The organism is Micromonospora sp. LOL_015 (assembly GCF_048060275.1).
Classification (GTDB): Bacteria; Actinomycetota; Actinomycetes; order Mycobacteriales; family Micromonosporaceae; genus Micromonospora_E.
Genome location: NZ_JBHMIO010000009.1, coordinates 114,462 through 162,768, shown reverse-complemented (window position 1 = coordinate 162,768; position 48,307 = coordinate 114,462). Strand labels below are relative to the sequence as shown.

Genomic DNA, 48,307 nt, shown 5'->3' with positions numbered 1-48,307 from the left:
GCGACCGTGCAGGTCGCGGCGATCAACGAGTGGCTGTGACCGACTTTGATACACGCCCTAGAGCCTGGGTAGATTCTTACCGTACCGATCCACTTACTTATCGTGAGTGGATCGGGTGCGGCATTCGAGTCTGTCTCCTGTCGAGAGCTGCCCGCCGGTCCCCGATGGCGGTGCCCTTCGCGGGCAGTCCGGGTCTCCCGGTCACCCCGAGTGAATGGCCGCCCAGTCGGCTACGCCGTCGATCGAACCGTCTGCGATTTCTTGAGCAAGCCTGCGGACGTACTTCAGCTCGGCCTCTCTCAGGGCGAGCTGGTACTCGTCCTCCACCAGGAAGACTCGGGCGACGGTGGGCTTGCTTGACTGGCCACGTATCTTGTGCAGCGCTGCGCGGGCCTGCTCGATGGCCTCCGTGAGCCGTTCGACACGTAGGCGCAGCTGGTGGGCTGCGTCTGTCGGTGGCAGTGCGGTCATGAAGGTCAAGCCGGCACTGAGCAGGTGATACTCCTTGGCTGGCTCGCTCAGTAGCTCCCGCAGCCAATCGTGCAGCTCGGCCGCCCCGGCCTCGGTGATCTCGTAGACTGTCCGTTGTGGTCGACCGCCTTGCCGGGTTTCGGCAATTTGCACGATAAACCCCGCCTTGGCCAGGGCCTCGACAACCGCATACAGCGAGCCGAAGTTGAGCTTCACGGCCGAGTCGTGTTGCTGCTCGCGCATAGTCAGGGACATCTCGTACGGGTGCATAGGCCGCTGGCGAAGACAGGACAGGACGGCCAGAGCCAGTGGGTTGGCCACTTTGCGTCTTGGCATGAGGAACCTCCGGGATCGAGTGTTTCAGTTCGAGCATGCTGGAGCCAGTAGTTGGACGGGTTGCGTCGGCAACCCGTTGCTTGGTCTCGATTATTCGTGTCAGAATAGACGCATGACTCAGAGTGCTCAGGTAGGGTCCAAGCGGGCCCTCATCATCGGATGCGGTATCGCCGGACCCGTGCTGGCCATGTTCCTCAAACGCGCCGGCCTCCTGCCGGAGATCTTCGAGGGCCGGTCGGCCCCGAGCGACGAGGCCGGGGCATTTCTCAACCTGGCGCCCAACGGTGCCGCGATCCTCCGTACGCTCGGCGTAGACGAGGACGTCTTGGGCTACGGCACGCCCACCACCAAGATCCTTTTCCAAAACCACCGTGCCAAGCGCCTGGGTCTCAACCCGGAGCAGACCACGCTGATCAAGCGGGGCCTGCTCAACCGGGGCCTACGTGAGGCGGCCGTCAACGCTGGTGTCCCCCTGCACTTCGGTAAGCGCCTTGTCGACATCGAGCAGCGCAACGGTAAGGTCAAGGCGGTCTTCGAGGACGGCAGCTCCGCCGAGGGTGACCTCATCGTTGGATGTGACGGCATCCACTCACGGACCCGCCGGGTGGCCGTTCCCGAGGCTCCCGACCCTAGCTACACCGGAATCATCGACTGCGGGGCCTTCACCCGTACCTCGGCTGCCGGAGCGGCCGACGGCATCATGCGGATGACCTTCGGCCTCACAGGGTTCTTCGGCTACCAGGTGGTGCCTTCCGGGGAAGTGTACTGGTTCGAGAACTACCCGGAGGACCACGAGCCCGACCGAGACACCCTCGACGCCATCCCGCAACAGCAGTGGCGGGACCGCCTGCTTGCCATGCATGGAGATGATCACCACCCGGTCGCCGAGATCATCCGGTCCACCGAGGGACCGATCGGCCGGTGGCCGATCTATGACATGCAGAGCATTCCGCGTTGGCAGCAAGGGCTGATTTGCCTCATCGGCGACGCAGCACATGCGACCTCACCACACGTGGGGCAGGGGGCGTCGATGGCGATGGAGGACGCGATCGTGCTGGCCAAATGTCTGCGCGACGTGCCAGACACCCGGGCGGCCTTCGCTACCTTCGAGAACCTGCGGCGGGAGCGGGTCGAGCGGGTGGTCAAGGAAGCTCGGCGTACGGGCAACCAGAAGGCCCCGTCCGGCGCGATCGGCCGGGCGATCCGCGATCTGGTGCTGCCGTTCTTCCTCAAGATGGGAGTGAAGGCCACGGAGCCGGTCTACAGCTACCGGGTCGACTGGACGGAACGGGTGACCGCGGACGCGGGCACCCGTTGATCCGATGGGGAGCGCGTGGTGTCATGCGCTCCCCATCGGATCTTCGGTGCGGCCCGCCAAGGAACCGGTTCGCGGCGGCTACCCGATGTCCGATCCACTTGTCTGCGCTGCGCCGGCTGTCGCAGTGGACATCGGCCAGTCTGCTGTGCCCGGGCCCTGGTGCGTGCCGGGTCCAGGGCCAGGTCTGTCGTCGTTGCTCAGGCGGAGTGTGTGCTGATCTGAACGAGGTTGCCCTCCGGGTCGGTGACGTACGCCTGGCGCTCACCCCAGGGCTGGTCGGTCGGCGCCATCAGCACCTGCACCCCCGTTGCCGCCATCGCGGTGACCATCGCGTCGACCTCCGCCGGTGTCTGTACCAACACCGTGATGTCGAACTGCCGCAGGTATCCGGGGAAGATCCGGTTGATGCCGGTAGATGAGCGCATCTGTTCGTAGGTGACAAAGGTCAGGTAGAAGTCACCCTTCACCACGGTGCCGAAGACCGCCGTGCCGGTCTCGGGGAACCGGTAGACCTCGGTGAACCCAAGGTTGTCGCGGTAGAAGGCGATCATCCGGGCGATATCCCAGGTGTAGAGATTCGGCTGCCCGTACCGCACCTCGGCCTGGATGGTGGATGTCGCAGTTTGCTCGGTCGGCACCGGCGCCGCCACGCTGGGGGCGGCGCTGCCGCCAGCGAGAATCCCTACGGCCAACAGCGACGCGAGCCCTGCTCGGAAGCGGAATGTCGTCATGGCGTTCCATCTCCTCAACGTCATCAACAGTCCTACATGATCGGGGCCGCAGGGTATGGAGTGATGATCCAAAATCGTTGGGAAATCACTCGATGGTCGCTGGAGGTGCACGTCAAGGGCCGTAGTAAGGATCCAGTGCGACTTGAGGCTGTTGCGACCTGCGGCTGCCAAGCTCCGCTGCATCGAACCATGGCGCCGTCTGGATTGGCGGGCGTACGGGACGGAGGAGCACATGCGTGAGTCGACCCGCGTACTCGTCATCGGTGGTGGCCCTGCCGGATCCACCGCTGCTGGCTTGCTTGTCCGCTCGGGACTCGACGTGACCTTGCTCGAACGCGAGATCTTCCCCCGGTACCACATCGGAGAGTCGATTTTGCCGTCGTGCCGGCCGATTTTCGAGCTGCTCGGGGTCTGGGACAAGCTCGTCGACTACGGCTTCCGGCGGAAGGCCGGCGCCTACTTCTTCTGGGGTGAGGAGGAGTGGGAAGTCGCGTTCAACCAGCTCGGCGACGACACGCCCAACGCCTGGCAGGTCGTCCGAGCCGACTTCGACAAGCTGCTGCTCGACCACGCCTGCGAGACCGGTGTCACGGTGATCGAGGGCACTGCGGTACGCGAGCTGGAGTTCGACGGTGAACGTCCGTGCGCCGCCCACTGGGTGTCGACTGCGGATCCGGCACAGCGCGGACGGATCGAATTCGACTACCTTGTCGACGCCTCAGGGCGTGGTGGCCTGATGGCCACCCGGTACCTGAAGAACCGACGCTTCCACGATGTGTTCCGTAACGTCGCCGCCTGGTCCTACTGGAAGGATGTCAAGCCACTGGCCAAGGGGCCCGACGGGGCGATCGCCGTCTGCTCCGTCGACCGTGGCTGGTTCTGGGTGATCCCGTTGCACGACGGAACCGCCAGCGTTGGCCTGGTGACCGGACGTGATCACTTCAACGAGCGGCGGAACGCGCTCGGCGACATCGGTGAGGTGTACCAGGAGGCGATGCGGGACTGCGCGCCCGTGGTCGACCTGCTCGATGGGGCCACGCAGGTCGCCGACATGAAGGTCGAGCAGGATTATTCCTACGCCTGCGACACCTTCGCCGGCCCGGGCTACTTTCTCGCCGGCGACTCGGCCTGCTTCCTGGATCCGCTGCTCTCCACCGGCGTTCACCTGGCCACGTACAGCGGGATGCTGGCGGCAGCCAGCATCGGAAGCATCGTGCGCGGCGAAGTCGGTGACGACGAGGCGGCCGCCTTCTACGGCACCGTCTACCGGCATGCCTACGAGCGACTGCTCGTCTTGGTCTCCACTTTCTACGAGAGCTACCGAGGCAAGGATTACCACTTCTACAACGCTCAGCGACTCGCTCAGTCCGACATTGATCATCTTCAGCTGCAGGCGGCCTTCGACCGGATCGTCACCGGGCTCGCCGACATCGATGACGCCCGCACCGCCTACTCGCGGGTGCAGCAGCACCTCACCGGGGCGGAGAGCGGCGACCCGAACCCACTGGCCAACCTCAACCGGGTCCACGAGCAGAAGCAAGCTCCCTTCCAGCCCGAGAACGCGGTGCACGGTCTGTACCTGACGTTTCAACCCCAGCTCGGGTTGCGGCGGGTAGCGATTGACACCGGCCCGGCGCCGCTGCCCGGCACTACGGTCCCACGTAAGGAGCTTCGGTGATGTCTGCAGCTACCGCCGCCCGACCGGCACCGTCCGGCCCGGCGCGTGCATCCGGGTATTTCACCCTTTTCATGACTGATTCGTGGGAACGATTTGGTTTCTATGCCCTACAGGCGATTTTGGTACTGTTCGCGGTCGCGCCGCTTGAACGAGGTGGCCTAGGGCTTCCCGTCGGTGACGCCACCGCCATGTTCGGCGCCTGGATGGGCCTCACCTTCATGCTCGCCCTGCCCGGCGGTTGGGTCGGCGACCGAGTCCTTGGCCTACGCCGGGCGATCCTGGCCGGGGGCGTCATCATCGCCCTAGGGCACTTCAGCCTGGCTCTGCCGACGGTGTGGACGGTGCCGCTGGGGCTGGTCCTGCTGTCGGTGGGCACCGGGCTGTTCAAACCCAACCACCAGGCGATGCTCAACACCGTCCTCGGCGGCGATGCGGGGCGGCGCGAGTCTGGAATCTCCCTGATGTACGTCGGCATCCAGATCAGCGCCTTGGTCGCCCCGCTGATCTCCGGCTTCCTCGGTGAACGGGTCAACTGGCGACTCGGGTTCGCCGTCGCCGGACTGGCCATGGCCATCGGTGTCGTTCAGTTCGCTACCGCACGGCCACGGTTCAACGGGCTCGCCGATCGCCCTGGACGTCCGCTCGCGGCGGCCGACCGCCGCCGAGCCCTACGACAGACCAGCGCGACGCTGGGCGTGCTGACTGCGGTCGTGGTCGTCGCGGCCCTGACCGGTGTGCTCACCCCGACCACCGCCATCATCAGCATCGGAATGCTGTCGCTGATCGTGCCGGTGATCGCATTCATCGCGCTGCACCGGCACCCCGCCCTCACCGGCGAGGACCGGGGGCGACTCCGCAGCTTCCTGTGGGTGTTCCTCGGCTCGGCGCTGTTCTGGATGCTGGTCGGCCAGGGCGGATCGGTGCTGAACCTGTTCGCCCGCGACCAGACCAATCGCGACGTCGGCGGCTTCCTCGTGCCGGCCAGCTGGTTACAGTCGGCGACGCCGCTGTTCATTCTCCTGCTCGCGCCGGTCCTGGCCTGGCTACTGCCCCGGGCGGGGATGCTCGTCGGGCTGCCCGGCAAATTCGCGGTGGGACTGCTCATGGCCGGCGCGAGCTTCCTGCTGATGGCGGTCGCCGCGATCCTGGCAGCCGATGGCCGGCTGGTCTCGCCAGGCTGGCTGATGGTGGTCTACCTGATGCATGCCTGCGGCGAGCTGATCGTGGCTGCGGTCGGCATCTCGGCGGCTGCGGACGTGCTGCCGCCAGCGTTCATAGCGCACACCCTTGGCCTGCTGTGGTTGTTCGCCGCGCTCGGCGGAGGCCTCGGCAGCCAGGTCGTCCGGCTCGCCGAGGTAATGCCACTGCCGGCGTACTTCGGGGTGCTCGGTGCCGTGTCGACCATCGCTGGTCTGGCCTTCATGGCCCGTCGACGCTCGATTGGCAACCGGCTCGCGCCGCGAACGGCCCAGTTCGAAGCCGCTCACTGAGTCCTCGACGGGCCAGCCGACCGATCTCGGCCGCGACCAGGGACCGGGCCAGGGTATCCAAACACCCCAGCTCCGGTCACCCCCAACAACGACAGCGCCATTCGTACAGCGACAGGGCGTCTGCGGGCGCCAGAGACGGAGTAACGATGGAGCATGGTCTCGCCGGCAAGCGGGTTCTGATCACCGGTGGCACACGCGGAATCGGGCGAGCGAGCGCCCTCGCCTTTGCCCGGGCCGGGGCCCGTGTCGTCACCTGCCACCGGCCCGGTAGCGACAACGGTGATCATTTGATCCGGGAGTTGAAGGAACTGGGGGAAGGTCATGCCGTCGTGGCCGCCGACGTCACCCAGCCCGACGGCACGGCGTACGTCGCCGAGGTCTGCCGGCAGACGCTCGGTGGCCTTGATGTCCTGGTCAACAATGTCGGAGTCGACGGCCAAGTCGTCTTCGGTGAGCTCGGACCCGGCGAGTGGGAGCGGGTGCTCTCGCACAATGTCACGGCCGCATACCTGGTGTCCCGGGCCGTTCTCGACCTGCTGGTCAACGGTGCGTCCGTGGTCAGCATCGGTTCCTCGGTGGCGATGCGGGGCCGGTTCGCCGGCGTGCACTACACGGCCTCCAAAGCCGCTCTGGTCGGGTTCACCCGGTCACTGTGCAAGGAACTCGGTCCCCGTGGCATCAGGGTCAACCTGGTGGCACCTGGGCTCACCGAGTCCGAGCCGGGCGCGGGCCTGCCGCCGCCGGTGGTCGAGCGGATCGTGGGGCTGACCGCGCTCGGCCGCATCTGCCAGCCCGAGGATGTCGCTGGCGCGGTGCTCTACCTCGCCGGTGACACCTCCCGCTACGTGACGGGAGTCATCCTCAACGTGGACGGAGGTGTGTGATGCCGTACGCCGCCATCACCTACCGGGTGCAGCCCGGGCACGAGGACGAGATCGCCGAGATCTTCGCCTCCTTCGAGCGGGTCGATCGACCCGAGTACGGCAACGAGGACAACGGGTCGATCGGGCGATTGCTCGGCACCGCGGTCTTCATCAAGGACGACGTGATGGTCCGGGTGATCCATTTCGAAGGCGACTTCGCGGCGATCGCCCGTCACATGGCAGGGCAACGTGGCGTGCACCTGATCGAGGAGAAGCTGGCCCCGTACCTGAGCCAACAGCGCGAGACTACGACCTCCGACGGATTCGCCCGCTACTTCCGGGACGCGACGATGCGCTGCATCTCGCAGTTGTCGGTGGACACCCATCCGGCTCGGCGGTGAACCCAGTATGTCTTCCAGAACCATCGGCGTTGTCGGGCTCGGCGGCATGGGCGCGGGAATGGCACACGCGCTGCTTGCCGCCGGGCTCCCGGTGGCCGTGCACAATCGGACCGCCGCCAAGGCTACGGATGTTGTCGCTGCAGGAGCGCAGCAGGCCGATAGCGCTGCCGCACTCGCCGCGCGAAGCGACGTGGTCCTGCTCAGCCTCAGCGACGAATACGCCGTCGAGGAGGTTCTGTTCGGCGAACTGGTGCCTCAGCTAAGGCCAGGAACGCCGGTGGTGGACACCTCCAGCGTGTCCCCGGCGTACGCCCGGCACACCGCCACCCGGCTGGCCGCCTCCGGGGTACGCCGCATCGAGGCGTGTGTGGTCGGCAATCCGGAGATGGCGCGGGCCGGGCAGCTGCGGGTCTTCACGGCGGGCGATCCAGAGCACGTCGGGCAGGTACAAGACGTGCTGACGGCCATTGGTCAGCAGGTGCGGCACCTGGGCGAGTCCGGCTCGGCGACCGGCCTGAAACTCGCCCTCAACCTGCTACTCGGCGCGCAGACCGTCGCGCTGGCCGAAACCGTCGCGTTCGCCGAGGGTATCGGCGTTCCTCGAGCAGACCTGCTGGAGCTGGTGGCCGCCGGCGGCTGGCACTCTCCGGTGTTGGGTTTCCGGAGCCAGTTCATGCGCCGTGGCGAGTACCAGCCGGCAGGATTTCGCGCCGCACTGATGCTCAAGGACCTCCAGCTCATCGCCGAGGAGGCAGCCGCGCGGGGTGTCGCCGTACCACTGACCGCTACAGCGGCCGAGCGCTTCGCCGATGCGGTGCGGGCTGGCCGCGGCGACGACGACGCCGCTGTCGTGGTGGAGGTATCGGCGTCTGCCTACCCGCCCCCGAGTGTCAAGGAGATGTCGTGACCGTCGCCAACCCCACGCTCATCGGCCCGTCCCCGCTCGACCTGGGCACCGCCTTCTGCTCGGCCAAGGTCCTGCTCAGCGCGCTGGAAGTCGATCTGTTCTCCGAACTCGCCGCCGGGCCGGCCACCGCCGAGGAGGTGCAGGCGAAGGTGGGACTACACCCACGCGGCGCACGGCACTTCCTCGACGCTCTCGTCGTACTCGGGCTGCTGGAGCGCAGCGCCGGCCGGTACCACAACGGCGCGTACGCCGGCCGGTATCTCGTCCGCGGCCCGGAGTACGCCGGGGGGTTCCTCGATGGTGCCAACCACGTGCTCTACCCGGCGTGGGGTGGGCTGACCGCAGCGTTGCGCACGGGTCGGCCCCAGGCAACCGGTGACCTGGAGGAGATGCTGCGCGACCCGGATCGGCGGCGCGGCTATCTGACCATGATGGACTCGCTTAGTGGACCGCTGGCCGACCAGATCGCCGACGCCTGCGACTGGCGGAGGTTCGCGACGTTGGCCGACATCGGTGGTGCCCGGGGCAACCTGGCTGGGCTGCTACTCAACCGGTTTCCGCAGCTGACCGCCACCGTGTTCGATCGGCCACAGAACGGGCTGGCGTGTGAGGAACACCGGCGGAACCTTGGCGTCGCCGAGCGGCTCTCGTTTCGGGGTGGAGACTTCTTCGCCGACGGGCTGCCGCAGGCGGACATCCTCGTCATCGGGCACGTGCTGGCGGACTTCTCGCCCGAGCAACGTCGGACCCTGGTCCGTAAGGCCTACCAGGCGGTCCGGCCCGGCGGTGCGTTGCTGATCTACGACCCGATGCCGGACGAGCAGGCCCCGGAGCTGACGAGCCTGGTCGCCTCCCTGCACTTGCTGGTGATGACACCCGCCGGATCCGCCTATCCGGTTGCCGAGTGCCGGAGCTGGCTCACCGACAGCGGATTCGTCGGGGTCACCGCGATCCCGGCCCGGCTGGGCAACACCATTGTGGTCGGCCAGCGGGCCGGGTGACGTGACGCTGACCGGGCGGCAGGCCTGGCTGGAAGGAGCTATCGACATGGACATCGGAATCGGACTGCCGACGACGATCCCCGGTGCGGCCGGGTCGGACCTTGTCCGCTGGGCCCGCCGCGCCGAGTCAACCGGCTTCAGCACCCTCGGGGCGCTCGACCGTTTCGTCTACGACAACTACGAACCGCTGACGGCCTTGTCGGTGGCAGCTGGCGCGACCGAACGGATCCGGCTGGCTACGACGATCCTCATCGCTGCCTACCGGGACAGCGCGGCCCTGCTCGCCAAGCAGACCGCCAGCCTGCAACGGTTGTCCGGCAACCGGCTGGTGCTCGGTGTGGCCGCTGGTGGACGGGCTGACGACTACGAGGCCAACGGCACCTCGTACGAAGACAGGGGCCGACGGCTCGACACGATGCTGGACGAGATTCGGCAGGTGTGGCTCGCGACGGGGCGCTGGGGCGACGTCGGTCCAGCGCCGGATCCCCCGCCGCCGCTGATTGTGGGCGGGCACTCGCCGGCCGCCATGCGGCGGGTCGCCCGGCACGGCGCGGGCTGGATCGCGGGAGGCAGCTCGGCTGCCGGGTTCGCCGTACTGGCAGCCCAAGCTCGGCAGGCATGGACCGACGCCGGACGTGGCGGTGCCCCCCGGACATATGCGCTGGCGTACGTCTCCCTCGGCCGGGACGGCCGCTCGGCCGCAGAGCAATACCTGCGCCGCTACTACGCGTTCATTGGAGAGAAGGCGGACCGGGCCGCCGCCGGCGTCATCACCGATGGGAGCCAGCTGCAGGACCTCCGGGCCGCGTACGCGGCAGCCGGCTGCGACGAACTGCTGCTCTTTCCATGCGTGGCGGATCCGGATCAGGTCGACCTGATCGCCAAGGACGCACTGTCGTGATGCTCGAGGTGCTCATGGTGGGGGCGGTGGTAGGTGGTGGGCTGGTGGCGGGTGTGCTGTTCGCGGTGGCGCTCAGCGTGGTTCCTGCGCTGGCAGCGCTACCGGTCGACCGCTACGTGGTGACCCACCGCTTGCTCGGGCGCAACTGGGACCCGACCATGCCGCTGATCGTGCTGACCACCCTGGCGGTGAACGTCGTCCTGGCCTTGCTCGTCGATGGCCGAACATCGGCGGTGCTGTTCGGCCTCGCGGCCGTGTTCCTGCTGGGCGTGTCCGGCGTCTCGCACCTGTGCAACGTGCCGATCAACCGCCGGGTCAGGGCCGTCGACCCGGACCGGATGCCGTCCGACTGGCGTGATCCGCGCATCGTCTGGCGGCGATGGCATCTGCTCCGGACCTGGTTGGCCGGGGTGGCGGCGGCGGCCACTGCTGCCGCCGTCGTCTTGGCGGGGTGACCAGGCAGGGGAGAGAGAACCCCGCTGGCTGGCGTGATGCCGTCGCGACTGCGGCTCAGGCGGCGTCGGGCTGGTCGAGCGCGGCGACCGTCACCTGGTACGACGGGTCGTCGGCGTACTCCTCGCGGTAGCAGATCCGCTGGATCTGCCGGTCGGTGACGAACAGTGCCACGTCGACGAGGACGCCGAGGTGGGCGACGGCACCGGCCGGTTCATTGCGCTTGTCCTGCAGTACGTCGCCGATGCCGCCGAGGAAGTTCGTCGCATGGCCGAACTGGTGCTCGCTGGGGCGGCGTACCACGACCTCCAGCGCAACCGGCTCGGTCAGCGGCGTCCAGCCGCTGCGCTGCGCCGCGTCGCACGCTGCGGTCAGCAGGGTACGGACCCGCGCTGCCTGCCGATTGCCGGCGGTGAAGATGGACAGCGTCTGATTCTTCAGTGGTGGCAGGCCCGGAACCTCGAACGCCAACGCGAGCGCCTGACGGTCAGGCATCAGGACCTCCTAGAGGATCGACGGCGGGCCCACCGGGCTGCCGGCGGGCCCACCGGCGGGAAGAGCGGGTCGGCGGCAGCGGCGACCGAGTCGTAACGAAAACTACCTACCCCGTTCACGCGTCGCCCAGGGTCCGTTCGTTCACGATCCCGGATCCAGCGTTGTGCACGGACCGGCGGCGCGAGCGCCGCGCTCCCGGCACCGGACGGATCGGTGGGCACCGGACGGATCGGTGGGCACCGTCCGGGCCGAGACCGGCACCGGTGTTTGCCGGCGCAACGAACGGGTAGCGCGGTACCGGGGGCAGACCCGAGCCGTACCGAAGGAGCTATCGATGGACGACCCGATCAACCTGTCGGTGATCTACTACAGCGCCACCGGGACCACCTACCAGATGGCGCAGGCCGCCGTGGAGGCAGCGGAGAAGGCCGGGGCGCAGGTGCGGCTGCGCAAGGTCCGCGAGCTCGCCCCCGAGGAGGCGATCCGGTCCAACTCCGGCTGGCACGCGCACCGGTTGGAGACCGAGGACGTGATGGAGGCCGAGATCGACGATCTGGCCTGGTCGGACGCGGTCATCTTCGGCACACCGACCCGGTACGGGGTGATGGCCGCGCAGCTGAAGCAGTTCATCGACGGCAGTGGGCCGCTGTGGGCCAAGGGGGTCCTGGTCAACAAGGTGTTCTCCGGGTTCTGCTCGACCGCCACCGCGCACGGCGGACAGGAGGCGACGCTGCTGTCGCTGTACAACGTCGTCTACCACTGGGGCGGCATCGTGGTCACTCCCGGCTACGTCGAGCCGAGCCAGTTCGTCGGCGGCAACCCGTACGGCGCCTCGCACACCAGCGACAACGGCGAAATCCCGCCGGACGAGGCGGCGCTGACCGCGACCGCCCTGACCGCCCGGCGGGTGGTCGACATCGCTGCGGCGGTCAAACGCGGTCTGGCCGCCGGTTGACCGCGACCAGATCGACCAGCAGGTCCCGCAGCACGTCCAGGCCGTCCGGGCTGAGTACCGACTCGGGATGGAACTGCACCCCGGCGAACTGCGGGCCGACCAGCGCGTGCACCGCGCCGTCGGTCTCGTCCCGGCACAGCCTAACCTGCCCGTACGCGGTGGGCAGGCTCGCGGTGGAGCTGCTGGCGGTGAAACTTGAGTAGAAGCCGACCCGGCGCGGGACACCGAAGAAGTCGATATCCCGTTGCAGTCCCTGGCTGGGCAGTGGCCGGCGGGTCACCGCCAGGCCGAGCCGGTCGGCCAGCACCTGGTGGCCCAGACAGATGCCGAGCAGCGGCTGCTTACGGTGCAGCGCGGCGTCCAGGACCCGGCGCAGCACCGCCATCCGGGGCTGCGCCGGGTCGGTCGGGTCACCCGGGCCGGGCCCGGCGACCAGGACGTCCGCGGTGGCCGGGTCGACCGTCGCGATCTGGTCCCAGCGGATCTGCCGGACCGCCGCGCCGAGCGCCCGCAGCAGGTGGGCGAGCATGCCGGTAAAGCTGTCCTCGGCGTCCAGGACCAGCACGTCCAGACCGGTCAACTGGGACTCGGCCACCGCACCGGGAACCCGCTGCTCCAACCAGAAGCGGGCCAGCCGGTCGTTGCGGGCGGCCAACGCACGTACCACGGTGGGGTGTTCGAGGTGGGCGATCGCGGCGGTGACGCCGGTGCCGGGCGTCCCGGCCGGCAGTCCGATTCCGCAATTGGCGGCACCGTCGGCCGCCGCCCGGTCCGCCGGCACCGCCGGTCCGGGTGCGGCTCCGGAGACAGGCCCGGAGGCGAGACCGAGCGACGCGAGGACCGCTGATGCCTTCGCATGCGTCTCGGCCACCTCACCGGATGGTGTGGAGTGACGCACCAGGGTCGCGCCGACCGGCACCCGGATCTGCCCGGTCAGATCGATCTCGGCGGCCCGGATCAGGATCGGGGCGTCCAGCGTCTGCGCGCCGTCGCTGTCGTGGCCGAGCAGTGCGAGCACCCCGGCGTAGTAGCGGCGTCCGCCGGGGCTGTACCGGGCGATCACCCGGCAGGCGCTCTCGATCGGGCTGCCGGTGACGGTCGGCGCGAACATCGTCTGCCGGAGCACCTCTCGGACGTCGTGGCAGTTGCGTCCGGCGAGCAGGTACTCGGTGTGGCTCAGCCGGGACATCCGCTTCAGGTAGGGGCCGATCACCTGGCCGCCGTGCTCGGCGACCGTCGCCATCATCTTGAGCTCCTCGTCGAGCACCATGTAGAGCTCCTCGATCTCCTTGGGATCGTCGAGGAACGACAGCACGGTGGCGAGATCTGGCTCGCCCTGTGGATGCCGCAGAGTGCCGCTGATCGGGTTCATCATGGCCAGTCCGTCGCTGACGCTGACGTGCCGTTCCGGCGTCGCGCCGACCAGCAATCGCTCGCCGGTGTAGACCAGGAATGTCCAGTAGGCCCCGCGTTCGTCGCGCAGCAGCCGGCGAAGCGCGCTCAGCCCGGCGACCAGCGCCGCCGAGCGACCCACCCGGTCGGCGGCGGACCCGCCCGGTGCCATCAGCCGGGCCCGGTAGGTACGGTGCAGCACGAAGTTGGCGCCGGCACCGTTGCCGATCTCGTTCCGCAGCACCCGGGCCACCAGGTCGGCGTACTCGTCGTCGGCGATGTCGAAGCCGCCGCCGTCGGTCGTCACCGGTGTGCCGGGCAGGTCGCGGATCGCCGTCGCGACCGGCACCTGCCAGTAGGTCGACACCCGGATGCACTCCAGTGGAAGCCCGTCGTCGACGCGGGCGAACCCGCGTTCGGCGATCTGCCGGTACGGAACCACCGCCAGCGTCGCAGGCTGGTTCGCCGGTCCAGGCGGCAGCGGGATGTCCGCCAGCCGGTCGGCGCGGTGCGGTGCGCCGCGGAGCAGTTCGACGACGTCGGCGCCGTCGCGACGCAGCAGCGCGAACGGACCTGGGTCGACGCCGTCGTGCACGGCGCGCAGCAGGCTGGAAAGGTGGTCGGTCATCGGATCCCTCCGGGCTTCGGGCGGCCCGGCGAGGAACTGCCCGGGTGGGAACCCGGTGGCCGCCTCGACGGGCGGCCAAATGGTTTCGCGCTAGACGCGCTGCGGGGCCGCCAGGTCGGCGGGCCACCAGCAACGAGTGAGCGCGAGCATGGCGACAGCATACCGGGCCAGGCCCGTGGCTGGGTACGGTGATCGACGATGAGCATCCTCGCCCTCGATCTTGGCACCTCCTCGGTGCGCGGCCTTATCCTTGACAACGCGGCCGCGCCGCAGCAGGGCGCGTTGGCCCGCCGCAAGGTGGCGCTGGCGGTCGACCGGGACGGCGCCGCCACCCTCGACCCGGCGGACTACCTGGCCGCTCTCATCGACTGCGTCGACGAGCTCGACTCGGCCGGCCGGCTCGACGGTGTCGAGTTGGTTGCCTCGGCGGCCCAGTGGCACTCGGTGTTGCCGCTGGATCCTGCCGGTGCCCCGATCGGCCCGCTGATGACCTGGTTGGACACCCGACCGGCCGCGTTGCCCGATGCGGCCGCGCCGGCCGACGAGGCCGATTTCCACCAGCGCACCGGCACCTGGTGGCACCGCTTCTACTGGACGGTGCGACTGCCGTGGCTGCGCCGCCACTGCGGCGGTCGGCCGGCGCGCTTCGTCGGCCTGCCGGAGTATGTGCTGACCGGTCTGCTCGGGCCTGCGCCGATGTCGGTGTCCCAGGCATCCGGTACCGGCATGCTCGACCTGGTGACCATGCAGTGGGACCCCGAGGCCGTGCAGTTGGCCGAGGTGCGTCCCGGTGAGCTTCCGGAGCTGGCCCCGGCGGACTGGCGTGGGCAGCTGCGGGCCGAGTTCGCCCGGCGTTGGCCGGCGTTGGCCGGCGTGCCCTGGACCCCGACGATCGGCGACGGCGCCGCCTCCAACATCGGCTCCGGATGCCTGGACCCCAGTCGGGCCGCGGTCACCGTCGGCACCTCAGCGGCGGTACGAGTGGTCCAGCTGGCCGCGCCGGGGGTCCCGTTGCCGCCGTTGTCGGCGCACCTGTGGCGCTACCGGGTCGACCACACCCGGATCGTCACCGGCCGGGCCTACTCCGCCGGCGGTAACCTCTACAGCTGGGCGAACCGGGAACTGCGCCTGCCGCAGGGCGCCGAGCTGGAACGGGCGCTGGAACTGATCGAGCCGGGTGAGGGCGTACCGGCGGATCCCCGGTTCGGCGGCGACCGCCCGCCGGGCCGAGCCCCGGCCGGCTCCGGCGAGCTGCGCGGACTGGGGTTTGGCACCACGGCGGTCGACATCTTCGCCGGGCTGATGGAGGGTGTATGCCGGCAGGTGGCCGGTGACCTGGACGAAATCGAGTCGACGATGGCCGGCCCGGTGACCGAGGTCGTTCTCGGCGGTGGCGCACTCGCCGCGTCAAACTGGTGGCGTCGAGCGTTCGGTGCGGCACTCGCCCCGCGTCAGGTGCGCTATATGGCCGAGCCCGAGGTCGGTGCCACCGGGGCCGCGCTGGTGGCGCTCGGCCGGCTCGACGGGCCGGGGCCAGCACGCGACATCAGCCGGACGGACGATGGCGAGTCGGCGGGTAAGCTACCCGCCAGTCAGCCACTGTATCCTTCGTGAGTCTTCCCGCAGGCCGCCGCGTTGACAGCGGAACGTGGCCTGGTTGGATGGACTCCGCTCCTCGGCTTGGCCGGTGTCGGGGAAACTGCGAGGAGGCGTGGTGGTTGCTCCCGGTAACCCGTACGACAACGCGGTGCCGTACCCCCGCCGCCGCCTGACCGACGACGACGGGGTGACGCCACACCGTCGTCGGCTCCGGCTGCGCCCCCGGGACTGGCGGATGGGCGCGAAGCTCGCTGCGGTTCTGATCGTCCCATCGGTGGCGTTTCTGGTGGTCGCCTCGGTACAGACCAGCTCACTGGTCGGCCAGGCGACGGCGCTCAACGAGTTCGCCCGGCAGGTGCAGATCGGCGAGCAGGTCACCGCCCTGGTACACGAGTTGCAGCAGGAACGCGACCGGTCCGCCGGCGAACTCGCGGTCCGGCAGGCCGGCGTCGGGTTCGACCCGGAGCGCAGCGTCGAGGTGCTGCAGCCACACTACGACGCGGTCGACCGCCGGATCGCCGACTTCCTGGCCGCCGCCGGTCCGCAGTCCGGCGGGGACGCGGCCTGGCAGACTGGCTACAGCCGGGTGCTCGAATCACTGGACCAGCTGCCACAGCTGCGTGATTCCATCTCCGGCGGCGCGGTCGGAGCCGACACTGTTTTCGGCAACTACACCCGGGCCATCGATGCTTTGCTGGAGCTACTCGCCGAACCGTCGCCGGGTCAGGACCGACCGGAGCTGACCCAGGCGGTGCTGCGCAGCGTCCAGCTGGCCCGGGTCAAGGAGCTCGGCTCCCGAATCCGGGCACAGCTGTACGCCGCCGCCCGAGCCGGCCGGTACGGCCCGGAGGACCAGGTCAGCCTGACCGACCTACGGGCGCAGCAACTGACCGCGCTCGCCGAGTTTCGGGTGACCGCGACCGGCAACCAGATCGCCCGGTACAGCCAGGCCGCTGCCGACCCCCGGTTCGTCGCCGCGGTGGAACTGGAGGAAACCACCATCGTCGGTGGCGCCGCCAGTCCGGCGGTGTTGGAACCGGACGCCTGGTGGGCCGCCAGCCAGGACCGGCACCAGCTGCTGCGCCAGGTCGAGTCGAGCGTGCTGGGCAGCGCGGTGAGCCTCGCCGACGCCCGCAGCGACCAGCAGCTGCAACGGACCGTGCTGGTCGCCGGGGCGGTGCTCGGCGTGCTGTTCATCGCGTTGTTCACCTCGGTGGCGATCGGGCGGTCGATCGCCCGCTCGCTGCGTGTCCTGCGGAGCCAGGCGTTGCAGGTCGCCCAGCTCGACCTGCCGGACACTCTGCAACGGCTCCGTTCGGTGGAGTCCGGGATCCCGCAGATCGAGATTCCTCCGGCAGCGGTAGGCACCCGCGACGAGGTCGGTGAGGTCGCCGAGGCGTTCGTCGCGGTGCACCGTAGCGCGGTGACCGTCGCGGTGGAGCAGGCGGTGATGCGCCGCAACGTCAATGCGATGTTCGTCAACCTGGCCCGCCGCAGCCAGGTGCTGGTCGAACGGCAACTGGAGCTGCTTGACGAGCTGGAACGCGACGAGGGGGACCCGGACCAGCTGGATAACCTGTTCAAGCTCGACCACCTGGCCGCCCGGATGCGCCGCAACGACGAGAGCCTGCTGGTGCTGGCCGGCACCGAGGCAAGCCGCCGGTGGAGCCGCCCGGTGGCGCTGTCGGCGGTGACCCTGGCCGCCGCCGCCGAGATTGAGCAGTACCCGCGGATCCGCCACGACGTCGAGGACAAGCTGCAGATCGTCGGACACGCCGTCGGTGACCTGGTGCACCTGCTCGCCGAGTTGCTGGAAAACGCTACCGCCTTCTCCCCGCCGTACACCAACGTGCACGTCACCGGACACGAGTACGCGCCGCAGTCGGTTCTCATCGAGATCACCGACGAGGGGATGGGGATGTCCGCCGAGGCGATCGAGCAGGCCAACGTGACCCTGGCCGAACCGCCTGCCGCCGACGTCGCCGCCTCCGAGCGGATGGGGCTGTTCGTGGTCAGCCACCTGGCCGCCCGGCTCGGGGTACGGGTGCAGTTGCGGCCGGCCGAACGTGGGCTGGTGGCCAACGTGTGGCTGCCCGGCACGGTGCTGGCCGCCCCGGACGAAAGTTCGCCCTACGTCGTGTCGGCCGGCCGTAGTCCCACCGACTATCCGACCAGGGAGATGCGTGCCGTCGGGGCGGCGGTGCGGGCCAGCGCCGGTGACCCGGTGGCCAACCAGCCACCGGCCGCACTGGCTGGTCGTAGGCCGGCGTTCGCCCCGCCGGCCGCTCGTCCGTCGATTCCGGCGGACGAACCGGTTCCGGTCGTGCCGGCGCAACCAACTGTGATCGAGCAGCCGCGTGCGGTACCGACGCTGAGTCCGATGACCGCGCTGCCGGCCGGACCGGCCGCTGGTGACCGGGCCGTGGCGGCCCGGCGCGGCGGCCGCCGACCCACACCGGCGCGGGCCGAGGACATCCTCGCCTCGGCCGGCGGCGCCTCGGCCGGCGGCGCTGCGGCCGGTGGCGGCAGCGTCTGGTGGGAACGGCAGCGTAAACCGGTCGCTCCGCTACCACCGACACCAGTGCCGCCGGTGGTTCCGGTGACCGCCGGGACCAGCAGCAAGGGACTACCGGTACGGGTGCCGATGGCGTCGTTGCCCGTTTCCGCCGAATCTCCCGCAGCTCCCGTCTCGGCGCCGGTCGACGAGCCGGATCCGGATGCGGTCAGCAGCGTGCTGTCCCGCTTCTACGGCGGTGTGCGGCGGGCTGAGTCCGAGGACACCAGCGAAATGACCCTGGCGCCGGCCGGCCGCCGTGGTGAGGAGGAGCAAGAGTGATGACCTTGAGCAAGGAGGCCCGCGACCTCAGCTGGTTGGTGAGCGCGTTCGCGGAGCGCGTGCCGGGTGTCGCGCATGCCATCGTGGTGTCGTCAGACGGTCTGCTGGTCTCGGTCTCGGAACATCTGCCCCGAGACCACGCCGACAAGCTGTCGGCGGTGACCTCCGGGCTGATGAGCATCACCAGCGGCGCGGCCCAGATGTTCGACAATGACGTGGTGAAGCAGACCGTGGTCGAGATGGGCCGCGGCTATTTTTTGATCATGAACATCCGGGATGGTTCGATCCTCGCCACGCTTGCCGCAAGCGACGCGGACATCGGTGTCGTCGGCTATGAGATGGCGCGGTTGGCCAAGCAGGCTGGTGAGATGCTGACTCCGGCGTTGCGCGCCGAACTGCAGCAGGCGCTGCCGCGCTGAACTCAGTCGGCGACGTCCACCATGAGCGTGGTGAGCATGAGGTCGAGCTGGATGGAGATACTGGTTTCCACTGTGCCCTCTCGTCGGTGTCCGGCGAGTCTCGACCTCAGCTCGCCGGCCCGGTGTCGTAGCTGCTCAGGCGTGGCACCTTCCGCCACCGAGACGCGCAACTGGTCGGCCGCGTCGCGTAGGTCAGCTGCGGCATCCGCACGGATCCGCCCGTCGGTGGAGCCGTCGGCCACGAGCAGATCGAACTGCTCCACCACCCGCGCCGCCGTGGCCAGCAGCTTCGGCGGCGTGTCATCCGACCCGGTCGGTGGCCCGGTCGCCTCGGTCACCGGCGCAGTCGCAACCGGCGAGGGCACCGCCGCGTGTTCGGCGGCGGGCAGAGGTGCGCCGAGTACCGCGGCTGCCACGACCGCGAAGGCGAGCAGCGCCGCCGCGCCGGCCCCGGCAAGACCGACCGCTGTCGGGGACAACCGGGCGCGGTCGGTGGGCGGTCGAGCGCCGGCCGGGTTCGCCGTGCCCGCTGGACCGGCCGGCCGCGCCACCATCGCGGCCCGCCGCGGTGCCGGCTGGCCCGGCTGGGTCACCAACGCGGCCCGCCGCAGCACCGGCCCATCCGGCCGGGCCATCGGCAGCCGGTCCACCAAGGTCCGGCCGCCGGGCGAAGCGCCGACCGGGCGCGGGCCGGGCAACGGGAACTCGACCATCACGCCGAGCACCGTGTGCAGGGCGTCGGCGACCTCATCAGCGGCCGGGCGCTGGGCCGGATCCCGGCTCAGGCAGGCGAGGCAGAGGTCGGCGGCCGGGGTGGGCAGTCCGTTGGCGCGGGGCCGCGCCGGCGGGTCCGGCCGCTGCAGTCGGACGGCCGCCTCCCGCCAACTGCCGGCGGGCACGGGTGGTGCCCCGGTCAGCATCTCGTAGTAGAGCGCGCCGAGGGCGTAGACGTCGGCCGCCGGATGGGCCGGCCAGTGGTGCAGCCGTTCCGGTGCGGCGTACGCCGGGGTGCCGAGCAACCAGCCGGCGTCGGGCGCAGGTCGGCCGTCGGCCACCGCGGCGATGCCGAAGTCCAGGATCTTGGCGCCACTGGCGGTGAGCATGATGTTGCCCGGCTTGATGTCCCGATGCACCACCCCGATCCGGTGGGCGGCGGCCAGGCCGCTGGCCACCTGTGCGGTCAACCAGACCGCAGCCTGCCAGGGCAGCGGCCCGCCAGCCAGTCGGGCGGCGAGATTCTCCCCGTCGACCAGTTCGAGGACCAGAAACGGCACCACGTCGGTTTCGATGATCGCTGCCTCGCCGTAGTCGTACACCTGGGTGACGTGCGGATGCGTGATCCGGGCTGCGGCCTGAGCCTCCTTCCGACAGGCGGCCCGTACCGCTGGCGCGATCGGCGGCGTGAGCGCCTTCACCGCGACCGGTCGGCCGAGCAGTTCGTCGCTGGCCCGCCACACCTCGGACATCCCACCCAGCCCGATCCGGTCGACCAATACGTATCTCCGGTCGAGACGCAACCCAGGACCGAACACCATGGTCACAGTCTGTCCTGGTGCGTGTGTGGTTTGGTGCGGTTTTCTGGTTACCGACGGTGAGTTCCACCGGAGGATGTAATCCCGGCCGTCTCCCGCGCGGCCGGCCATGGGGCATCGTCTCTGTCAGATGGCGTTCTCCGAGATCACCCGTCGATACCAGTGTGCGCTCCGCTTGAGGATCCGCCGCTGCGTCGGGTAGTCGACGTAGACCAGCCCCCAGCGCTGCTGGTATCCCTCGGCCCATTCGAAGTTGTCCAGCAGCGACCAGACGTGGTAGCTCTCCACGTTGACACCGGTGCTGATCGCCCGATGCACGGCGGCGAGGTGATCACGGAGGAAGGCAACCCGGCCAGGGTCGTCCACCGAACCGTCCGCCGCCAACCGGTCCGGGGTGGGCAGACCGTTCTCGGTGATCGTGATCGGTACGGTGCAGTACTCCCGGTGCACCCGGGTGAGAACGTCGAACATGCCGTCCGGGTGGATCTGCTGCCAGTCCGCCTCCGAGGTCGGCCAGCGTCGGACCGTGCTGCCGTTCGCGGCGACGTAGAACGGGGTGTAGTACTGGACGGCCAGCAGGTCGATCGGCTCGGCGATGACATCGAGGTCACCGTCGTGGATCCCACCGGCCAGCCGGCTGGCCGGGCCGAGATCGGCAAGGACGTCCGCCGGGTAGCTGGCGAGGAAGATTGGGTCTAGGTACAGCCGGTTCTCGTAGCCGTCGTACAGGCGGGCCGCAGCGGCGGCGGCCGGGCTGCCGTCGGCGGGGTAGCAGGGATGCAGGTTGAGCGCCGGGCCGATCCGGCACGCGGCCCGCTCGGCGCGCAGCGCCTGTACGGCCAGGCCGTGCGCGAGTTGGAGGTGATGGGCGACCAGGTACGCCGCGTCCGCGTCCGGTCGGCCCGGTGCGTGATGCCCGCTGAGGTAGCCGTTCTGTACCACGGTCTTGGGCTCGTTGATCGTCAGCCAGATCGGGACCTCGCTGCCGAGGGCGTGGAACAGGATCTGGGCGTACTCGGCGAAGCGGTACGCGATGTCGCGCTGTTCCCAACCGCCGAGGTCCTGCAGCGCCTGTGGCAGGTCCCAGTGGAACAGGGTGGCCATCGGCTCGATGCCCCGCTCGACCAGCCCGGCGACCAGCCGGCGGTAGAAGTCCAGCCCGCGCTGGTTGGGCTGCCCGGTGCCGTCGGGCTGGATCCGTGGCCAGGAGATGGAGAACCGGTAGCTGTGCAGCCCGAGCTTGCGCATCAGGTCGAGGTCATGGCCGTACCGATGGTAGTGGTCGGCCGCGACATCGCCGGTGTCGCCGCTGCGGGTCCGACCGGGGGTGTGGCTGAAGGTGTCCCACACCGATTCGCCCCGGCCGTCCTCTTTGGCGGCACCTTCGATCTGGTAGGCGGAGGTCGCCGCGCCCCAGCGGAAGTTGTTGGGAAAGTGCAGACCGATCGGACGTTCGGGATCGCTGCGGTGGCGGACGGCCGGGTCGGCTCCGGTCACGCCGGCTGGGTCGGCTCCGGTGGTGCGCCCGGTGCCGGTGGCGCGGCCTGGATCGCCGCTCGCGGCGCGGACGGCGGAACGCTCGGCCCGGCGGTGCAGGTGTCGGCGGGACAGTACGGCCATCGGGCTCTCCTGACAGTGGTGTCCGATCCACTGCGGTGCGGCACGGGCGCGCGGATGCGCCGGTCAGGTGGCGCGGATGGGGGATCGGCGGTGGTGGAACCGGGTCGCGTCGGCCGGACGGCCGGACGGGGTGCCGGGTCGACCGATCTCCTGCCGGGTGCGGGGAAGTAGTGTGGGGACGGGGAGGGCAACCCCCGTCCCCACCATCAGTTGCTCTCACGCACGAGCGGTTTGGCGTCCAGGTCGTGCGTGACGCGCGGGAGCCGGGCCACGCGAGTGGCTCTGGATCCACCTCCTCTCCCGGGTGGTGTCTGCAACTGCCGGCGGAGTCCGGGCTGGCCCGCCGTCAGCTGTACGACCGGTAGCGGTGTGCTCCACCGGGGCGGCGGAGCACGGCAGGTACGGTGTACTCTCACGTGTTGCAACATCCATCGATGGAAGCGCTCCCATCGACGTTGGTTCTGGACTGTAGTCTCCGTCACGGGTTTGTGAAAGACCCAAAACGAGATCGAAACATGTTGGTGGCGTGAGTGAGTTCGTCCGCGCCTGACCTTCACTGGTGAATTGCCTGCTCAGCGTGAGTTCGTCTCGGGTCCGTGGTGGGTTGTCGAAGGTTGCCACTTGCTGCGGGAGCGCTCCCATGTAACACTGTCGACCATCGCAGGTGGGAGCCAGCAGACCACGCGACAGCGGCAGCCGAGGGCATCCGACTCCGTGTCGGTACGGCGCCACGCAGTGAACCGGAGCCGCCGGTCCGGCGCCCTCCGTCGTATGCAGACCCCGGTCCGGGACGGGTCGCACCCATCCGGCGCCTGGCGTCCGACGCGCTGCTCCACGACATCGCCCACCGCGCCCAAGGCGCCAAGCCGAGGTGCACCTCACTGCCTCGGCCTGGTTCGCGAGGAGAACCCCGCACATGAGATTGACCGCGACGAGACAACGGCTGGCAATGCTCGCCGCTGGCGTGATGGTCGTCGGAGGTGTCGCCGCCGTTCCCGGCGTCGCCAACGCGGCCACCGCCTGCGACGTCGTCTATTCGACCAACGACTGGAACAACGGCTTCACCGCCAACGTGACCATCGAGAACCTCGGTGATCCGCTCACCGGGTGGACCCTGCGCTTCACGTTCCCGGGCGGCCAGCGGGTCACCCAGGGCTGGTCGGCCAACTGGACCCAGTCCGGCAACGTGGTGACCGCGACCAACGCCGCCTGGAACGGAAACCTGGCCACCGGTCAGTCCACCAGCATCGGCTTCAACGGCTCGCACACCGGATCCAACCCCCGGCCAACCTCGTTCTCCATCAACGGCGTGACCTGTAACGGCGCGGCGGAGAACCAGCCGCCCACGGTTGGCTTGACGGTGCCGTCGGGGCCGTTCATCGCGCCGGCCGACGTCCCGCTGACCGCGACCGCCAGCGACCCTGACGGCACCATCGACCGGGTCGAGTTCTACCGTAACGGGCTGCTGGTCAACACCGACACGACCAGCCCCTACCAGTACGTCATGGAGGACCTGCCGGCCGGCAACTACACCGTGCAGGCTCGGGCGTACGACAACGCCGGCGCCAGCGCCACCGCCGAACGGTCGTTTACCGTCAACCCGGCCAATCCCGGTCCGACGCTGATCGCCACGCCCTCCTCGGTAAGTGTCGAAGAAGGCGGCAGTAACACCTTCAACCTGCGGTTGAACTCGGCTCCGACGAGCAACGTGCCGGTCAGCCTGGCGATCTCCGGCGACAACAGCATCACCCGGTCGCCGTCGTCGGTCACCCTCACTCCGGGCAACTGGAACACCGGGGCGACGGTCACCGTGTCGGCCGCCGAGGACAGCGACACGGTCAGCGGTACGGCCACGATCACCGCCACGGCGAGTGGTCTGGCACCACTGGCCATCGTGGTCACCGAGATCGACAATGACTCGCCTGGCGGCGACAACGAGTACATCGAGCGCTTCCTGGAGCAGTACGGCAAGATCAAGAACTCGGGGTACTTCAGCCCCGAGGGCGTGCCCTACCACTCCATCGAGACACTGATCGTCGAGGCCCCGGACCACGGCCACGAAACCACCTCCGAAGCTTTCAGCTTCTGGATCTGGCTGGAGGCCAACTACGGCCGGGTCACCGAGAACTGGGCGCCGTTCAACAACGCGTGGACCGTGATGGAGCAGTACATCATCCCGGGCACCGCCGACCAGCCGACCGCCGGTGTCCCCGGTACCCCGCAGTACGCTTCGGAGTACCTGCGCCCCGACCAGTACCCATCGCGGCTGAACCAGAACGTTCCGGTCGGCACCGACCCGCTGCGCAACGAGCTGCAGTCGGCGTACGGCACCGGCGAGATCTACGGCATGCACTGGCTGCTCGACGTGGACAACGTCTACGGCTACGGCCGCTGCGGTGACGGCACCACCCGACCCGCGTACATCAACACCTTCCAGCGCGGCCCGCAGGAGTCGGTCTGGGAGACCGTCCCGCAGCCGTCCTGTGACACCAAAGTGCACGGTGGCCCGAACGGCTACCTGGACCTGTTTATCGCCGAGGACAACGCCCCGGCTTCGCAGTGGAAGTACACCAACGCGCCGGACGCCGACGCCCGCGCCATTCAGGCTGCCTACTGGGCGCTCGTCTGGGCGGAGGAACAGGGCAACGAGAGCGCGGTCGCGGCCACCGTCGCGAAGGCCGCCCGAATGGGCGACTACCTGCGCTACGCGATGTTCGACAAGTACTTCAAGCAGATCGGCAACTGTGTCGGCCCGTCCAGCTGCCCGGCCGGTACCGGTAAGGACTCCGCGCACTACCTGATGTCCTGGTACTACGCCTGGGGTGGCGCCACCGACACCTCGGCGGCCTGGTCGTGGCGGATCGGCTCCAGCCACAACCACTTCGGCTACCAGAACCCGTTCGCCGCCTGGGCGCTGACCAACGTGCCGGAGCTGCGGCCGCGCGGCGCCACCGCGGTGCAGGACTGGACTGAAAGCTTCGACCGGCAAATGGAGTTCTACCAGTGGCTGCAGTCCGCTGAAGGTGCCATCGCCGGCGGTGCCACCAACAGCTGGAACGGCTCATACGCCCAGCCGCCGTCGGGCACCCCGACCTTCTACGGCATGTACTACACGGAGCACCCGGTCTACCACGACCCGGGCAGCAACGAGTGGTTCGGCATGCAGGTCTGGTCGCTGCAGCGGGTGGCCGAGGTCTACTACGTGACCGGTGACGCTCGGGCCAAGCAGATTCTCGACAAGTGGGTGCCGTGGGCCATCTCGCACACCGAGATCGGCACCGGCGGGGACTTCTCGATCCCGTCGACCATGGAGTGGAGCGGCGCGCCGGACACCTGGAACCCGGGCAACCCCGGTGCGAACAACAACCTGCACGTCGAAGTCGTCGGCACCGGTCAGGATGTCGGCGTTGCATCGGCGTACGCCCGGACCCTGATGTGGTACGCGGCTGCCTCCGGTGACACCGAGGCCCGCGACACCGCCAAGGGCCTGCTGGACGCGTTGTACGCCAACGCCGACGCGCAGGGCTCATCCACGGTGGAGACGAGGGGTGACTACCGTCGCTTCGACGACGTCTACAACGCCTCCACCGGGCAGGGTCTGTACATTCCGAACGGCTGGTCGGGCACCATGCCCAACGGCGACGTGATCGAGCCGGGCGCGAGCTTCCTGGACATCCGGTCGTTCTACCTGGACGACCCGGACTGGCCGAAGGTCGAGGCGTACCTCAACGGTGGGCCGGAGCCGGAGTTCCGCTACCACCGGTTCTGGGCACAGGCTGACCTGGCGATGGCCTACGCCGACTTCGGTCACCTGTTCCCGGACAACTGAGACCGGTGTCCGGGTGGGCGGCCGGCCCCGCCCGCCCGGACACCTTCACCACGATTCATCACCTGAACCGACACCGACGTACCACCGTCCCACCAAACGGTTCGACACCGCCTGACGGTGCCGAACCACCGCAGACGGCCTGATACCCACGGTCAGGCCCGCCCGTGGTGGGTCGGCCGGGATTGGCCAACGCAGCGATCCCGGTCGGCCCACCACACCCTTGTGTTCGTCGGCTGAGGTCAGCCCCGGTAGCACCGCCAGCTGTACGCGTCCCGACGACTGCCGACCTCGGCGATGACCGGCTCGCCGTACCGACCGGCGCAGGCCCGGCGGACGTCGAGATCCCGGTCATGACGGGTCCAGGGCCGGACGCATTCCCAGTCGGTGCCGTTGTCCGGCCAGTCGCGCGGCCACGCCATCCACTCGCCGCCGTGCTCCTGTTTGCAGTAGCTGTCCAGCATGCCTCGGAGATCGTCGCTGTTGTCCGGGCCGAGCAGCTCCGGCTCGCCGCCCCCGGGCGGAGCGGCGCTGGACGCCGGCGGGTCCTCCGACGGGGGCGGGGGAGGGGGAGGGGCGGGGTCGGACGCGGGCTGTTCGGGGGGCACGGCCGGCGGTTCGGCCTGCCGCACCTCGGGTGACTCCCCGCCGTCGCCGTTCCCGGCGGCCGGCGAGGTGTCGGTGACCTCCGGCGTGACGGTCGCGGCCGGGGCGCTGCCCGCCGTCGCGGTCGGCGAGCCCGTCGAACTCGCCGGGCTCCACAACAGTCCGTTGCCGGAGACGAACGGTGCCGAGCACAGCAGCGCCACCGCGGCGACCGAACCGGCGGCCACCACCCAGCCGTACCGGCGGGCCAGCGCGATGAACCGGTCCGGCTCGTCCGGTGGCGCGGTCGCTGCCGGTCCTGGCAGGGTTCCCGTCGGTCCCGGCCCGGTGCCGGCCGCTCCCGCTGACGGTTGTGCCGATTCCGCTGCGGTGCCGGTCGGTCCAACCGGTGGTTGTGCCGGGCCGGCGGGCCGGTTCGCGTCGGCGGCGTCGGCAGCGGGATGGACGGCCGCAGGGCGGACCACCGGCTGCTCGACCGTCGGTTCGTCGAACGCGTCAGCCTGGCGGTCCGCGGCCCGACGGCCCCGGCGAGCCGTGGCGCTCGACGGCTGGACGATCGGCTGCTCGACCGTTGGCTGCTCGACCGTTGGCTGCTCGACCGTTGGTGCGTCCGGAACCCTCGGGCCCGGCGGCCGGCCACCGGGCAGCGCGTTCAGCTCGACGGTCGGCTGCGTGAGGGCACTGTCCGCAGCGGAGTCGCTGCGAATGGTGCCGCGAGCGGAGTCAGCAGGTTTCTCGGCCACGGAAACGTCTGCCTCCTTGTGCGGATGCGGTCGGGACAGCGTGTCACTCTAGTCACATCCGTACCGGCCCCGGGTCGTACGGGAGGCCGATTCGTCACCGTAGGTCGGCCGGTAACGGATGGCGTATCCCCGGGTGTCCAGCCGGAAGCGACCGGCGGAGCACCCACCAGCTCACCGCCAGGCAGGCGGCGACCAGCGGCCAGGTCAGCGCGACCCGTAAGGCGGCCAGCGCCATCACCTGGTCGGCGAGATAGAGCGGGACGAAGACGGCCACCCGGGTCACGTACTGCCCCACCCAGACCCAGCTGGCCCGACCGTATGCGCGCAGCAGCGCCGGGTCCCGGCGCCACCGGGTGCGTTGGCCCAGCACCGCGCCCACCACCACGCCGAGCAGCGGCCACCGTACGACGATGCTGAGCACCCAGGCCAGTGCGCTCGCCGCGTTGGACAGCAGCTGCAGCAGGAAGTAATCGGACGCCCGACCGGTGCGCAGCGCGATCACCGCGGCGACGCAGACGGCGATCAGCCCGATCAGCACCGACCGGGGCCGGTCGCGACGCCACAGGCGTACCCCGGCGATCACCACACCGACCGCGACCGCGCAGTACACGCCGACCCAGATTGACTCCCCGCCGGCCACCCATCCGACGCCGTACGCCACCGCCGGCAGCGTGGCGTCGATGGCGCCCCGTCGCCCGCCGAGCAGCTGCGCGAGTGACTCCGTCTGGGTGTCGCCCGATGTCCCGGTCACCGTCCGCCTCCCGCCGCCGTCCTTAGGTAAGGCTAACCGCTCCCTGTGGTGTCGGCGGTGGCGGCTGTCCGCCGGCGACCGTCCCAGCGCAGCGGACCGGGGTGCAGCGACCAGACCAGCCGCTGCCACCACGGCCGCCGGGCACGTAGCGCCGCCACCCAGACGGTGGCGTAACCACCGGCGCGCCGGGCCTGCTCGTCGTCGGTCTGCCCCGGTGCGAAGCTGGCGAGGTTGACCAGCTCGGCCAGCGGGTCGAGCCGGGGCAGCGCCGCACCGTCCGGCAGCGCCCGACCGTGTCCGGCCACTTCGCTGGCGGACATGTGCACCCCGGCCGGGTGACCGGCCAGCCGGAGCGCGTCGAGCACCTCGAGCCAGGCCCCGCAGATCCGGTGCGCGGGTAGGCCGCTGTCGAGTCGCCGGTCGCGTAGCCGGCGACGCAGCAGCAGGACGACGCCGATCCATCCGGCGGCGCCGGCTCCGGCCACCGTCGCCGCGACGACGCCGAGCAGCCAGCCAGCCGGCCGGCCACCCGGCGGTGCGGAGGCCACTGGCGGCGGAGTCGACGGCGGCGGGTCGACCGTCGGTAGCGCGGACGGCTCGACCGGCGGCGGCTCGTCCGGTGCCGGCCGGAACTCCTCCTCGATCGGGCGCGGCGCGCTGTCCGGTCGGGGCAGCGGATCGAACGGCACCCAACCGACACCGGAGAAGAGCACCTCCGGCCAGGCCACCGCGTGCCTGCCGTGCACCGACGCGTCGCCGGACGGCACCACGAACCCGACGACCACCCGGGTGGGCAGCCCCATCAGCCGGCCGAGCAGCGCGTAGGCGGCGGCGAACTGCTCGGAGGTGCCCCGCTGGCCGCCGGCGTCGCGCGGCCCGAAGAGGAAGAAACCCAGATTCGGGTACGCGTGCCCGCTCGGCGCGTCGGCGACAAGGTGGTAGTGGTCGGCGAGGAACTGCTCGACGGCCAGCGCCCGCTGGTACGGCGCACCGTTGTCCCGGGCGAGCTGCTGGGCGAGCCGACGGATCTCCGCGGGCACCCCGTCGGCCACCCGCAGGGTCCGGGCAACCGACTCCCCGGCCGGCACGTCTGCGGTGGTCAGCGCGTTCAGCGGTGGTCGACGCGGCACCGAGTCGACGGCGTACGTGACGCCGGGAGTGAGACCCTCGGGGTGCAGCAAGGTGCTGCTGGCCCGGTCGTAGGCGACCCGGACGCCGTCGACCCGTACCGGGGCGGTGATCGCGGGTAGTAGCCGGCCGGACAGCTCGGCCACGGTGATCTCCTGGCGTACGGCGTCCGTTGACGACGCGTCGGTTCGCGACGCCGCAGCGTCCTCGACCGGCGGCAGCACCCGGCCAGCGTTGCGATAGGTCCCGCCGACCCGCCAGGTGATGCCGTCGTAGTCGTGCAGCACAGCCAGGGTCAACCGCAGCGCGCCGTCTCCGGTCGGACGCGGGCCGGCCCCAGCAGCTCGTCGCCCGTCCACCGTCGAGACCAGCGACGCGCCGACCCGCAGGTCGAACAGCGGCTGGTCGGGATTGAGCGCCCAACCGGAGATCCTGATCAGGGGATTCTCGTCGAGAATTTCCACCTGCGGCGGTGCGACGTAGCGGCGTGGGTCGACGTCGGTCGTCGCGATCCGGGCCACCACCCACGGGGCGCTCACCACCACCAGCAGCAGTACGGTGGCCGCGCCGGCCAACGACACCGCCGCCGTCCGCAGCCGTACCGCCGTCAGCGCGCCACCACCGCCACCGCTGCCCGGCCCGGCCGGCTGGTCGACCGTTGCCGCTGGCTCGCTCGGCCGGGCAGCGGGCACCGGTGCCGCGGTGACCAGCAGCCCGACCGCCGCCGCCGCGACGAACAGCAGCGCCGGCCACCGGGCCGGCTCGGCGTTCGGCCCGACCACGAACGCGGCCGCGCCGAACAACAGCAGCGGCGGTAGGCAGCCGAGCAGCATGCGCCGGGCCCGTACCGCGAGCTCGGTCGCGGTGAAGCCGGCGAGCCAGCTGGCCACGACCGGAACCACCACCGTGTCCGGCACCGCCTCCATCGGGATCATCGCGGTCAGCAGCCGGGGAACCCCGTTCGCGGCGGCATCGGCGAGTAGCCGGGTCACTGGGCCGGTCAGCTCCGCCCGGTCCGCCGTCCACCATCCGGCCGCCAGCAGGTAGCCAGCCATCAGCACGACCGACAGCGGCGCCACCTGCCAGTTCGGTAGCCGCCGGGCGAACGTGCCGACCAGCACCGCCGCTGAGCCGGCGCCGGCGATCAGCCAGCCGGCCGCCGCCCCGTCGTAGATCCGGCCGAGCAGGACCGCTGCTGACCCGGTCATCGCGATCAGCGCCGCCGCCACCGCGCCGAGACGCGCCAGCCTGGTCGTCCGATCTCTGGTCACCGGTCACCTGCCGCATCCCAGCCGGCGGCGAAGCCGACCCCGTCGTCCGCTTCGACGAACAGCACGCCGGCCAGCCCGGTCGGGGCGCCCACCGCCGGTGCCCCGACCGCCGACGGGTCGACGGCACCGGTGATTCGGCCGACCAGAACGCTCGCGAATACTGCGCGCAGCCCACCGATACGGGCGACCGCGTCCGGATCGCCGGTGCCTGCCAGATAGATCAGGGTGTCGCCGGGTCGTTGCTGACGCAGCTGGTCGCAGACCTGTCGGACCGGGTCCCCGCCGGTCAGCCGGTTGGTACCGGCCAGCGTGACCTCGGCCAGCCGGTCCAGCGGGTGCCGACTCGGCGTGTCGTCCGGCGGCGGCTGGTCGACGACCATCTGCAGCAGCACCGGAAGGTCGGCCCGGGTCGCCGCATCGACCACCGACGCCGCCGCCTCGCAGGCCGACTCGAACGTCGCCGACGCCCCGTCGGCCTGGTCGTGGTACGCGGCCGTCCGGTTGTCCAGCAGCACCACCATCCGGGGCAGACTGGTGTCGACGTGTTCCCGCACCATCAGCTGGCCGATCCGGGCGCTGGTCCGCCAGTGCACCCGGCGCAGTTCGTCGCCGACGACGTACTCCCGCAACGAGTCGAAGGTGATGCTGCCGTGCGGCACCCGGTCGATCTGGCCGTCCAGGCTCCGGGCGATCCCGGCCGGCACCGCACGCAGCGGATGCACCTGTGGGCGGATCCATACCCGTACCGGTTCGCCGTCCGCCCGTGCCACGGCGACTAAACCGAACGGGTCGCGGCGGAGCACCCGCAACGGGCCGACCGGGAGCACACCCCGGCGATTGGTAGGTACCGGATAGCGCACCGTGGTCGTGGCGCCGGAGCGCAGCTGGGTCAGCGGCACCGGAATCCACCGCCGGCCGCACCGCTCCTCGGCGAGGACGCTCGCCACGCCCCACCGCCGCAGGTTGCCGACCTGCAACGTCACGGTGCACGCGTCGCCGCGGTTCACCCGGTCAGGTTCGACGGTACGGCGTACCCACAGCCGGGGCTGCCACAGCGCGTAGCCGGCCGCGTAGCCGACCACCGTCAGCCCGGCGGTGCCGAGCAGTGCGAGCTCCGGATAGCCGAGCACGGACCCGACGGCGGTGAGCAGGGCGGCGGTGACGCCGAGGCCGAGACAGCGGGCGGTGACGTTCATGGGTCGGCGGCTCAGGCCCCGGCCGCTGCCGGCTGGCCGGCCGGTAGCGGCACCGGGACCGACCGGACCACGTCGGCGAGCACCTCGGCCGCCGTGACGCCACGCAGTTGGGCGTCCGCGGTGAGCAGCAGCCGGTGCGCGAAGATCGGCTCCAGCAGGGCCTTCAGATCCTCGGGCAGCACGAACCCCCGGCCGCCGATCAGCGCGTACGCGCAGGCCGCCCGGGTCAGCGCGATCACCCCGCGTGGACTGACCCCCACCCGGATCTGCGGGTGTGTCCTGGTCGCGGCCGCCAGCCGCACCGCGTACCCGTACAACGGGTCGGCGATGTGCACCCGCTGCGCCAGCTGGATGAGCTGGCCGACGGTGGCTGTGTCGGTCACCGGGTCGAGCGCCTCGGGGGACCGCAGGGTGGCCCCGCGCAGCACCTCGATCTCGGTCTGCTCATCGGGGTAGCCGACCGACAACCGGACCAGGAACCGGTCCAGCTGGGCCTCCGGCAACCGGTAGGTGCCGTCCATCTCGACCGGGTTCTGGGTGGCCACCACCAGGAACGGCCGGGGCACCGGATGCCGGACGCCGTCCACGGTGACCGTGCGTTCCTCCATCACCTCCAGCAGCGCCGACTGGGTCTTCGGCGAGGCGCGGTTGATCTCGTCGGCGATGACGATGTTGGCGAACACCGGGCCGGGATGGAACTCGAACCCCTGGGTGGACTGGTTGAAGATGGTCACTCCGGACACGTCGGCGGGCAACAGGTCGGGGGTGAACTGGATCCGACGCCAGTGGCCGTGCACCGTCGCGGCAACGGCCCGTGCCAGCGTGGTCTTGCCCACCCCGGGCACGTCCTCCAGCAGGACGTGGCCCTGCGCGAACAGGGCCGTCAGGGTCAGTCGCACCACCTGCGGTTTGCCCAGCACCACGGTGGAGATCTCCCCGGCCAGTCGGGCGGCGGTCGAGGCGAAGCCGGTCACCTCGTGGGACGTCAGCGGGGTGGTCGTGGTCACTGCGGCTGGTCTCCTCGCCAGGGTGGATCGGTGGCTGTCCGGGTGGGCGTTGTCAGCAGGTGGGCAGCTGATTCAGGTCGTCGCCGCCGGCCAGGTTCAGCCAGGCCCACGGGATGTAGTTCTTCCCGCTGTACTCCACCCGGATCCACCAGGTGCTGGCCTTGCCGCCGTTGTAGATCCAGGCGTCGACGTGTCCGCCCTGGCGGCGGCACAGCGCGGTGAGTCGGGTGCCGTCGGGCACCCAGCCGACCTGACTGCTGTTGTCCTGCTCCGGAACGGAGAAGATTTCATTGCCGTTGCGTCCGGGAACATCGTCGTCGCAGTAGGTGCGTTGCTCACCGTCCGGGCCGTTGACGCAGGTGGCGGTGCCGTACAGGTCCGCGGTCGCCCGGCTGTGGGTGGCGGTGCCGGTGCCGGCCGCGTTGCTGGCCCGGACGGTGAACCGGTAGGACCGTCCCGGGTAGAGTCCGTCGACCCGGATGCTGTCGCAGCTGCCGGTGACGGGGGCCGCGCCCTCGGCCGCCGCGCTGCAGGTGACGTTCCCGCCGCCGGCATCCACCGAGAAGCTCAGGGTGACCGAGTTGGTGCCGGCGGTGGCACCGGTGACGGTAACCTTCGGCTCGGCGACGGTACGGGCCGTGGTACTCACGGCCGAGCCCTCCCCGGCCTCGTTGACCGCATGCACCGAGACCGTCACGTCGGCTCCGTCGCCCAGCCCGGTCACGGTGACGGCGGTGCCGTCGGACACCTCGGTGCGCTGGTCGCCGGCGGTCACCACGTATCGGGTGATCGGCCGCCCATTGTCCGGCGCTGGCGACCAGCCGACCCGGAGTGCTCCCCGTTGGTCGGCGACGGTGGTCGCCTCGACGGCCGCCGGCTCGCCCGGGGTTGTATAGGGCACCACCGAGTTGCTCAACGGTGACGCTGTGGAGTTGGCTCCCTGGTCGCTGACCGCGACGACGGTGAACGCGTACTGCCTGCCGTAGTCGAGTGACCCGGGCGCGAGGACCAGCTCGGTGCCGGCGACGTCGCCGACCGGCGCCGTGGCCTCGGCCGAGACCGCGGTGACCGTGTAGCCGCCGATGACGTTGCCCTGGCCGTCGGCGGCCGGCCAGCTCACCGCGACCGAGCCGTCCGCGCGGGCCTGCGCGGTGACGTTCGCCGGGGCGTCGGGCACCTCGGCGGTGGGGACGACCGGGTTGGACTCCCGATCGGGACCCGCGCCCTCGGCGTTGACCGCATGGACCGAGAACCGGTACGTCTCGCCGTTGACCAGCTCGGTGACCTCGAACGACCGTTGGTTGGCTCCCACCTCGAAGCTGCGGCCGTCGCCGGTGACCACGTACCGCTGGATGCTCGAGCCGTTGTCCGCGGCCGCCTGCCAGCTGACCCGCACGGTGGTGTCGCCGGCCGCCGCGCTGACCGCGCGTGGCGCATCCGGTCGGCCGACCGTCGGCTCCGGTGGTGGTGGCGGTGGTGGTGGCGCCGGCGGTGGATCACCGCCGAGGATGTCGTTGGCGTACTTGTCCACCTGCCGTACCTCGTGGGCGTCGGTGACGACCCGGGCGGTGGCCGCGTCGGGCGCGTTGATGAACAGGTGGTTCTCCCGGACCTCCAGGTCGAGCGGGCCGCTGGTTTCGGTGACGTCGATCGACGGGAGCAGTGCTCCCGCTCCGTCGAACGCGAAGATCTCCCGGCTGCGTTCGTCGGCGCAGTAGACCCGGCCCGCCCAGCTGACGGCGGGACGTAGTGCGGATCCGCTGCCCGGCACCGACAGCTGCCGGACCTCGTCGTCGTCGACCAGGACGATGCGTCGCCGCTCGGGAACGGTGACCGCGACCAGGCTGCCGGTCGTGCGGGCCGGCAGAACGCCCGAACCGTCCAGGTCGAGCGGCACCTCGCGGCGGTCCCCGCCGCGCAGCAGGGTCAGCGCGCCCGCTGTCCGGTTGAGCACCGCGACGCCGTCGTCGAGTGCGGAGATGGTCAACTCGTTGCTGGGCGGGGCGACCGGCACGGTCCGGACTCGGGCCGGCCCGGCGGCGGCATCGGCGGCGTCCGTTTCCGGCTCGGTAGCGGCTGGCCGGGGGATCGATGAGTCGAAGACGGACTCCGCCACGCCCTGCGCCGGGTCGCTCGGCAGCGGCGCGGCGGTGATCGCCGAGACGGTGCCCTCGCTCGGCACTGCGATCCACAGCCGACCCGCGCCGTCGAAGTGTCCACCGGCGATCCCTGGCGGGTAGCGCACCGGGTCGCCGACGGGCTGCAGCGACCTGGGGTCGATCTGACGAACCACGCCTTGGACTGCGTCGATGATGAAGGCCGCGTCGCCTTGCATCGCCACGCTCACCCCGAGCCCGGTCGTGCTCTGGACTGTCGCGCCGACCTGCAACGTGGCGAGATCGAGCGAGCTGACCTTGCCGGTTGCCAGCTCGCGCAGGATCAGGAACTGGTCCGTCTGCGCCACCTGAGTCTGGCGGCCCTGGGCGTCGGCGACCTCGACCCGGGTGTCAACCCGCCCGGTGAGCCCGTTGACCCTGGCCAGCTCGCTTCGGGCGGAGCTCCACAACCACGAACTCGCGTCGTAGCCGGCCGCCGCGTGGTCGGCCGCGCCGAGCCCGAGCACGGTCAGCCCCATTCCGACGACGAGCGCGGTGACCGTGCCGACAGTTACCAGCGTGCCGCGGCCGCGTCGGCGCCGGCTGTCGGGTCCGGCGCTCTGCCGTGTGCCGCCGTCGTGTGTGTTGCCGTCGCCCGTGGTGACCACAGTAGGTCGCCTTCCGCCCGTCGGTCGTCTGATGTCCGTCGTCCGTATCGCCGGCCGAAGCCGCCCCCGACACCCGGCCGGAGGCCATCCTATGGGGCCGTCACGCTCACCGGAAACTGCTCTGGCAGTCCCTGTGGACAACGTCGGACGGGATTACCGAAGAACTGCTCGGAGATTCATGTTTCCGCTGATCAACACCGAGTTCGTCGACTAGTCCGGATCGGCTGTCCGACGGTCGGTGCAGACCTGGTCCGAGGGGACGTACTCGTCGGCGGAGTAGACGGCGAGCACCGCGAAACAGTAGTCGAGTTCGGGATTCAACCCGTTCACGGTGAATACGGTCTGACCGGGATTGACCGTGGCGAGTGCGCCGAGTTGCTGTCCGCTACGACCACTTGCGACGATGAACGGCACCGTTCCCGCGGTCGGGTCGGACCAGGTCAGCGTCACGGCCGTGGTGTCGTCGGTCAGCCGCAGGGCGGTCGGCGGGTCGCCGACCGCAGTGGGGTCGGACCCTGGACGTTCCGGTCCGGTCGGTGTGGTGGCTCGTCCGTCGAGCAGGACGGTGACGCCCACGATGACCACGACCACGGCGGCGATGACCGCTGCGGCCGCGGCGCCGACCGCGACGACGACCGGTAGGGACTGCGGCGGTGCCGAAACGCCCGCGGCCGGTCCGGTCACGGCGGTGGACAACGGCGGCGGCCGATCGGCGGCGGTCGTTACCTCCCGGCCGGAAACCGGGGGTGCCGGTGCCGGCGGTGTCGGCCGGGTGGGCGGTACCGGTCGGGTCGGCAGGTCTGGCTCGCGCTGCGCGGCGGTGGGAGCCGGATCGACCGCGGCGACCGACGGGCCGGCCAGGTACTCCCGGGCCGCCCGGACCTGCCAGTGGTCATCACCGAGCTGCGCCGGGCCGGCGGCGGCGACCCGGGCGAAGTTGCGGCGGGCCTCATGCCGGTTGCCCAGTTCTTCGGCGAGCGTCGCGAGCTCGTACGCGATAGCCAGCATGACCGGCTCCCGGTCACCCAACCGTAGTTCGCCTGCTGCCAGCGACTCCTCCAACAGCCGTCGGGCGGCTGTTGGGTCGCCGGCCTCACGTTGAAGGCGGGCCAGCAGGTGCGCGGTCCACAGGACCTCTGGTTCGTCTGTGCCGAAGGCGTCGCGGGCCGAATCCAGCGCCCGCAGCAGGTATTCGCACGCGCCGGCGAGGTCCCCGCCAGCACGCATGGCGGCCGCGTTGTCGCGGACACCGACGAGGAGGGAAGGCTGGGCCACCTCGCCATGCTGCCGGGTGCCGTCGGTCCACCCGGCCCCGGGGTACCGAACGGCATCGTCGAGGAGCTGGATCCAAGCGTACGAATCCATTGCCTGACCGTCCGGTGTGACCTGAGTTACCGGACCGCTTCGGGGCTGGCCTGGTTGCCGGTTGCCGTCGGAAGTCGGGCAGTTGCCCTGGTTCTGCCCGCACCAAGTCGGCGTTATTGATCGGCAGAGTTCACACGGTCGTAACTGGTTGCCGCTAAGTTTCTCCGCAGGGTGACATAGATTGATGCAAAATATTCGCTCTGAGCTGCCGCAACGGTGGATCCTCCGGCGGACAGCTTCGAATGCGGGACCACTGCTCACGAAGCGGGAGTCTGATGAGTACTGCAGTCGACATGCGTGACCTGGTGATCGCCTACACCCCCTGCGGCGAGATCGAGTCGAGCCCACGCATCGCCAGCGCGGTCCGCCGGGGCGGCGGCACCGGCGTGCTCGACCTGGCCGGAACCCGGCCACAGGTCCTGCGCGCCGTGGAGCAGTTGGCCGCCTGGTCGGACGGGCCGATCGCGGTCCGCGTACCGGCGAGCTGTCCGGCCTCGGTGGACGACCTCGAACGGCTCGCCCCCGGCCGGGTGGAGCTGGTGGTCGTCACCGGCGAGCTGCCATGGGACCTGTCCGAACTGGTGACCCGCTACCGCGTTCTCGTCGAGGTGACCAGCCTCGCTGCGGCCCGGACCGCAGCGGCGGCGGGTGCGCACGGGCTGATTGCCCGCGGCATGGAGTCCGGTGGCGAGGTCGGCGAGCTGAGCACCTTCGTCCTTGTCCAGCAACTCACCGCCGCCGACCTGGGCGTGCCGGTCTGGGCGCTGGGCGGGATCGGGCCATACACGGCCGCCGCCTGCGTGCTGGGCGGGGCCGCCGGTGTGGTGCTGGACAACCAGCTAGCCCTGATGCCCGAGTCGGACCTGCCGGCCGACGTACTGACCGCTATCCGGCGGATGGACGGCTCGGAGAGCGTCCTGCTCGACGGATACCGGGGGATCCCACGGGCTCCGCGTCGGCCGGGCGCGGCCGGTGTCCCGGCCCGCGCCGACCTGCTGCCGGTCGGCCAGGACGGCTGGCTGGCCGCCGAGTTCGTCGGCCGCTGGTCCGATGCCGCGGCTGCGGTCCGTGGCATCCGCGAGTCGATCGTTGACGCGGCGACCGACGCCGCTGCGGCCGAGGTGCTGCGCTCCGGCGGTCCGTTGGCCCAGGACCTCGGCCTGCGGGTGCCGGTCGCGCAGGGCCCGATGACCCGGGTCAGCGACGAGGCCGGCTTCGCCGCAGCAGTCGCCGCCGACGGGGCGCTGCCGTTCATCGCGTTGGCGCTGGCCACCGCCGAACGCACCGAGGAGATGCTCACCGACACCGCCGCCTGCATCGGCGGACGTCCCTGGGGCGTCGGAGTGCTCGGCTTCGCGCCCGAGGAGATCCGCGCCGCCCAGCTCGACGTGATCCGGCGGATCCGGCCGGACTTCGCCATCATCGCCGGGGGCCGCCCACCACAAGCCAGGGAACTGGAACGGGAAGGGATTCGGACCTTCCTGCACGTGCCGTCACCGGGGCTGCTGCGCCAGTTCCTGCGCTCCGGTGCCCGCCGGTTCATCTTCGAAGGCGCCGAGTGCGGCGGCCACATCGGCCCCCGGGCCAGTTTTCCGCTGTGGGAGGCGCAGCTCGCCGTACTCGCCGAGCACCTCGCCGGTGCGACACAGGAAGAGGCCGCCGAGATCCAGATCTTCTTCGCCGGCGGCATCCACGATGACCGGTCGGCGGCCATGATCGCCGCGATGGCCGCCCCGCTGACTCGGCGAGGCGTCCGGGTAGGGGTGCTGATGGGCACCGCCTACCTGTTCACCGCGGAGGCCGTCGCGCACGGCGCGATCCAACCAACCTTCGCCCGGATGGCCCGGGAAGCGACCCGGACCGCGTTGCTGGAGACCGCACCGGGACACGTGACCCGGTGCCTGCAGAGCGACTTCGTCGACGACTTTCACGCGCTGCGAGCTGAGCTCGAGTCCGCCGGCCTGGAGAACCGCCAGGTGTGGGAGCACCTCGAGCTGCTCAACGTGGGCCGGCTGCGGATCGCCAGCAAGGGTAAGCGGCGCGACGGCGACGCGCTGGTGGCCGTCGACGAGGCGGCCCAGCTCAGCGAGGGCATGTTCATGGCCGGCCAGGTTGCGGTGCTGCGGGAGCAGGAGACCACTGTCGCGGCGCTGCACGGTACGGTCACCGATCAGGCGGTCGCCTTCCACACCGCCCGGTCCCAGCGGCTGCAGGCCGACTGGACCCCGGCCGAGCCGGAGGTGCCGGCGGAGCCGCTGGACATCGCCATCGTCGGCATGGCGTGCATGCTGCCGAACTCGCCGGACCTCGCTGCGTTCTGGCGTACCGTGCTGGACGGCGCCGACGCTGTCACCGAGGTGCCACCGCACCGGTGGAACCCGGACATCTACTACGCGCCCGAGGTCGGACCCGGTCAGACCGGCCGGTACAGCGTCTCGAAGTGGGGTGGCTTCCTCGCCGAGGTCCCGTTCGACGCCATCGGGTACGGGATTCCGCCGTCCGCCCTGGCCAGCATCGACCCCACCCAGCTACTGGCCCTGGAGGTCTCCCAGCGGGCCCTCGTCGACGCCGGCTACACCCCCGGCAGCGACGGGGTGGACCACTCCCGTACCGGGGTGATCTTTGGAGCCGAGGCCGGCAGCGACATGGGGCACGCGCAGACGCTGCGGACCATGCTGCCGGCCTACCTACCGGAGGTTCCCGGTGAGCTGGACGAGCAGCTGCCGACCGTCACCGAGGACTCGTTCCCCGGCATCCTGGCCAACGTCATCGCCGGTCGGGTCGCGAACCGGCTCGACCTGGGCGGCCCCAACTACACCGTCGACGCGGCCTGCGCCTCGTCGCTGGCCGCCATGGACGCCGCCTGCAAGGAACTCGCCAGCGGCGGCAGCGACCTGATGATCTGCGGTGGTGCCGACCTGCACAACGGCATCAACGACTACCTCATGTTCACCTCGGCGCACGCGCTGTCCCCGACCGGGCGGTGCCGTTCGTTCGACAGCGCCGGTGACGGGATCGCGCTCGGCGAGGGCGTCGCGGCCGTCGTGCTCAAGCGACTGTCCGACGCGCAGCGCGATGGCGACCGCGTCTACGCGGTGGTCAAAGGACTCGGCGGGTCCAGCGACGGACGGGCCCTGGGCCTGACCGCGCCCCGGGCGGCCGGCCAGCGGCGGGCCCTGGACCGCGCGTACCGGCAGGCCGGGGTGTCGCCGGCGCAGGTCGGCCTGATCGAAGCACACGGCACCGGCACGGTGGTCGGCGACCGTACCGAGCTGGAGACGCTGACCACGGTGTTCAGCGAGGCGGGTGCCACGCCCGGCAGCTGCACCCTCGGGTCGGTCAAGTCGCAGATCGGGCACACCAAGTGCGTGGCCGGTCTGGCCGGTCTGATCAAGGCCACGCTCGCGCTGTACACCGGGGTCCGGCCGCCCACCCTGCACGTGACCCGGCCCAACCCGGCCTGGCACCCCGAACGGAGCCCGTTCGCCTTCGAGACCTCGGCGCGGCCCTGGGCGGCACCGGCCCGCGAACGCGTCGCCGGGGTCAGCGCCTTTGGGTTCGGCGGCACCAACTTCCACGCGGTGCTCAGCGCCTACGCCGACGCACCCGAACCGCGACACGCCCGCGACGAATGGCCGGCCGAGCTGTTCTGCTTCCGGGCCGGCGACCGGGCCGGCACCCACCAGGCGATGCGGGTACTACTGGACACCATCGACACCCGCGACGCCCTGGGCCGGCGTTGGCGGTTGCGCGACCTCGCCGCCGCCCAGTCCCGCCAGGCTGAGAACCGGTCCGGCCCGGTGCAGGTCGCCATCGTCGCCAGTGACCTTGACGATCTGGCCGGATTGCTGAGCCGGGCGATCGCCGGCGAGCACGATCCGGCGCGTGGGCTGTTCCAGCCGGCTGAGCCACCGGGCGCGGACGGTAAGGTCGCCTTCCTCTTCCCGGGCCAGGGCAGCCAACGCCCGGGCGCGTTGGCCGACCTGTTCGTCAGCTTCCCCGAGCTGCGGCGGTTCCTAAGCATCGGCCGTGACTACGTCGAACCGCTCTTCCCACCGGCCGCGTTCGACCCCGAGTACGACCGGGGTCAACAGGACAGGGTCCGGGACACCCGGATCGCCCAGCCGGTGCTCGGCATCGGTGGGCTCGCCGTGCACCACCTGCTCGGTCGGCTGAACATCCGGCCGGACCTGGCCGGCGGGCACAGCTACGGCGAACTGGTGGCGCTGTGCGTCGCCGGCGCATTCGAGGATCGGACACTGCTCGAGCTGAGTCGCCGGCGCGCCGACGCGATCCTGACGGCCGCTGGCAACGATCCCGGCACGATGGCCGCAGTGGCGGCCACCGCCGAGCAGATCGGTGAGGTGCTGTCCGGGGCCGGGCTGGCCGGTCAGGTGGTGCTCGCCAACCACAACGGCCCGCGGCAGGTGGTGGTCTCCGGCCCGACCCCGGCGGTGCGTCGCGCGGTATCCGTACTCAAGGAGAAAGGTCTGTCTGCCCGGCCGATCGCGGTGGCCTGTGCGTTTCACAGCCCGGTGGTCGCCGACGGCGTCACCGCCTTCAGATCCATCCTCGACGGTCATCCGGTGGCTGCCCCCAGCCTCCCTGTCTGGTCCAACCGCACCGCCCAGCCCTACCCGGGTGGTGCAGACCAGATCCGCGACGAACTCGCCGCGCAGATCGGCGCCCCGGTGCGGTTCGTCGACCAGATCGAAGCGATGTACGCCGCCGGAGCCCGCGTCTTCGTCGAAACCGGTCCCGGCCAGGTACTCACCCGGCTGGTCGACGCCGTCCTGGGTGAGCGCCCTCACGTGGCGGTGGCCTGCGCCGGTCGGCGGGCGGACGGACTACGTGGCTTTCTCTCCGCCGTCGCCGAACTGGCCTGCGCCGGGGTCCCGGTGCAGACCGACTGGCTCTACCGCGGCCGGCGAGTTGCCGAGATCGCGTCCGCCCCGCCGCCGTCGCGTCCGGTCTGGACAGTTGACGGGCAGCTGGTACGCGACCAGCATGGCCGGCCGCTGCCCGGCGGCATGACGCCTCCCCGACAAATCAAGGAGCTGTTGATGAGTGCATCCACCGAGGCCGGAAACGGTCGTGGTCTCGGCAACGTGTCCGGCAACGGGCATAATCCAAGCAACGGGCATGGCAACGGTGTGGCCCATGTGCCCGGCAACGGGATCAGCCACCTCCCAGCTGCCGATGCCGGGGTCCGGCCCGTCCCCGCAGCCGGCTACCGGGACGGGCGCGACGAACTGATCAGCGAGTTTCTGCGAACGAGTCGGGAACTGATCGCCTCCCAGCGGGACGTGATGTTGGCGTACTTCGGGGAGCAGCCCCCGGCCGGCAACGGGTGGGTCGGGCCTGCGGCATATCCGTCGGTGGTGGCTCAGCCGGCGATCGCCGCGCCGAGCAGCTACCCCGAGGTGTCCGCGCCGACCAGCGCACCCCGGGTGACCGATCTGCCGGCCATCCCGGCGTCGCCTGCCGACCCGACGCCTCCGGCGGCACCCGCCGCCCAGGCTGCTCCGGCGGCACCCGCCGTCTGGCCCGCTCCACCAGTGCGCGAGGACGTGCCGGCGGCCACGACGGTCCACAAGACCCCCGCACCGGCTGTCGCCGCCACGTCGGTGGCGACCCCCACGGATCCCGTGTCGACGGCAGCGACGGTCGCGGTACGGCCGGCGGCTGTGTCGGTGGGGGTGGCGCAGTTCCAGGAGGCGATTCTGGAGGTGTTGAGTGAGCGGACCGGGTATCCGGTGGATTTGATCGAGTTGGATTTGGATCTTGAGGCGGATCTGAGTATCGATTCGATCAAGCGGGCTGAGGTTGCTGGTGAGGTGGCGACCCGGTTGCGGTTGTCGGTGGATGGTGACGAGTCGGAGTTGGAGGAGCTGGTTCGGGCTCGGACGGTGCGCACGATGGTGGCGTGGTTGGCCGAGAAGATGGCGGCTGATCAGGCACCTGAGGCGGCACCGGCGGCATCTCCGGCCGAATCACCGGCGGCCGTCCCGACCACGGCCACCGCGCCGGCCGTCCCGACCACGGCCACCGCGCCGGCCGTCTCGGCGCCCGCTGTGTCCATGTCGCCTTCGGCGGCCGGGCCGGCGGCTGTGTCGGTGGGGGTGGCGCAGTTCCAGGAGGCGATTCTGGAGGTGTTGAGTGAGCGGACCGGGTATCCGGTGGATTTGATCGAGTTGGATTTGGATCTTGAGGCGGATCTGAGTATCGATTCGATCAAGCGGGCTGAGGTTGCTGGTGAGGTGGCGACCCGGTTGCGGTTGTCGGTGGATGGTGACGAGTCGGAGTTGGAGGAGCTGGTTCGGGCTCGGACGGTGCGCACGATGGTGGCGTGGTTGGCCGAGAAGATGGCGGCTGATCAGGCACCTGAGGCGGCACCGGCGGCATCTCCGGCGCAGCCGGCCGGATCCGGCCCGGACAGCGGTACGGCCCCACGTCGACTCGTCGCCCGGCCAGTTCCCGCCACCGGCGCGGTCGTCGCGCCGGAGACGCTCGCCGGCACCCGGTTCCTGATCACCGGCGGGTCGCCGGCCCTGGCACCGCTGGCCGAGCAGCTCGCCCAGCACGGCGCGGCAGGCGCCACCGGATCGATTCACGCCGGTGGGTCGGACCAGGTGGCCGGCTACGACGGCGTGATCATCCTGGACGGGCTGAGTGACAGCGGCGGGTCGCTACTGCCCGGCAGCTTCCCGTTCATCAAGCAGGCCCTCGCGGCGGGCGTGCGGTGGCTGGTCGCCGCCGGCACCGCCGGTCCGCGAACCGACGGATTCGCCGGCCTGTTCCGGACCATCCAACGGGAGTACCCGCAGGTTTCGGTGACCTATCTGGAGGCACCGGCGGGCGCCGACCACACCCAGCTTGCCACCGGCCTGGTCACCGAACTGCTCAGTGGCGGACGGACCCCGATCGTCACCTGGTCGGCGACCGGCCGGCAGACCGTCGACCTGGCCGCGGTCGATCTCGGCCCGCTCGCCGCAGGCGGTGCCGGACCGGCCGGTGACGGTGTCGCCGAGACCCAGGCGATCGGTCTGGACCAAGACTCGGTGGTGGTGCTCGTCGGTGGTGCCCGGGGCATCACTCCGTGGTTCGCCCGTACTCTGGCCGCCGCCAGCCGATGCCGCATCGAGCTGATCGGCCGTACCCCGCTGCCGCAGGAGGCGGAGTCCCCGGCGCTGGCCGTTGCGGCGGACAAGCCGGCGTTGCGGGCCGCGCTGGTCGCCCAGGGGATGCGCGCACCGGCGGAAATCGACCGCACGGCCACCGCGATCCTGGCCGCCCGCGAGGTCCGCGCGACCCTGGACGAGCTGCGGGAACTCGGCAGCCAGGTGCGCTACCACAGCCTCGATGTCACCGCCGCCGACGCCACCCGGCAACTGCTCAAGGAGATCCAGGGTCAGCACGGACGGATCGACGGCCTGGTCTACGCGGCCGGCCGGATCGAGGACAAGCTGATCGCCGAAAAGGATCCGGCGTCGTTCGCCCGGGTGTTCCAGACGAAGGTGCAAGGTGCGGTGACGGTGCTCGACGCGCTGCGCGACGGCTCCGATCCACGCTTCGTGGTGCTGTTCGGCAGCATCGCGGCCGCGTACGGCAACCGGGGTCAGAGCGACTACGCCGCCGCCAACGACGCGCTCGACCGGATCGGTGGCCGGTGGGCGGCCGGCACCGGGGTACGTTGCCTGACCGTGCACTGGGGTCCGTGGGCGCCGGGCTCGGTGCACGGCGGGATGGTCAGCGCCGAGCTGAGCCGGGAGTACGCCCGCCGGGGCATCGACCTGATCGATCCCGAGGAGGGCGCGCTGAGTCTGCTACGCGAGCTCGCCTGGGGTGACCGGGCGGTCACCTCCGTGGTCTACACCGCCTCGGGATGGTGAACCAGATGTCGGACCTGAACGACCCACACCAGACGATCGCCATCGTCGGCATGGCGGCGCTGATGCCGGGCGCCCCCGACCTGGACGCCTACTGGCGCAACCTGGTCGACGGCGTCGACGCCATCACCGACGTGCCGGCGCACCGCTGGGACGAGGAGTTCTACGATCCCGACCAGGCGCACCGCCCCGACCGGATGTACTGCCGGCGTGGTGGGTTCGTCGACGACCACGCGAGCTTCGAGCCGCTGCGCTTCGGCATCATGCCGACCTCGATCGGCGACATCGAGCCGGACCAGCTGATCACCCTGCAGGTCGCCGCCGCCGCCATCGACGACGCCGGTGGCCAGGACCGGCTGCCGGACCGGGACCGGATCGGCGTCCTGCTCGGCCGGGGCGGGATCCTGAGTCCGGCCCAGGCCCGCTACGCCCAGCGGGTCCGGATGTCCAGCCAGGTCATCGGCATCCTCAAGGAGCTGATCCCGGACCTGCCGCCGGAGAGCCTCGACCGCGTCCGGCGCAAGTTCGACGAACGGCTCGGGCCGCAGCAGCCCGAAGGCACGATCGGGCTGGTGCCCAACCTCGCAGCCTCCCGGGTGGCGAACCGGTTGAATCTGCGCGGCCCGTCCTACACCATCGACGCCGCCTGTGCCTCGTCGCTGATCGCGGTCGACCAGGGCGTGACCGAACTGCGGGCCGGCCGGTTGGACGCGGTGCTCGCCGGCGGTGTGCACCACGTGCACGACATCAGCTTCTGGTCGGTGTTCAGCCAGCTCCGGGCGCTGTCCCGGCAGGGTGAGATCCGTCCGTTCGACTCGTCGGCGGACGGCCTGCTGATCGGTGAGGGCACCGGGATCGTGGTGTTGAAACGACTTGCCGACGCGCTGGACGCCGGTGACCGGGTGTACACGGTGATCCGCGGCAGCGGCGTGTCCAGCGACGGCCGGTCGGCGAGCATGTTCAACCCGGCGAGCAGCGGACAGTCGCTGGCCATCCGGCGGGCCTGGCAGGCCGCCGGCCTGGATCCGACCGCGCCGGACGCGCTCGGCCTACTGGAGGCGCACGGCACCGGAACGCCGACCGGGGACGCCGCCGAACTCGTCACCGTCGCCGAGGTGTTCGGCGGGTACCAGGGCGGGCCGCGGCCGGTGATCGGCTCGGTCAAGTCGATGATCGGGCACACCATGCCGGCAGCCGGGATCGCCGGCCTGATCAAGGCGACCCTCGCCGTGCACCGGGGCGTCCTGCCACCCACCCTGCACTGCGGGCAGCCCCGCGAGGAGATGGCCGCGACCCGGTTCGCGCCGATCGCCGCCGCCCAGCCGTGGGAGAGCGACGGACCACGCCGCGCCGGGGTCAACGCGTTCGGCTTCGGTGGGATCAACGCCCACCTGATCGTCGAGCAGCCGCCGTCCGCCCCGTCCGCCTGGGCGGCCGTGCCGAACGGTACGGCCGGGCAGCCGGCCCGCCCGGCCCGCGTCGAGGTCGAGGAAGCGGACCAGGTACTGTGGCTGGCCGCCGACGACCCGGCCGGCCTCGCCGCGCTGCTGGACCGCGACGATTCGCTGGTACGGCGCGAGGGTGCCGCGTTCGCCGACGGACCGCAGGCGCACGCCGCGCCGCCGTGCCGGATCGGTGTGGTGGACCCGACCGACAAGCGGCTGGCCACCGCCCGGCGTGCGGTGAGCCGGGGGGAGCCCTGGCGGGGTGCCCGGGACATCTGGTTCACCACGGCTCCGCTGCTGACCGCCGGCGGGAAGCTGGCGTTCGTCTTTCCCGGGCTGGAGGCCGAGTTCACGCCGCGTACCAAGGATCTGGCCGCGCACTTCGGGCTCGCGGACCGGGAGTGGTCCGCGGCCGACCTGGGTCGGCACGGTGCCGGCCTGATCGAAGTGGGAAAGTTCCTCGACGAGGTGCTCGGCCGGATCGGCATCCAACCGGACGCGGTCGCCGGGCACAGCATCGGTGAATGGTCCGCCGCGGCGGTGAGCGGGCAGGTCAGCACCACCGACATGGACGGTTTCCTCAAACTGTTCGACGCCGACTCGGTGGCGGTGTCCGGCTATGTCTTCGCCGCCGTCGGTGCCGGTGCCAACCAGGTGACGCCGGTGCTCGGCGGCTATCCGGGAGTTGTCCTGTCCCACGACAACGCGCCCGCGCAGTCAGTGGTCAACGGCCCGGAGGAGCAGGTCGACCGACTGATCGACGAGCTGCGTCGGCGCAACGTGCTGTGCCAGAAGCTGCCGTTTCGGTCGGCCTTCCACACTCCGGCGTTCGCCGACGGGCTGCGGTCGATCGGCATCGCCCTGCAGTCCTGGCGGGTGCATCCGACCACGGTCCCGGTCTGGTCGGCGACCCTGGCGGCGCCGTTCCCCGCCGACGAGCAGCAGGTCAACCAGATCTTCGTCCGGCACATGATGGAGCCGGTCTGGTTCCGGCAGTTGACCGCCGCGATGTACGACGCCGGGTTCCGGGTCTTCCTGCAGGTCGGCGCGGGACAGTTGGCGTCGTTGGTCAGCGACAATCTGCGGGGTCGGGAACATCTCGCGATGCCGGTCAACGTGGGTCACCGTACCGGTCTCGATCAGTTGCGCCGGGTGGCCACCGCGTTGTGGGTGGAGGGCGCGGCACCGGACCTGCGGGCGCTGCGGCCACCCGCCGCCCCGGCGACGCCGGCACCGGCTGCCCCGGCGGCACCACCGCGCCGGGGGCCGAAGATCCAGCTGGACCTGGGTGGCCCGTTGGTGCGCCTCGGGCCGGGTGCCGACACCCTGCTCGGCCTGGCCGATCTGCCGTCACACCGGCCGTCCACTCTGCCGGTCGCCGGGGGCCAACCGTCGGCCACCGCCGCCGCCACACAGGAGGTCCCCGCGCCGCCTGCTGAACCCCGGCCACCGGCGTACGCCGAATCGCCGGCGGAAACCGAGCCGTCGGCCGCTGCCCAGCCGTCGGCAGCATCCGAGCCGTCGGCCGGTTCGCTCACCGCGTTGCACCGGCTCGCCAGCCGGTCCAAGGCCGCCGCCGAGCTCGCCGCGCTGTTGCGGGACACCGCGGACGGCGCAGTGACCGTGCTGGACGCCGCCACCCGACCCGCCGGCCCGGCCCCGGTGTCAACGGCCCCGGTGTCAACGGCCCCGGTGCCGACGGCCGCCCCACCGCCCCGTACCGAGATCGCCCGGACCACCCTGCGGGTCTCCGTGCAGACCATGCCGTACCTGCTCGACCACTGCTTCTTCGTGCAGCCGGAGGACTGGCCGAACCCGGAGGACCGGTGGCCGGTGGTGCCGGCGACGACCGTCGTGCACCACATGATGGACGCCGTCGCACAGGCTGTCCCCGGTCTGCGGGTGGTCGGTGTGCGCGACGCCCGGTTCAACCGGTGGACCATCGCGGCACCGCCGCAGGACGTCGAGATCGTCGTACGGTCGGCCGGCCCGGACTCGTACGCGGTGAACTTCGGCAGCTTCGCCCGGGCGACGGTCGACGTGGCCGCCGACTATCCGGCCCCGGTGAGCGAACCGTGGACCCATGACCCGGCCACCGAGACCGCTCCCCGGATCAGCGCCGAGGAGATGTACGCGGAGCGGTTGATGTTCCACGGTCCCCAGTTCCACGGGGTGACCACGGTGCACGCCCTCGGCGAGATGCACGTACGCGGCGTGGTCACCGCGCCCGTCCCGCCGGGTGCCCTGCTGGACAATGCCCTGCAGCTGATTGGGAACTGGCTCATCACCA

Annotated in this window: 29 protein-coding genes (1 of these 29 running past the window's edge); 16 read left to right on the top strand and 13 right to left on the bottom strand. The window is 70.7% G+C overall.

Translation table 11 applies throughout. The features are described from left to right. Nucleotides 1–201: 201 nt before the first annotated feature. Nucleotides 202–807 (bottom strand): PadR family transcriptional regulator, encoded by a 606-nt coding sequence (locus ACFHWU_RS11375; RefSeq protein WP_416590530.1) that lies wholly within the window; start codon nucleotides 805–807, stop codon nucleotides 202–204. 19 nt (nucleotides 808–826) lie between these two features. On the opposite strand from ACFHWU_RS11375, the gene ACFHWU_RS11370 reads away from it, so the two are divergent. Next, nucleotides 827–2,125 (top strand): FAD-dependent oxidoreductase, encoded by a 1,299-nt coding sequence (locus ACFHWU_RS11370; protein ID WP_416590529.1) that lies wholly within the window; start codon nucleotides 827–829, stop codon nucleotides 2,123–2,125. A gap of 197 nt (nucleotides 2,126–2,322) precedes the next feature. Here the strand turns inward: ACFHWU_RS11370 and ACFHWU_RS11365 are convergent, their stop codons facing one another. Continuing rightward, on the bottom strand, nucleotides 2,323–2,856 hold the full coding sequence (locus ACFHWU_RS11365) for a VOC family protein (RefSeq protein WP_416590528.1): 534 nt from the start codon (nucleotides 2,854–2,856) through the stop codon (nucleotides 2,323–2,325). A 232-nt stretch (nucleotides 2,857–3,088) separates the two neighbouring features. On the opposite strand from ACFHWU_RS11365, the gene ACFHWU_RS11360 reads away from it, so the two are divergent. From ACFHWU_RS11360 to ACFHWU_RS11325, 8 genes are all read left to right on the top strand, one after another. Then, entirely contained in the window at nucleotides 3,089–4,534 is a 1,446-nt protein-coding gene (locus tag ACFHWU_RS11360; protein WP_416590527.1) for an NAD(P)/FAD-dependent oxidoreductase, read from the top strand. Then, complete coding sequence (locus ACFHWU_RS11355; protein WP_416590526.1) at nucleotides 4,534–6,024, top strand: peptide MFS transporter; 1,491 nt, start codon at nucleotides 4,534–4,536, stop codon at nucleotides 6,022–6,024. Before ACFHWU_RS11360 ends, ACFHWU_RS11355 begins: the two co-directional genes overlap by 1 nt. 146 nt (nucleotides 6,025–6,170) lie before the next feature. Further along, a complete protein-coding gene (locus tag ACFHWU_RS11350; RefSeq protein ID WP_416590525.1) occupies nucleotides 6,171–6,908 on the top strand; it encodes an SDR family NAD(P)-dependent oxidoreductase in 738 nt (245 codons plus the stop codon). After that, a complete protein-coding gene (locus ACFHWU_RS11345) occupies nucleotides 6,908–7,288 on the top strand; it encodes a TcmI family type II polyketide cyclase (protein WP_416590524.1) in 381 nt (126 codons plus the stop codon). The genes ACFHWU_RS11350 and ACFHWU_RS11345 overlap by 1 nt, the downstream gene beginning before the upstream one ends. Before the next feature lie 7 nt (nucleotides 7,289–7,295). Then, nucleotides 7,296–8,195 (top strand): NAD(P)-dependent oxidoreductase, encoded by a 900-nt coding sequence (locus ACFHWU_RS11340; protein ID WP_416590522.1) that lies wholly within the window; start codon nucleotides 7,296–7,298, stop codon nucleotides 8,193–8,195. Then, the gene (locus ACFHWU_RS11335) at nucleotides 8,192–9,196 is read left to right on the top strand and encodes a methyltransferase (protein WP_416590520.1); all 1,005 of its coding nucleotides are present in this window, start codon (nucleotides 8,192–8,194) and stop codon (nucleotides 9,194–9,196) included. The genes ACFHWU_RS11340 and ACFHWU_RS11335 overlap by 4 nt, the downstream gene beginning before the upstream one ends. A gap of 46 nt (nucleotides 9,197–9,242) precedes the next feature. Continuing rightward, nucleotides 9,243–10,097 (top strand): LLM class flavin-dependent oxidoreductase, encoded by an 855-nt coding sequence (locus ACFHWU_RS11330; RefSeq protein WP_416590518.1) that lies wholly within the window; start codon nucleotides 9,243–9,245, stop codon nucleotides 10,095–10,097. Continuing rightward, nucleotides 10,097–10,552 (top strand): anthrone oxygenase family protein, encoded by a 456-nt coding sequence (locus ACFHWU_RS11325; RefSeq protein ID WP_416590516.1) that lies wholly within the window; start codon nucleotides 10,097–10,099, stop codon nucleotides 10,550–10,552. The genes ACFHWU_RS11330 and ACFHWU_RS11325 overlap by 1 nt, the downstream gene beginning before the upstream one ends. A 55-nt stretch (nucleotides 10,553–10,607) precedes the next feature. On the opposite strand, the gene ACFHWU_RS11320 is transcribed toward ACFHWU_RS11325, so the two are convergent. Continuing rightward, entirely contained in the window at nucleotides 10,608–11,045 is a 438-nt protein-coding gene (locus ACFHWU_RS11320; protein WP_416590514.1) for a hypothetical protein, read from the bottom strand. A 334-nt stretch (nucleotides 11,046–11,379) separates the two neighbouring features. Between ACFHWU_RS11320 and wrbA the strand changes: the two genes are divergently transcribed. Further along, nucleotides 11,380–12,000: an NAD(P)H:quinone oxidoreductase gene (gene wrbA, locus ACFHWU_RS11315; protein ID WP_416590512.1), complete on the top strand. Its 621-nt coding sequence runs from the start codon at nucleotides 11,380–11,382 to the stop codon at nucleotides 11,998–12,000. Here wrbA and ACFHWU_RS11310 read toward each other — a convergent pair. After that, complete coding sequence (locus ACFHWU_RS11310; protein WP_416590510.1) at nucleotides 11,975–14,020, bottom strand: anthranilate synthase family protein; 2,046 nt, start codon at nucleotides 14,018–14,020, stop codon at nucleotides 11,975–11,977. The two genes, wrbA and ACFHWU_RS11310, sit on opposite strands and share 26 nt — an antisense overlap. 198 nt (nucleotides 14,021–14,218) lie before the next feature. On the opposite strand from ACFHWU_RS11310, the gene ACFHWU_RS11305 reads away from it, so the two are divergent. The 3 genes from ACFHWU_RS11305 to ACFHWU_RS11295 all read left to right on the top strand — a co-directional run bounded on the left by ACFHWU_RS11305 (nucleotide 14,219) and on the right by ACFHWU_RS11295 (nucleotide 18,874). Then, on the top strand, nucleotides 14,219–15,634 hold the full coding sequence (locus ACFHWU_RS11305; protein WP_416553428.1) for an FGGY family carbohydrate kinase: 1,416 nt from the start codon (nucleotides 14,219–14,221) through the stop codon (nucleotides 15,632–15,634). Between the two features lie 100 nt (nucleotides 15,635–15,734). Next, entirely contained in the window at nucleotides 15,735–18,455 is a 2,721-nt protein-coding gene (locus ACFHWU_RS11300; RefSeq protein ID WP_416590508.1) for a nitrate- and nitrite sensing domain-containing protein, read from the top strand. A gap of 5 nt (nucleotides 18,456–18,460) precedes the next feature. Beyond that, on the top strand, nucleotides 18,461–18,874 hold the full coding sequence (locus tag ACFHWU_RS11295; RefSeq protein WP_416553467.1) for a roadblock/LC7 domain-containing protein: 414 nt from the start codon (nucleotides 18,461–18,463) through the stop codon (nucleotides 18,872–18,874). A 2-nt stretch (nucleotides 18,875–18,876) separates the two neighbouring features. Here ACFHWU_RS11295 and ACFHWU_RS11290 read toward each other — a convergent pair whose 3' ends face one another. Next, entirely contained in the window at nucleotides 18,877–20,409 is a 1,533-nt protein-coding gene (locus tag ACFHWU_RS11290; protein WP_416590506.1) for a protein kinase domain-containing protein, read from the bottom strand. Nucleotides 20,410–20,532: 123 nt separating this feature from the next. Then, nucleotides 20,533–22,026, bottom strand: coding sequence for a GH1 family beta-glucosidase (locus ACFHWU_RS11285; protein ID WP_416567700.1), 1,494 nt, complete (start codon nucleotides 22,024–22,026; stop codon nucleotides 20,533–20,535). A 916-nt stretch (nucleotides 22,027–22,942) separates the two neighbouring features. On the opposite strand from ACFHWU_RS11285, the gene ACFHWU_RS11280 reads away from it, so the two are divergent. Continuing rightward, complete coding sequence (locus ACFHWU_RS11280; RefSeq protein WP_416567699.1) at nucleotides 22,943–25,855, top strand: glycoside hydrolase family 48 protein; 2,913 nt, start codon at nucleotides 22,943–22,945, stop codon at nucleotides 25,853–25,855. A 239-nt stretch (nucleotides 25,856–26,094) separates the two neighbouring features. Here ACFHWU_RS11280 and ACFHWU_RS11275 read toward each other — a convergent pair whose 3' ends face one another. The 7 genes from ACFHWU_RS11275 to ACFHWU_RS11245 form a co-directional block, all read right to left on the bottom strand. Further along, nucleotides 26,095–27,201, bottom strand: coding sequence for a hypothetical protein (locus ACFHWU_RS11275; RefSeq protein ID WP_416567698.1), 1,107 nt, complete (start codon nucleotides 27,199–27,201; stop codon nucleotides 26,095–26,097). Between the two features lie 94 nt (nucleotides 27,202–27,295). Continuing rightward, nucleotides 27,296–27,952, bottom strand: coding sequence for a DUF3159 domain-containing protein (locus ACFHWU_RS11270; RefSeq protein ID WP_416590504.1), 657 nt, complete (start codon nucleotides 27,950–27,952; stop codon nucleotides 27,296–27,298). A 32-nt stretch (nucleotides 27,953–27,984) separates the two neighbouring features. Next, nucleotides 27,985–30,351 carry a transglutaminaseTgpA domain-containing protein gene (locus ACFHWU_RS11265; protein ID WP_416553414.1) on the bottom strand — a complete coding sequence of 789 codons (2,367 nt, stop codon included), beginning with the start codon at nucleotides 30,349–30,351 and terminating at the stop codon, nucleotides 27,985–27,987. After that, on the bottom strand, nucleotides 30,348–31,547 hold the full coding sequence (locus tag ACFHWU_RS11260) for a DUF58 domain-containing protein (RefSeq protein WP_416590502.1): 1,200 nt from the start codon (nucleotides 31,545–31,547) through the stop codon (nucleotides 30,348–30,350). Before ACFHWU_RS11260 ends, ACFHWU_RS11265 begins: the two co-directional genes overlap by 4 nt. Before the next feature lie 11 nt (nucleotides 31,548–31,558). Then, complete coding sequence (locus ACFHWU_RS11255; RefSeq protein ID WP_416553410.1) at nucleotides 31,559–32,554, bottom strand: AAA family ATPase; 996 nt, start codon at nucleotides 32,552–32,554, stop codon at nucleotides 31,559–31,561. Nucleotides 32,555–32,606: 52 nt separating this feature from the next. Continuing rightward, nucleotides 32,607–35,228, bottom strand: a complete 2,622-nt coding sequence (locus ACFHWU_RS11250; protein WP_416590534.1) for a fibronectin type III domain-containing protein — start codon at nucleotides 35,226–35,228, stop codon at nucleotides 32,607–32,609. A gap of 300 nt (nucleotides 35,229–35,528) precedes the next feature. Then, on the bottom strand, nucleotides 35,529–36,683 hold the full coding sequence (locus ACFHWU_RS11245; RefSeq protein ID WP_416590500.1) for a tetratricopeptide repeat protein: 1,155 nt from the start codon (nucleotides 36,681–36,683) through the stop codon (nucleotides 35,529–35,531). A gap of 275 nt (nucleotides 36,684–36,958) precedes the next feature. On the opposite strand from ACFHWU_RS11245, the gene ACFHWU_RS11240 reads away from it, so the two are divergent. Both ACFHWU_RS11240 and ACFHWU_RS11235 read left to right on the top strand, forming a co-directional pair. Then, nucleotides 36,959–44,575 carry an SDR family NAD(P)-dependent oxidoreductase gene (locus ACFHWU_RS11240; protein ID WP_416590498.1) on the top strand — a complete coding sequence of 2,539 codons (7,617 nt, stop codon included), beginning with the start codon at nucleotides 36,959–36,961 and terminating at the stop codon, nucleotides 44,573–44,575. A 5-nt stretch (nucleotides 44,576–44,580) separates the two neighbouring features. Further along, on the top strand, nucleotides 44,581–48,307 hold the 5' portion of the coding sequence (locus ACFHWU_RS11235) for a beta-ketoacyl synthase N-terminal-like domain-containing protein (protein ID WP_416590496.1). The gene runs 983 nt beyond the window's last position; 3,727 of the gene's 4,710 nt are visible here — the first part of the coding sequence; its start codon is at nucleotides 44,581–44,583; the stop codon falls past the right edge of the window.

What these genes read in the sequence shown, in the direction of transcription:
- ACFHWU_RS11375 (WP_416590530.1), bottom strand. Translation starts at nt 807, where the DNA reads ATGCCAAGACGCAAAGTGGCCAACCCACTGGCTCTGGCCGTCCTGTCC.
- ACFHWU_RS11365 (WP_416590528.1), bottom strand. Translation starts at nt 2,856, where the DNA reads ATGACGACATTCCGCTTCCGAGCAGGGCTCGCGTCGCTGTTGGCCGTA.
- ACFHWU_RS11360 (WP_416590527.1), top strand. Translation starts at nt 3,089, where the DNA reads ATGCGTGAGTCGACCCGCGTACTCGTCATCGGTGGTGGCCCTGCCGGA.
- ACFHWU_RS11355 (WP_416590526.1), top strand. Translation starts at nt 4,534, where the DNA reads ATGTCTGCAGCTACCGCCGCCCGACCGGCACCGTCCGGCCCGGCGCGT.
- ACFHWU_RS11350 (WP_416590525.1), top strand. Translation starts at nt 6,171, where the DNA reads ATGGAGCATGGTCTCGCCGGCAAGCGGGTTCTGATCACCGGTGGCACA.
- ACFHWU_RS11345 (WP_416590524.1), top strand. Translation starts at nt 6,908, where the DNA reads ATGCCGTACGCCGCCATCACCTACCGGGTGCAGCCCGGGCACGAGGAC.
- ACFHWU_RS11340 (WP_416590522.1), top strand. Translation starts at nt 7,296, where the DNA reads ATGTCTTCCAGAACCATCGGCGTTGTCGGGCTCGGCGGCATGGGCGCG.
- ACFHWU_RS11330 (WP_416590518.1), top strand. Translation starts at nt 9,243, where the DNA reads ATGGACATCGGAATCGGACTGCCGACGACGATCCCCGGTGCGGCCGGG.
- ACFHWU_RS11325 (WP_416590516.1), top strand. Translation starts at nt 10,097, where the DNA reads ATGCTCGAGGTGCTCATGGTGGGGGCGGTGGTAGGTGGTGGGCTGGTG.
- ACFHWU_RS11320 (WP_416590514.1), bottom strand. Translation starts at nt 11,045, where the DNA reads ATGCCTGACCGTCAGGCGCTCGCGTTGGCGTTCGAGGTTCCGGGCCTG.
- wrbA (WP_416590512.1), top strand. Translation starts at nt 11,380, where the DNA reads ATGGACGACCCGATCAACCTGTCGGTGATCTACTACAGCGCCACCGGG.
- ACFHWU_RS11310 (WP_416590510.1), bottom strand. Translation starts at nt 14,020, where the DNA reads ATGACCGACCACCTTTCCAGCCTGCTGCGCGCCGTGCACGACGGCGTC.
- ACFHWU_RS11305 (WP_416553428.1), top strand. Translation starts at nt 14,219, where the DNA reads ATGAGCATCCTCGCCCTCGATCTTGGCACCTCCTCGGTGCGCGGCCTT.
- ACFHWU_RS11290 (WP_416590506.1), bottom strand. Translation starts at nt 20,409, where the DNA reads ATGGTGTTCGGTCCTGGGTTGCGTCTCGACCGGAGATACGTATTGGTC.
- ACFHWU_RS11285 (WP_416567700.1), bottom strand. Translation starts at nt 22,026, where the DNA reads ATGGCCGTACTGTCCCGCCGACACCTGCACCGCCGGGCCGAGCGTTCC.
- ACFHWU_RS11280 (WP_416567699.1), top strand. Translation starts at nt 22,943, where the DNA reads ATGAGATTGACCGCGACGAGACAACGGCTGGCAATGCTCGCCGCTGGC.
- ACFHWU_RS11260 (WP_416590502.1), bottom strand. Translation starts at nt 31,547, where the DNA reads ATGAACGTCACCGCCCGCTGTCTCGGCCTCGGCGTCACCGCCGCCCTG.
- ACFHWU_RS11245 (WP_416590500.1), bottom strand. Translation starts at nt 36,683, where the DNA reads ATGGATTCGTACGCTTGGATCCAGCTCCTCGACGATGCCGTTCGGTAC.
- ACFHWU_RS11240 (WP_416590498.1), top strand. Translation starts at nt 36,959, where the DNA reads ATGAGTACTGCAGTCGACATGCGTGACCTGGTGATCGCCTACACCCCC.